The organism is Trichormus sp. NMC-1, from assembly GCF_001858025.1.
In the GTDB taxonomy this organism is placed as follows: domain Bacteria; phylum Cyanobacteriota; class Cyanobacteriia; order Cyanobacteriales; family Nostocaceae; genus Anabaena.
Window position 1 is genome coordinate 450,572 of the sequence record NZ_LZQD01000001.1, and the last position, 57,671, is coordinate 508,242.

At 38.8% G+C, this 57,671-nt stretch carries 47 protein-coding genes, 1 tRNA gene and 2 pseudogenes (1 of these 50 cut by a window edge); 30 read left to right on the forward strand and 20 right to left on the reverse strand.

The window, feature by feature from the left end; translation table 11 throughout:
• The 3 genes and pseudogenes from menA to A9Y75_RS02000 all read left to right on the forward strand — a co-directional run.
• The coding region (gene menA, locus A9Y75_RS01990) for a 2-carboxy-1,4-naphthoquinone phytyltransferase (protein WP_071187734.1) at nt 1–857 on the forward strand (857 nt) is incomplete at its 5' end.
• A complete protein-coding gene (locus A9Y75_RS01995; protein ID WP_071187736.1) occupies nt 857–1,816 on the forward strand; it encodes an o-succinylbenzoate synthase in 960 nt (319 codons plus the stop codon). The genes menA and A9Y75_RS01995, both read left to right, overlap by 1 nt.
• Nucleotides 1,801–3,132 (forward strand): annotated as a pseudogene (locus tag A9Y75_RS02000) (2-succinylbenzoate--CoA ligase); the annotation flags it as partial. The gene A9Y75_RS01995 and the pseudogene A9Y75_RS02000, both read left to right, overlap by 16 nt.
• A 416-nt stretch (nt 3,133–3,548) precedes the next feature.
• On the opposite strand, the gene A9Y75_RS02005 reads toward A9Y75_RS02000, so the two are convergent.
• The 6 genes and pseudogenes from A9Y75_RS02005 to A9Y75_RS29250 form a co-directional block, all read right to left on the reverse strand.
• A complete protein-coding gene (locus A9Y75_RS02005) occupies nt 3,549–3,998 on the reverse strand; it encodes a thioesterase family protein (RefSeq protein ID WP_071187737.1) in 450 nt (149 codons plus the stop codon).
• A 317-nt stretch (nt 3,999–4,315) separates the two neighbouring features.
• Entirely contained in the window at nt 4,316–5,047 is a 732-nt protein-coding gene (locus tag A9Y75_RS02010; RefSeq protein WP_071187739.1) for a hypothetical protein, read from the reverse strand.
• A 118-nt stretch (nt 5,048–5,165) separates the two neighbouring features.
• Entirely contained in the window at nt 5,166–6,257 is a 1,092-nt protein-coding gene (locus A9Y75_RS02015; protein WP_071187741.1) for a T3SS effector HopA1 family protein, read from the reverse strand.
• 30 nt (nt 6,258–6,287) lie between these two features.
• Nucleotides 6,288–7,526, reverse strand: a complete 1,239-nt coding sequence (locus A9Y75_RS02020) for an aminoglycoside phosphotransferase family protein (RefSeq protein WP_071187742.1) — start codon at nt 7,524–7,526, stop codon at nt 6,288–6,290.
• An 813-nt stretch (nt 7,527–8,339) separates the two neighbouring features.
• A pseudogene (locus A9Y75_RS25985) lies at nt 8,340–8,492 on the reverse strand (TMEM14 family protein); the annotation flags it as partial.
• A 26-nt stretch (nt 8,493–8,518) separates the two neighbouring features.
• On the reverse strand, nt 8,519–8,845 hold the full coding sequence (locus A9Y75_RS29250; protein ID WP_071187744.1) for a TMEM14 family protein: 327 nt from the start codon (nt 8,843–8,845) through the stop codon (nt 8,519–8,521).
• Nucleotides 8,846–8,922: 77 nt separating this feature from the next.
• Between A9Y75_RS29250 and A9Y75_RS02030 the strand changes: the two genes are divergently transcribed.
• The 3 genes from A9Y75_RS02030 to A9Y75_RS02040 all read left to right on the forward strand — a co-directional run bounded on the left by A9Y75_RS02030 (nt 8,923) and on the right by A9Y75_RS02040 (nt 13,554).
• Nucleotides 8,923–10,251: an ATP-binding protein gene (locus A9Y75_RS02030; protein ID WP_236721304.1), complete on the forward strand. Its 1,329-nt coding sequence runs from the start codon at nt 8,923–8,925 to the stop codon at nt 10,249–10,251.
• A gap of 461 nt (nt 10,252–10,712) precedes the next feature.
• Nucleotides 10,713–12,035 carry a tellurite resistance TerB C-terminal domain-containing protein gene (locus A9Y75_RS02035; RefSeq protein WP_071187752.1) on the forward strand — a complete coding sequence of 441 codons (1,323 nt, stop codon included), beginning with the start codon at nt 10,713–10,715 and terminating at the stop codon, nt 12,033–12,035.
• A gap of 193 nt (nt 12,036–12,228) precedes the next feature.
• Nucleotides 12,229–13,554 (forward strand): ATP-binding protein, encoded by a 1,326-nt coding sequence (locus tag A9Y75_RS02040; protein WP_071187754.1) that lies wholly within the window; start codon nt 12,229–12,231, stop codon nt 13,552–13,554.
• Between the two features lie 14 nt (nt 13,555–13,568).
• On the opposite strand, the gene A9Y75_RS02045 is transcribed toward A9Y75_RS02040, so the two are convergent.
• Nucleotides 13,569–14,960: a serine/threonine-protein kinase gene (locus tag A9Y75_RS02045; RefSeq protein ID WP_071187756.1), complete on the reverse strand. Its 1,392-nt coding sequence runs from the start codon at nt 14,958–14,960 to the stop codon at nt 13,569–13,571.
• A 141-nt stretch (nt 14,961–15,101) separates the two neighbouring features.
• Between A9Y75_RS02045 and A9Y75_RS02050 the strand changes: the two genes are divergently transcribed.
• The 5 genes from A9Y75_RS02050 (at nt 15,102) to A9Y75_RS02070 (ending at nt 22,880) form a co-directional block, all read left to right on the forward strand.
• Nucleotides 15,102–17,264: a DEAD/DEAH box helicase gene (locus tag A9Y75_RS02050; protein ID WP_071188787.1), complete on the forward strand. Its 2,163-nt coding sequence runs from the start codon at nt 15,102–15,104 to the stop codon at nt 17,262–17,264.
• 88 nt (nt 17,265–17,352) lie between these two features.
• Nucleotides 17,353–18,771: a 2-polyprenyl-6-methoxyphenol hydroxylase-like oxidoreductase gene (locus A9Y75_RS02055; RefSeq protein ID WP_071187758.1), complete on the forward strand. Its 1,419-nt coding sequence runs from the start codon at nt 17,353–17,355 to the stop codon at nt 18,769–18,771.
• A 479-nt stretch (nt 18,772–19,250) separates the two neighbouring features.
• Nucleotides 19,251–20,081 carry a metallophosphoesterase gene (locus A9Y75_RS02060; RefSeq protein ID WP_071187760.1) on the forward strand — a complete coding sequence of 277 codons (831 nt, stop codon included), beginning with the start codon at nt 19,251–19,253 and terminating at the stop codon, nt 20,079–20,081.
• Nucleotides 20,082–20,994: 913 nt separating this feature from the next.
• Nucleotides 20,995–22,485 (forward strand): acyl-CoA synthetase, encoded by a 1,491-nt coding sequence (locus tag A9Y75_RS02065; protein WP_071187762.1) that lies wholly within the window; start codon nt 20,995–20,997, stop codon nt 22,483–22,485.
• A gap of 137 nt (nt 22,486–22,622) precedes the next feature.
• Nucleotides 22,623–22,880 (forward strand): hypothetical protein, encoded by a 258-nt coding sequence (locus A9Y75_RS02070; protein WP_071187764.1) that lies wholly within the window; start codon nt 22,623–22,625, stop codon nt 22,878–22,880.
• Between the two features lie 393 nt (nt 22,881–23,273).
• Here A9Y75_RS02070 and A9Y75_RS02075 read toward each other — a convergent pair whose 3' ends face one another.
• Both A9Y75_RS02075 and A9Y75_RS02080 read right to left on the reverse strand, forming a co-directional pair.
• Nucleotides 23,274–23,723, reverse strand: a complete 450-nt coding sequence (locus A9Y75_RS02075; RefSeq protein WP_071187766.1) for a DUF29 domain-containing protein — start codon at nt 23,721–23,723, stop codon at nt 23,274–23,276.
• 138 nt (nt 23,724–23,861) lie between these two features.
• Entirely contained in the window at nt 23,862–26,117 is a 2,256-nt protein-coding gene (locus A9Y75_RS02080) for a DUF1796 family putative cysteine peptidase (RefSeq protein ID WP_071187768.1), read from the reverse strand.
• A gap of 186 nt (nt 26,118–26,303) precedes the next feature.
• Here A9Y75_RS02080 and A9Y75_RS02085 point away from each other — a divergent pair, with 186 nt between their 5' ends.
• The 4 genes from A9Y75_RS02085 to A9Y75_RS02100 all read left to right on the forward strand — a co-directional run bounded on the left by A9Y75_RS02085 (nt 26,304) and on the right by A9Y75_RS02100 (nt 30,052).
• Nucleotides 26,304–27,401 carry a tocopherol cyclase family protein gene (locus A9Y75_RS02085; RefSeq protein WP_071187770.1) on the forward strand — a complete coding sequence of 366 codons (1,098 nt, stop codon included), beginning with the start codon at nt 26,304–26,306 and terminating at the stop codon, nt 27,399–27,401.
• 33 nt (nt 27,402–27,434) lie between these two features.
• Nucleotides 27,435–27,508, forward strand: a tRNA-Arg gene (locus A9Y75_RS02090).
• A 683-nt stretch (nt 27,509–28,191) separates the two neighbouring features.
• Nucleotides 28,192–28,761, forward strand: a complete 570-nt coding sequence (locus A9Y75_RS02095; RefSeq protein WP_083389466.1) for a YdcF family protein — start codon at nt 28,192–28,194, stop codon at nt 28,759–28,761.
• A gap of 127 nt (nt 28,762–28,888) precedes the next feature.
• Nucleotides 28,889–30,052 (forward strand): GuaB3 family IMP dehydrogenase-related protein, encoded by a 1,164-nt coding sequence (locus tag A9Y75_RS02100; protein WP_071187771.1) that lies wholly within the window; start codon nt 28,889–28,891, stop codon nt 30,050–30,052.
• Here the strand turns inward: A9Y75_RS02100 and A9Y75_RS28125 are convergent.
• Nucleotides 30,035–30,253 carry a hypothetical protein gene (locus tag A9Y75_RS28125; RefSeq protein WP_177176075.1) on the reverse strand — a complete coding sequence of 73 codons (219 nt, stop codon included), beginning with the start codon at nt 30,251–30,253 and terminating at the stop codon, nt 30,035–30,037. The genes A9Y75_RS02100 and A9Y75_RS28125 overlap by 18 nt on opposite strands.
• A gap of 201 nt (nt 30,254–30,454) precedes the next feature.
• Between A9Y75_RS28125 and trxA the strand changes: the two genes are divergently transcribed.
• The 3 genes from trxA to A9Y75_RS02120 all read left to right on the forward strand — a co-directional run bounded on the left by trxA (nt 30,455) and on the right by A9Y75_RS02120 (nt 34,169).
• On the forward strand, nt 30,455–30,808 hold the full coding sequence (gene trxA / locus A9Y75_RS02105; RefSeq protein ID WP_269086272.1) for a thioredoxin: 354 nt from the start codon (nt 30,455–30,457) through the stop codon (nt 30,806–30,808).
• Between the two features lie 641 nt (nt 30,809–31,449).
• Nucleotides 31,450–32,520 (forward strand): LOG family protein, encoded by a 1,071-nt coding sequence (locus A9Y75_RS02115; RefSeq protein WP_071187777.1) that lies wholly within the window; start codon nt 31,450–31,452, stop codon nt 32,518–32,520.
• A gap of 323 nt (nt 32,521–32,843) precedes the next feature.
• A complete protein-coding gene (locus tag A9Y75_RS02120) occupies nt 32,844–34,169 on the forward strand; it encodes a D-alanyl-D-alanine carboxypeptidase (RefSeq protein ID WP_071187778.1) in 1,326 nt (441 codons plus the stop codon).
• Between the two features lie 162 nt (nt 34,170–34,331).
• Here the strand turns inward: A9Y75_RS02120 and lptC are convergent, their stop codons facing one another.
• From lptC to metG, 3 genes are all read right to left on the reverse strand, one after another.
• Complete coding sequence (gene lptC, locus A9Y75_RS02125) at nt 34,332–35,675, reverse strand: LPS export ABC transporter periplasmic protein LptC (RefSeq protein ID WP_236721305.1); 1,344 nt, start codon at nt 35,673–35,675, stop codon at nt 34,332–34,334.
• A complete protein-coding gene (locus A9Y75_RS02130; RefSeq protein WP_071187780.1) occupies nt 35,675–36,304 on the reverse strand; it encodes an NYN domain-containing protein in 630 nt (209 codons plus the stop codon). Before A9Y75_RS02130 ends, lptC begins: the two co-directional genes overlap by 1 nt.
• Before the next feature lie 147 nt (nt 36,305–36,451).
• Complete coding sequence (gene metG / locus A9Y75_RS02135) at nt 36,452–38,053, reverse strand: methionine--tRNA ligase (protein WP_071187782.1); 1,602 nt, start codon at nt 38,051–38,053, stop codon at nt 36,452–36,454.
• A 1,046-nt stretch (nt 38,054–39,099) separates the two neighbouring features.
• Here metG and A9Y75_RS02140 point away from each other — a divergent pair.
• The 3 genes from A9Y75_RS02140 (at nt 39,100) to A9Y75_RS02150 (ending at nt 43,460) form a co-directional block, all read left to right on the forward strand.
• Complete coding sequence (locus A9Y75_RS02140) at nt 39,100–39,921, forward strand: alpha/beta fold hydrolase (RefSeq protein ID WP_071187784.1); 822 nt, start codon at nt 39,100–39,102, stop codon at nt 39,919–39,921.
• Between the two features lie 182 nt (nt 39,922–40,103).
• Nucleotides 40,104–42,203, forward strand: a complete 2,100-nt coding sequence (locus A9Y75_RS02145) for a RecQ family ATP-dependent DNA helicase (protein ID WP_071187785.1) — start codon at nt 40,104–40,106, stop codon at nt 42,201–42,203.
• Between the two features lie 6 nt (nt 42,204–42,209).
• The gene (locus A9Y75_RS02150) at nt 42,210–43,460 is read left to right on the forward strand and encodes a DNA-processing protein DprA (RefSeq protein ID WP_071187787.1); all 1,251 of its coding nucleotides are present in this window, start codon (nt 42,210–42,212) and stop codon (nt 43,458–43,460) included.
• Between the two features lie 53 nt (nt 43,461–43,513).
• Here the strand turns inward: A9Y75_RS02150 and A9Y75_RS02155 are convergent, their stop codons facing one another.
• The 5 genes from A9Y75_RS02155 to A9Y75_RS02175 form a co-directional block, all read right to left on the reverse strand.
• On the reverse strand, nt 43,514–43,810 hold the full coding sequence (locus tag A9Y75_RS02155; RefSeq protein ID WP_071187789.1) for a type II toxin-antitoxin system RelE/ParE family toxin: 297 nt from the start codon (nt 43,808–43,810) through the stop codon (nt 43,514–43,516).
• Nucleotides 43,807–44,031 (reverse strand): addiction module protein, encoded by a 225-nt coding sequence (locus A9Y75_RS02160; protein ID WP_071187791.1) that lies wholly within the window; start codon nt 44,029–44,031, stop codon nt 43,807–43,809. Before A9Y75_RS02160 ends, A9Y75_RS02155 begins: the two co-directional genes overlap by 4 nt.
• A 106-nt stretch (nt 44,032–44,137) precedes the next feature.
• On the reverse strand, nt 44,138–45,526 hold the full coding sequence (locus A9Y75_RS02165) for a PIN-like domain-containing protein (RefSeq protein ID WP_071187793.1): 1,389 nt from the start codon (nt 45,524–45,526) through the stop codon (nt 44,138–44,140).
• 124 nt (nt 45,527–45,650) lie between these two features.
• A complete protein-coding gene (locus A9Y75_RS02170) occupies nt 45,651–45,983 on the reverse strand; it encodes a DUF5615 family PIN-like protein (protein WP_071187795.1) in 333 nt (110 codons plus the stop codon).
• Nucleotides 45,980–46,204 (reverse strand): DUF433 domain-containing protein, encoded by a 225-nt coding sequence (locus tag A9Y75_RS02175; protein ID WP_071188790.1) that lies wholly within the window; start codon nt 46,202–46,204, stop codon nt 45,980–45,982. Before A9Y75_RS02175 ends, A9Y75_RS02170 begins: the two co-directional genes overlap by 4 nt.
• A 125-nt stretch (nt 46,205–46,329) precedes the next feature.
• Between A9Y75_RS02175 and A9Y75_RS02180 the strand changes: the two genes are divergently transcribed.
• The 6 genes from A9Y75_RS02180 to minE all read left to right on the forward strand — a co-directional run bounded on the left by A9Y75_RS02180 (nt 46,330) and on the right by minE (nt 51,113).
• Nucleotides 46,330–46,794, forward strand: a complete 465-nt coding sequence (locus A9Y75_RS02180) for a DUF29 domain-containing protein (RefSeq protein ID WP_071187797.1) — start codon at nt 46,330–46,332, stop codon at nt 46,792–46,794.
• Nucleotides 46,795–46,879: 85 nt separating this feature from the next.
• The gene (locus A9Y75_RS02185; protein WP_071187799.1) at nt 46,880–47,104 is read left to right on the forward strand and encodes a hypothetical protein; all 225 of its coding nucleotides are present in this window, start codon (nt 46,880–46,882) and stop codon (nt 47,102–47,104) included.
• A 36-nt stretch (nt 47,105–47,140) separates the two neighbouring features.
• On the forward strand, nt 47,141–48,475 hold the full coding sequence (locus A9Y75_RS02190; protein ID WP_071187800.1) for a four-carbon acid sugar kinase family protein: 1,335 nt from the start codon (nt 47,141–47,143) through the stop codon (nt 48,473–48,475).
• A 128-nt stretch (nt 48,476–48,603) separates the two neighbouring features.
• Nucleotides 48,604–49,644 (forward strand): septum site-determining protein MinC, encoded by a 1,041-nt coding sequence (minC, locus tag A9Y75_RS02195; protein ID WP_071187802.1) that lies wholly within the window; start codon nt 48,604–48,606, stop codon nt 49,642–49,644.
• 327 nt (nt 49,645–49,971) lie between these two features.
• Nucleotides 49,972–50,778: a septum site-determining protein MinD gene (gene minD, locus A9Y75_RS02200; protein WP_071187805.1), complete on the forward strand. Its 807-nt coding sequence runs from the start codon at nt 49,972–49,974 to the stop codon at nt 50,776–50,778.
• 44 nt (nt 50,779–50,822) lie between these two features.
• Nucleotides 50,823–51,113, forward strand: coding sequence for a cell division topological specificity factor MinE (gene minE, locus A9Y75_RS02205; protein ID WP_071187807.1), 291 nt, complete (start codon nt 50,823–50,825; stop codon nt 51,111–51,113).
• 189 nt (nt 51,114–51,302) lie between these two features.
• Here the strand turns inward: minE and A9Y75_RS02210 are convergent, their stop codons facing one another.
• On the reverse strand, nt 51,303–52,607 hold the full coding sequence (locus A9Y75_RS02210) for a hypothetical protein (RefSeq protein WP_071187809.1): 1,305 nt from the start codon (nt 52,605–52,607) through the stop codon (nt 51,303–51,305).
• Between the two features lie 971 nt (nt 52,608–53,578).
• On the opposite strand from A9Y75_RS02210, the gene fmt reads away from it, so the two are divergent.
• Nucleotides 53,579–54,580, forward strand: coding sequence for a methionyl-tRNA formyltransferase (gene fmt / locus A9Y75_RS02215; protein ID WP_071187811.1), 1,002 nt, complete (start codon nt 53,579–53,581; stop codon nt 54,578–54,580).
• Between the two features lie 88 nt (nt 54,581–54,668).
• On the opposite strand, the gene A9Y75_RS02220 is transcribed toward fmt, so the two are convergent.
• Nucleotides 54,669–55,040 (reverse strand): DUF6464 family protein, encoded by a 372-nt coding sequence (locus A9Y75_RS02220; protein WP_071187814.1) that lies wholly within the window; start codon nt 55,038–55,040, stop codon nt 54,669–54,671.
• A gap of 590 nt (nt 55,041–55,630) precedes the next feature.
• Between A9Y75_RS02220 and psaC the strand changes: the two genes are divergently transcribed.
• Entirely contained in the window at nt 55,631–55,876 is a 246-nt protein-coding gene (gene psaC / locus A9Y75_RS02225) for a photosystem I iron-sulfur center protein PsaC (protein ID WP_010997613.1), read from the forward strand.
• Between the two features lie 834 nt (nt 55,877–56,710).
• A protein-coding gene (glmS, locus tag A9Y75_RS02230) for a glutamine--fructose-6-phosphate transaminase (isomerizing) (RefSeq protein WP_071187817.1) crosses the window boundary here: on the forward strand, nt 56,711–57,671 show its 5' portion. It continues 935 nt past the right edge of the window; 961 of the gene's 1,896 nt are visible here — the first part of the coding sequence; its start codon is at nt 56,711–56,713; its stop codon lies off the right edge, out of view.

Here is a 57,671-nt window from a genome sequence, read left to right on the forward strand (position 1 = left end):
TGGCGGCAATCAAACCGCCGATGTACAGCGTTGCTATTATGCCTATATGGGTAGGTTCAGCGGTAGCATTTGCGGAAACAAAGATTCTTAATCCCACAATATTTTCAATATTTATTGCAGCCGCAATTTTAATTCTGGCTTGGGAAAATATCAGTAATGATGTTTTTGATGCTGAAACAGGTATTGATAAAAATAAACATCACTCCCTTGTAAATTTGACTGGTAACAAGCAGTTAATGTTTTGGCTAGGAAATATATGTTTAGGTTCGGGTTTGCTGGGGATAATAGCGATCGCACTTTTACAACAAGACCCAACTGTAATTGGTATCATTCTGCTATGCTGCGGCTTGGGCTATATGTACCAGGGACCTCCCTTTCGTCTAGGATATCAGGGTTTGGGGGAAATTCTCTGCTTTTTCGCCTTTGGCCCCTTGGGAACCTCAGCAGCATACTACAGTCAAACTCAAACTTGGTCAATCACTAATTTAGCAGCTTCGGTGATTGTTGGCATTGTTACTAGTTTAGTTCTATTTTGCTCACACTTTCACCAAGTTAAAGATGACATAGCGGCAGGAAAGCGATCTCCTATTGTTCGCTTAGGTACTCAAACAGGTGCTAAAGTCTTAGTCTGGTTCACTGCTAGTATCTATCCTTTCAATCTTTTATTCGTTGTATTGGGAATTTTTCCAATTTGGACTTTGTTAAGTTGGGTAAGTTTACCCTTTGCTTTCAAATTATGTCGCCACGTTTTAGAAAATCACAACCAACCAGACAAAGTGAGTAACTGTAAATTCATCGCTGTTGCTGTGCATTTTTGCAGTTGTTCGCTGTTGGGTGTAGGATTTATGCTGGGGTAATGAATTATCAATTTTCCTGGCGTGCAATTAATCACAAATTCACTCGTCCTGTAGTGACAAATCATGGAATTTGGGAAATCCGCGAAAGCATAATTATTCGCCTAATTGATGTTACGGGTAAAGTTAGTTGGGGAGAAATTTCGCCTATCAGTTGGTTTGGTTCGGAAACAATTGCACAAGCTTTAGATTTTTGTCACCAACTACCAAAAGAAATTACATCAGAGATAATTTTGGCGATTCCTGATCACTTACCAGCTTGTCAATTTGCTTTTGAATCAGCCTTATCAAGATTAGGTGAAAAATCTGCATCTATCGATATTCAAAATCTCACCTATAGTGGTTTATTATCAGCAGGAGAAGCCGCTTTAAATCAATGGCAAAGTTTATGGGAACAAGGATATAAAACCTTTAAATGGAAAATTGGTGTAGATAATATAGCCCAAGAATTAGAAATCTTTAATTTACTAATTCAAAACTTACCCGATTCGGCAAAACTACGTTTAGATGCTAATGCTGGACTCAACTACCAAGAAGCAAAATTATGGCTACAAACTTGCGATAATTTCCAACCAAAAATAGAATTTATCGAACAACCTTTAGCTGTGAATCAATTTACAGAAGTATTAGAATTGAGTAATTCATATTCTACAGCAATTGCTTTCGATGAATCTGTCGCCACCTTACAACAACTCGAACATTATTATCAACAAGGTTGGCGAGGAATTTTTGTGATTAAACCGGCAATAGCTGGTTCACCTTCTCAGTTAAGAAAATTTTGTCAACAACATAATATTGATACAGTATTTTCATCTGTATTTGAAACCCCAATTGCTAGACAAGCCGCATTGCAATTAGCCGCAGAATTATCTCTAAATAATCGTGCTGTTGGTTTTGGTATTAACCACTTTTTTACACAACCAGATTCAACCTTTCCTCAAAGTCTATGGAAAAAGCTTTAGACTATTTACAGAAAATCAAAAATCATGATTGGCTAATTAATAATGATAGCCAAGAATTTCAGCAAATAGCAAATAAATTATATTTAGAATTAACTGAATTATCGAAGAAAACAGCACCAAAAATTATTTTAGCTGAACGAGAACCAGTGCGATTTTTAGCCAGCTTTATCGCCGCTTGTGCTGCTAAATGTCCGGTTTTTCTCTGTAATCCCGACTGGGGAAAAGATGAATGGCAACAAGTTTTTAATTTAGTCCAACCAGATATAGTTTGGGGAGTGGCTAATAATTGCGTACAATCGCCAATCACCCATTACCCATTACCAATTACCGATGCCATTATGATTCCTACTGGTGGTTCATCGGGAAAGATTAAATTTGCAATTCACACTTGGGAAACATTAACGGCATCTGTACAAGGATTTACAGAATATTTTCAAATAGAAACAGTTAATTCATTTTGTGTATTACCATTATATCATGTTAGTGGTTTAATGCAATTTATGCGAAGTTTTCTCACTGGGGGAAACTTATTTATTAGCACATTTAAAGAAATAGAATCTTGTCAAAAATATAATCTTGATTATTCAGATTATTTTATATCTTTAGTACCCACACAATTACAACGCTTGCTAGAAAATCCCCAATCAACTCAATGGTTATCTCAATTTGAAACAGTGCTTTTAGGAGGTGCGCCAGCATGGGATGAACTGCTAGAAAAAGCGCGATTTCATCACATTCGTCTAGCACCTACCTACGGGATGACAGAAACCGCTTCTCAAATTGCTACTCTTAAAGCAGATGAATTTCTCAAAGGTAAAATTAGTAGTGGAAAAATTTTACCCCATGCCCAAATAACAATTCATCATCTCACAGGCAATATCAATATTCAATCTAAATCTCTGGCTTTAGGTTACTATCCACAACTTTGGGAAAATCAAGATGATTTTTCTGTAGATGATATTGGTTTTTTAGATGAAGAAGGCTATTTACATATTAGCGGACGTAGCAGCGACAAAATCATTACAGGTGGTGAAAATATTTACCCAGCAGAAATTGAAACAGCAATTAGAAAAACTAACCTGATTATTGATGTTTGTGTAATTGGCATACCTGATAAACAATGGGGACAAGCATTAACGGCAATTTATATACCCAAAGACTCGAATACTTCTACCTTAGAAATTCAAAACCAACTCAAAAATCAAATTAGTAACTTCAAAATTCCTAAATATTGGATTTCCCTACCAAACTTACCCCGAAATTCCCAAGGTAAAATCAACCGTCAACAGGTTCAAGAAATTGCTGAGAATTTTCTGAGAACCAAATACAGCAGGAGTCAGGAGTCAGGAGTCAGGAGTCAGGAGTCAGGAGTCAGGAGTCAGGAGTCAGGAGTCAGGAGTCAGGAGTCAGGAGTCAGGAGTCAGGAGTCAGGAGTCAGGAGTCAGGAGTCAGGAGTCAGGAGTCAGGAGTCAGGAGTCAGGAGTCAGGAGTCAGGAGTCAGGAGTCAGGAGTCAGGAGTCAGGAGTCAGGAGTCAGGAGTCAGGAGTCAGGAGTCAGGAGTCAGGAGTCAGGAGTCAGGAGTCAGGAGTCAGGAGTCAGGAGTCAGGAGTCAGGAGTCAGGAGTCAGGAGTCAGGAGTCAGGAGTCAGAAGTAAAACTGGCGAATGTGTATAGGGTTCAATCTAGATTCTGTACCTCATTGATCTGCAATCTGCTGTAATTACAATTAGAAATTATACAATTTCCTCCCGCAACTTTCTTCTCTCAGCCCCCTCAGAGTCTTTACGATTAGTTTCCAACCAATTGCTGATATAATCAGGCAACTCTTGCTTGATTCTGCTACTGACATCAATACAAACATGACGAGTCATAGCTTTAGCAACTATTACCTCATCCACCGTAATTTCATAGGTAATTTCAAACTTATCCACACCTATTTGTTGGGATAATAATTTAATTACTAGCTTGTCGCCACAATACATTGGGCGAAAAAAATCTACATTAGTATGTACAATTGGAAAAGCTACAGATGGATTAGTGAAAAAAGTTTTCAAATTGATACCAAGAGCGATTAGTGATTCTTCATAAGCTTCGTGGCAAATTCCCAAAACATTGGCAAAATACACTACTCCAGCAGCATCAGTATCTTGAAAACGCACAACCCGGTGATAATTGAAAATCATAAGATCAAGATTCCCAAATCAAAACACAAAGCAGGCAAGATGCCTGCTCTACAAATTTATTGTACTTTACTTACAAAAAAAGGGAACAGGGAACAGGGAATAATGGAAAATTGGTGTAGATAATATAGCCCAAGAATTAGAAATCTTTAATTTACTAATTCAAAACTTACCCGATTCGGCAAAACTACGTTTAGATCAGTGTCATTATTTCAATCTCATGTTTTTAAACATGAGTTTTTTCTGTTCCCTGTTCCCTCTGAAAGCAAATTTTATTGAAATAGACCAGATTGTAGAAATGATGTGTGAATGGGTTAACCCTACTTTTCAGAGATATAAATTTTTAGATTAATAATTTCTTTCAAACTGCTACAGTAAGTTAGCAGCGCATAGATAAAAGTTACAATTCCTATCATTTCCAAAAATTCTTCAATCACTATGCCAATTGCCGTTATTATGTCACGCCGACCAAAATATTCTCTTAAAAGCCCATTTATCATTTCCATACCCAGAGATCCGCTTACATAAGAAATTGCAAAAAAGAGGAATAAATATTGAGTTTTCTTAGGTAAATCTAGGAAAAATTGGAAATATTTAAATACAAAAAATATAACCGCAGGAATCCCAAATATAACCCAGGTGTGAAAAAATATGGGGCTTAAATTAAATTGTTCTCTTAGTGATGGAATAATCAAAATTTCGTGGAAACTAAAGGCTTCATCTATGCTGAAAAAAAGAAATATTAAAGATAGATTTTTCCAATAAATAAAATACCTATCTGTCTTTTTAATTACAGTAATTACTGCTAATAATCCCGAAGAAAATAATAATATGAACGATGAATACCAAGCCGGGATATTTAACTCTGCATCCAGGCTAAAGAGATCGTGAAACCATTTTGAGCTTGGAAATGGGAACTCGGAAACCCAGAAATAAGCACTTATAACGCCAGTTAGGGTAAGACCTAAAATTATAATAATTAAACGTTGTGTAATTTTTTTAGCAGAGATATAAATTGGTAACTCTACATCAGGAGTAAATGACTGCGGCATATAAATCTTTTAGTAATATTCTTAACATTAACACAAAACTTTAAACCTAAAAAATTCCCTAGATGAGGAATGTTGATTGTATAAATTATCATTTGTTCTATTCTTGCTGGAGTTCAGACTACCAGTGCGATAGGGGTTGGTATATATCTTCAGAAGCAGGATTAAGGTAAGGACGATGCACGTCAACCGAATGCTGTGCAAAGTGTTCGTCAATAATCTGTATTCGCTCTTCAATGGCATTTTTACCTTTTTCCCAAGCTTCCAATAAAGCATTAGCGACAATTTGACAACGGTTTAGTCCAAAACTTTCCTGTGCCGCAAATTTGTGGTTTGGTTCTTCGGCTAAACTCAATCCCGGAGCTAAAAATTTGGTAAATAAGGGTATTTTTGGCTGAAAATAACTTTGATGCTGTTTATAAACAGCTTGTAGCATTTTGTGAATTATGGGGTAATCTTGTCTTTCAAAATGGAGTACTCCTGCGTCATAGCGCCCGTATGCAGCGGGATTATAGAGAACCTGAAAGCTAAAGGGAATTTCTGTATTATTTAGTTGTTGTGTCAAACTCTCCATCAGAGCGATCGCACCCGATGGCGTAAAATTAAAATAAATCCGCCCTACTCCTAAATCAGCATTTGGTGGATTTGGGCGCTCTTGTCCTACATTGCTAACCGCCACGTAACAGCCATTTTGCAAGCGGTTTTTGGGCATCCATATAGCAATAAAATCACCCACTTTGGCAGACTTTCTCCGAGATTTGAGATAGCATTCTGGCTCAACATACAATGTCAAACCATTTTTAGTGACAGCTATAGTCTTATCAGGTTCTAATCGTAACACTTGCCAATTAGGATCATAGTGACCAGTACCGTGATTACTCTGGTGCAGTTGCTCATAGAAATCCCAATCAATCCCCAAGCTGGAATTTTGCTCTAAAGGGTAACTTGTGTAATTTATAGCAGCGGTATTTGCTACTGAAGTTGTTTGTAACGAACCGTTATAATAGATACCGTGGAGAAAATTACGCAGTAGTAAAGCTAAATATTTCTGTTGTAAAGCGGGCGAGTTTTGTTGAAATCTATTTGCTACTGTAGTTGGCAAAGAGAAAGGTTGATAATTGGGATGATGAATACAAAAGTTAGGCTCAATCTGGATATTAGCAGCAATATCAAACAAAGAATTTAGGATTTGATTAGTAGAATCATCTAGCATTAATTAATTTGCGCCTCAAAGTTTACAATACTAACAACCGCGTAGACGAGTTTTTTCGTAATAAATCCGCACTAATTGCTGTTCTTTTTCTGGTTTATGTAGTGTTTTAAATCCGGTTACAGATTGAAGAATTTCTGATTCCGAAGCACCAAAAATAGTCAGCACAGCTTGTTCAGGCATAGTTAGTAAACTTTTGGCAACTTCGAGCATACACAGATTGGTATTATCAAAATATTTACGGTTGTTCATCATCTCTTGAATTTGATGAATCAGTGCCAACCCCGTAAATTGAATAACACGCAAAAGAAAGTTTTGATTGTAGTCTAAAATCATGGGGAATCCATGAAGATAAGCGCGAATAATAGCCAAAATTGAAGGTTGTACAACTTCCAGCGGTATCATCGCTAAATGCAAAGATTCTTCTAATTCTAGAGTAGGATCTACTATCAGACTCGAAAGCCAAATTTTGATATAGCTTGCTAGTATAGTGCCTAAATCAAAAGCTGGATCTCCCCAAGCGCAAGCTTCCCAATCAATTAACCGCACTAAACAATTATCTAGCTGCTCCCAACGAGAATGAACCAAAATATTGTGCAACTGCAAATCGTTGTGAGTTAAACAGCAAGGATTCCATTCATAGGCCAAATCTGCAATTGCGAATTCTAGACTTTCATAGCCCTGATAGAGAGCATGAAACTTGAGTGCTTCAGTGGGAATTGTGCCAAAAATATTGGAACTAATTGAGCCTATACCTTGAGCCGGATTGTAAAAATTATAACGAAACTGACCTTGGGGCGCAGTTTCCATAAAATCACGATACTCTCGCTGTTGGAAGGTTGTCCGATGTAAACCTGCTAATGCCGTACCAATAGCTGTAGCAATTTCTAGAGGGAAAATGCTGTTGTTTTGATAAAAATTTCCTAGCTCTACATATTCGCTGAGGTAGCTAAGAACAAGGATAGAATTTTCTTCATCAAAATCCAGTACTAATGAAGCGAGCGCGGAAATATTACCCAGAACTGGAAACTGTTGCAACAATTGGTGAAACAGCCATTCATTAAAAAACTCATGATGGCTACTACCCAAATTAATCTGCCGTTTTTGTTTTACTAAAAGTTTGCGATTATCTGTCAAAGTTACCAGAAAATTACGATTTATGCGGCTATGTTCTGGTAGCTTAGATTCATATGATGCGCCATCTTCTGCGCTACACAGACCCACCTTGTGCAGATGCTGGATAACATTTTGAGAAGACAGTGATAACAACATTTATTATTTCCTAGTTTCTTAAATTGATTGATTCAGAGAATTACCTATGCCGAAATTTACTTAGTGCGAGTAGTATTAGGGCGATACTAACGAAATTACAAATATCAAGAACTATTTCTAATATCTACTAATATCTCATTTGTATTCACAAAACCTGCCAAACTGGCAAAATATACTTTATCTTTTCTTTAAAATTTACTGAACATAACATAGAATTTTCATACTTTTGATTCACACTTTTGAGAATTATCAAACTGGTATGTAGTACTCCTAAGTGATTGGTGATAGCTGGCGTGGCGTAAGCCATAATTACTTGTGGAAAGAAGCAACAAGGGGCAGATTTTATCACATATCATTGAGGACGGCTACATATATATTTTTGTAGTTAATGTTATTGGCTCGGAAGTATTTATCCTGTCAAGGCTCTGAACAGCAAATAAGCTAGGTAAAGGTGTATTCTAGCCGTTAGGAATCCCAATGGCAATAAAAGATACACTTAGGAGATAAAGTACGATTTATTCATCTGTATGCTAACTAGATTAAGCTCACTATATTACACCCATACTCTAGTGATCGCAAGTTCTGTTACAACTATCATGTATGTCATCACTATGTAATTTGTAACAAAAGTAATTTTCCACCCTGCTAAAACAGCAGTACTAATATAATTACTGGCATCAGGGAGATGTAACTTGTGGCTGAAACACTGTTACATAGTTAAAACAGCAGGAGGTAAGAGGAACTGAAGTTTTTCATGCGTTATTGTGAACGCAGTTGATCAAGGTTGAAGGAAGTCTGGATAAAATGAGGCGGCTACTTAGAGACGACAATTTGATTGACCAACACCGTTAATGCCAGCATCCCCAAAATAATCATCAATCCCGCTGGCATGAATTTACGTGTTTTAACTAGTCGCAACGCAAAGAAAACTACTAAAATACCAGTAATAACAGCTGCTAAAGTCAAGAAGACATGGGGACACGGGGACGCTCTTATACCCCATGTCTAAAGCCAAGGGATTCCAGCAAGGAATGTCTTTTTTCTTCTCCACGACTTGTAGTCGGGGGCTTGAAACCATTTGCGTCGAAAGTCGGACACAGGCGACTCTCCGCGTCGCCGCGTCTCCCACTCTCCGCGTCCTCTTCAGTCAAACCCCAGGTTTGTCCCTGAAGTTGGCAGTAAGCAGAAAAAATTAGTAACAAACCGCTAATGCTACCACTCAATAAAGAAACTTTACTTTTAGCCTGAATGTAGCCAATGATGCCACCTACTAACGATAAAATGCCGTAGCCAAAAGCGGCAACTATACCTAAATTCATTGTTACAACCTATGTAGACTTGGATTTTACTTTCAGGGTCAGTAGAAAATTACAGTTGATTGATGGATAATCAAGCGATGCCTACGGCACATACTTCGTCTTATACCAAAGTTCAATTCCTCCAGCGTCAAGCCTCCTCTCTTTTACTTTACCAATCCGTTCTCCAAGGCGAAGTAGCGATCGCATTTCTTGAACTGTTACAAGCCATACGTTACACTGACGCAGATGGGCGAGACTGTCTCAAAGCCTACGGTAGCTACTTCCAAGCTTTAGCTGCCAGCAATCAAACTTGGGAGGAATACTTAATTAGTCAAATTCTCATCGCTGATAACCCGTTTAGCAAATTGGCTCAACAGCGAGAATTTACTCATTTACCCCCAGCTTTAGTAGCAGCAGCCCAGAATGATTTGCAAAGATTGCAAAGCCTCTATGAATGTAACAGCGCCATCTTAAGCGAGTGGGTGCAAATTGTCGCTCATTTACCAGTTTCCCCCGTTGTGTGGTATCAAGAGCCAGAAAAGACAGGATTTGACCAAGGTTTGCTGGCCTCGCTCCCCCAATTAGAAACTTGGGCTGATGCGGTAGAAGATTTAGCAGCTTATTATCGACAATATGGCACAGGTTTATTTGCAGAATACCGGGCTTTTCGCTGGCAAGCAGGACAGTTTGTGGGTATCCGCTATGCTGATCCGGTAAAGCTAAGTACACTGGTGGGTTATGAGTGGCAAAAAGATACTCTGTTAAAAAATACAGAATTTTTATTGTCAGGAGAAGCAGCACTGCACGTATTACTTTACGGTAGTCGTGGTTCTGGCAAATCTTCATTAATCAAAGCTTTGTTAAACGAATATAGTCACAGAAACCTGCGTTTGATAGAAGTTGCCAAATCAGAACTGCAAAATTTACCTAAAATTGTCGAGCATTTGCGGGGAGTGCCACAAAAATTTATCATCTTCGTTGATGATCTTTCCTTTGAAGATGATAATGATGCCTTTAAAGCCCTAAAAGTAGTTTTAGAAGGCAGTTTAACCGCTAGACCCCAAAACACAGTTGTTTATGCAACTTCTAACCGTCGTCACTTAATTCGGGAGTATTTTAGTGATCGACCTACCCCTAAGGATAATGAAGAAGTCCATGCTTGGGATACAATGCAGGAAAAGCTATCATTTAGCGATCGCTTTGGTCTGACTTTAACCTTTGAGGCCGCAGATCAAAAAACTTATTTACAAATTGTTCAACATTTAGCAGCACAAGCAGGTATTAATCTCACTCCCCCAGATTTAGAATACCAAGCTTTGCAATGGGCAACTCGTCATAATGGACGTTCGGGCAGAACAGCACGTCAATTTATCGACTTCTTAAAAGCAGAGTTAGCTTTGTTTGGTGAAAATAACCATAGCTTGTAGTCAACTTACTAGTGTAGGCTAACAGAAATATAGCAGGAGTCAGGAGTAAAACTCTCTTGTAGTGAAAGTTTCATTATCAATTGATGTCCTAACCGCCCTGTCCGTTGCTGTAACTAATCAATAAAACCCTGTAAAAAAACTTTTATTGCCCATAATCTGGTCTTCTGCTTTCTTGCACTAGTGACGGCAATTTTAACTACTAACAGAATTATGTAAACATACAGCAGGAGCGAGAAAAAACAAACTTTATATAGCAATCCTAAATGAATTCATGAAAACTTTCTGTTCCCTGTTCCCTATTCCCTATTCCCTGTTAAGAGTTCCCTGTTCCCTTCCCATGACTTACGTCACGCTACGCGAACACCGATAAATTCTCAACTCAAATAGGATCGCTATATCTGACCTTGGCAAAAAAATTGTACTTCCAACCCAACCATATAGTTAATAAAATGTGAGCAGTAATGACATTAGTAAAACATAATTCTGAAAACTTTAATACACTAAAAACCAGCAAAATGCAATCAGCAATAATCAGTAATCGCTTAATTCTAGGTATAGCCGCCTTTAGTGTGAGTTTTGGTCTAAGTCTCGTCCCCAACTGGGATTTTACTAAAGCCTTAATTACAGGTACAATTACTGTATTAGCTACTTATTCAGCCGCCTTATTTGTTGATAAACGACGCAGAAATTATGAAATGTTAGTGTTAAGTTCTCTCCATAGAAAAATTAGAGAACGGGAAGGATTAAAATCTCGTATTGCTAGAGAAATAAAACAAATAGAAGAGCATCGTACTATTCTTTATAGCGAATCACAACAACTGCAAAATCAAATCGCCGAATGTCGTAATCAAAGAGATAGTCTCCATCGAGAGTTAGGAACTTTCGCAGGACAAAAAAAGCAATTAGAATCAGAGATTAGTATTTTAACAACTGAACTTCACAACTTAGAAAATATTACAGAAGACTTAAAAAATAACTGTTCTACCCTCGCAGCTGAAAAACGCCGTCTAGAATTGAATTGTCATGGTTTACGCTCCGATATCACTCAACTACAAACTCAAGTCGAAGAGTTTCAAGAAGAAAAACAGGAAATCGAAAGTAATTTAACTCTGTTAGGAAGACTCAAACCTCAACTAGAAGAAAAACTATATGAACTACGAATTGAATTACAAGAAATAGAAACGAAGGTTGTCCAAGAAAATAACTTATTAGTCGATACAAAAACAACTAAAAGAAATTTAGACAATAGCTTGATTTCTTTACAAAACCAGACAGCAGCCCAACAAGCCGAACTCAACCAAATCCAAAATCAAGTTTCCTTATTACAAAGCGAACGGGACTTGTTACAAAGTCAAGTTTGGGAATTACTCCAACAAATGGAAACCCTCAATCAGGAAACAGTGAATGAAAATATCCAAGAAGAAGATATTGATTTGTTTCCTTTTGATCAATTACTCGAACCTCTATCACTTGTAGATTATGAACCCAACACCTCAGATAATTTACCCACAGAATGGACTGATTTTCTGGAAAACCTGCCAGCATATGAAATCCAGGTATTAAAAGCCATAGTTGAGCAAGATAATCCCAAGCCTATCATTAAACAAATTGCCGAAGCCAACATTACTATGCCAAATCTATTAATTGACTCCATCAATGAAATCGCCAATAATACTATTGGGGAACTAATTATCGAAACGGAACAAGAAATTCCCGCCATTTATCAAGAACATATTCCCAACGTCAAAAAAGTAATAGCAATCTATGAAAAGCCTAGCAACTAAATTTGTTTTATCCAATTAAATAACTTTCTCAAAGTAGTAAACCTGGCACAAGAGCGATAAATCGCTCACTACGAGCATTTATATTACATTTAATCCTGATTATAAAACCTAGACACAAAAAGACTTTTTAGACTGTCAACTATTATATACTGGCTATTTACATAAGCATTGAAAATCGATTAAAATCAACTACATGATAAAACCAAAAATTTCAAAAAAAGTATCCACAGCTTTAATTAACTCCCTGGGTGCAGGAGTAGTTCCTAGAATCGGAATTGAACATATAGCAGTAGGCCGAGAAAAAGAACTTAATAGCCTATTAAACAATCTTAACGATATTGCCGAAGGTGTAGCCGCATTTAGGTTTATAATTGGTAACTACGGCTCTGGTAAAAGCTTCATGCTGCAAATGATTCGTAACCGTGCAATGGAGCAAGGATTTGTAGTTGCTGATGCTGATTTATCCACTGGACGTAAACTAGCAGGAAGCAACAATGAAGGTTTAGCAACTTATCGAGAATTGATGAGTCGTCTCGCTACAAAAACTCGTCCTGACGGTGGCGCTTTAATTTCTATTTTAGAAGGATGGATTAATAAAATCCAGCAAGAAGTAGCTAAAGAACAGGGAATAAATCCCAATGACGAAGGTTTTGATGAGCAAGTAGAAGCAAAAATTCGAGAAGTAGTTCACTATATTGAAGACTTAGTTCATGGCTTTGATTTTGGTACAGTAATTATTGCTTATTGGCGCAGTTATCGTTTAGATGATGATGAATTAAAAAATGCGTCTTTGCGCTGGTTGAGGGGAGAATTTAATACCAAAACTGAAGCTAAAGCCGCATTAGGAGTACGGGTGATTATTGATGATGATAGCTGGTTTGATTATATCAAACTCTTAGCGAAATTTGTAGCGGAAATAGGCTATAAAGGAATGTTGATTTTAGTAGATGAAGCCGTTAATTTATATCAAATATCCACGACAGTTACTCGTGAAAAGAACTACAATAGACTGTTAGCAATGTTCAACGACACCATGCAATGTAAAGCCGACAATCTGGGTATTTTCATTGGGGGAACCACTAAATTTTTAGAAGACCCAAATCGGGGACTTTTTGCTGACCAAGCTTGGCGTAGACGCACAAAAGAAAGTCGTTTTTCTACCCAAGCAGGTGTACAAGAATATATGAGTCCAGTGATTCGACTCAATCCTTTAACTGAAACAGAAATATTATCACTTTTGCAAAGATTAACAGAAATTCATGCGCTCAATTTTGCTTATGAAAAGACTTTAACAAATAGAGAATTAAAGGAATTTGTCCAAGAAATTATCAGTCGTTTAGGTGCAGAAGCTTTACTAACACCAGGAGAAATTATTCGGGATTTTATTAGTGTCTTAAATCTTCTCCATCAAAATCCAGAAATTAAATTTACTGAATTGATTCATGGTTCCAACTTTAAACCTACTACTGTAGGTGATAGCGAAAATACAGATGGAGATGCAGCTGAATTTAGTTTGTGATTAAAGCATTTTTTTTAACTTCTAGTAATTGGTAATTCTAGCCAATTGCTAATTTCTTCAGCTAACCAATCAAGTTCTAGAGTACTGATAGCAAAAGTATTATTTTCACCAGTATGAATTTTATACTTTCGCATTCCTGACCAGATAATTAAACAAGCTTGAGGTTTATTGTTGTAGTAAGTATGAGTTATCTCTAAGCGAACAATATATTTTTTCAGACTAGGAAGTGGATAATGTCGCTCAATACCAAACAATTCATAATATGAAGAAATGTGTGTCCTATTGATATGCAGGATTTTATTCCCAAAAAAGCACATACAGATGACCAGAAATAATATTAAGAAACTCACTGGAATCAGCAGAGGTGAAATGATTTTAAACATCGGCAAAAGCATTAAAAATGAAAGCGGAAAAACTAGCTGACAACACCAATTCAACATCATCACTATTTTGGAAAATCCACCCACTGGAGGGATGATAATTTCCAGAAAATCAGCATTTTTATGCAAGCTCACCTTACTCCCAAATGGTTTTCCTAAAACTGAATTAGATATCTTAACTGGAGTGTGAGTTTTATTTTTAGGTAGCTCTAAAGCTTTTAAAGCCTGTTCAGCAGAAGCCAATCGTTTACTCAAAATAGGTTGTGTCATCTTCCGCAACCAACTGCTAAAACCAGGACTAATATTAGCTGCTGTTTCAAATTTAATGACTAAATCTTGTTGCGGTAAATCTGCTGGATGTTCACCTGTTACTAAGTAAATTAAAGTTGCACCCAAACCATAAAGATCAGAAGCAGGAGTAGCTTTACCATTAAATTGTTCAGGGGGCATATACCCATAACTACCAACAACAGTCATTGTGCTGTTTGTTCTAGCAATAGTTTGCACTGAGCCAAAATCTACTAAATAAACCTCACCGACATTATTACCAGAACGATTCGTCAACAGTATATTACTAGGCTTGATATCGCGGTGAATTACAGGTGGTTGACGACCGTGTAAATATTTAAGAATTTCTAGTATTGCTGTCGCTAATTGTTTAACTTCTTCCTCATTGAAACTACGTCCTGCTTTCAGTTGTGTTTCTAAAGATTCAGCGGGAATATAACTTTGAACGAGCGCAAATCCTTTGTAGTCAGGAGTATCTAACTCAAAGTAATCTAGGTAACGGGGAATTGCAGGGTGGGAGATGGTTTTCAGAGTTTCAGCTTCACGTTCAAACAGCTTCAAGTCGTGCCATTGAAATTCATCATTAAATAAAAGTAGTTTCACTACTACTAGTTCCTGGGTTTGCAAATCACGAGTCAGCAGCGTCTTCCGTCCTGCTTTTTTGCCCAGTTGCTGCTGTACTTCGTAGCGTTCGCAGAGCGTCTCTTTGGCAAAATCACCTAAATCTTGATTTGTCATTTTGCAGTTTTTTAGAACTTTTTTATTTTTAGAAGTTTACTCCTTGTTACTAGATTACTGTAAGCTTACTTAAACTGCCAACAGGCATCAGACTCAGTGCTATTTCTGGAATTATTATTACATCTGAAATCCCAAATTAATATGAGTAACAGCACTTTTTCTAGACTTGCACCCTTCATTCAAGAATATATTTATCTTCACAATTGGACAGAATTACGACCAGTGCAAATTGCTGCTTGTGAGGTGATATTTGAAACAGATGCTCATTTACTAGTTGCTGCCGCTACAGCTGCGGGAAAAACCGAAGCCGCATTTTTACCAATTTTAACTTTATTACACGAAAAACCAACTACTACAATAGGTGCATTGTATATTAGTCCCATCAAAGCTTTAATAAATGACCAATTTACACGCCTTAATGACTTATTAAAAACCGCAGATATATCTGTATATTCTTGGCATGGTGATATTAATCAAAGTCTTAAAAACAAACTTTTAAAAAATCCCCAAGGCATTCTGCAAATTACACCAGAATCTCTAGAAAGTTTATTGATTAACAAAAATAATGAGTTATGCCGACTCTTCGCTGATTTGCGTTTTATCATCATTGATGAAATTCACGCTTTTATGGGTTTAGAACGTGGTGATCAAATTATTTGTCAATTGCAGCGTTTAGCAAAAATCACGAAAATACAACCACGCCGCATTGGTTTATCCGCAACTCTTGGTGATTATTCAATGGCTGAAAAATGGTTAGCTTCGGGAACAGATAAGCCAGTAATTACACCCAAAATTGAAGTAGGGAAACGCCAAATCAAATTAGCTGTAGAACATTTTTTTATTAATAAAGATGTGGAAACATCAGATTATGAAAAATATATTTTTAATATCAGTAAATCTCGTAAATGTTTGATATTCGCTAACAACCGCACCCAAACAGAATCTATCATTTCTTCTCTACGCCAAATAGCTAAAAAAGAAGGATTTCCAGACATATATCATGTACATCATGGCAGCATTTCCGCCAGTTTACGACAATCGGCAGAAAATGCCATGCGTGAACCAAGTCATCCCGCTGTAACTGCTGCCACATTAACCTTAGAATTAGGTATAGATATTGGTGAATTAGAACGAGTCATACAATTAGAATCACCTTTATCTGTTGCCAGTTTTTTACAAAGATTGGGACGCAGTGGCAGAAGAGGTGAATCGGCAGATATGCGTTTTGTTTGTGCAGAAGAACAACCATTATCAGAAGCTTCTTTACCCGAACAAATCCCTTGGCAACTTTTGCAGTGTATCGCTATTATTCAACTTTATTTAGAAGAACGTTGGCTAGAACCAATCAAACCGATTAAATATCCGTTCAGTTTACTTTATCATCAAACCATGAGTATTTTAGCAGCAACTGGGGAGCTTTCACCCGCTGCTTTAGCTAAACAAATTTTTAATCTACCACCATTTGCGGCTATTTCTCAAGCAGATTATAAGTTATTACTACGATATTTAATTGATATTGATCATATTCAAAAAAATGAACAAGGTAAATTAATGATAGGTTTAGCTGGAGAAAAAATAGTCAATAGATTTCAGTTTTATGCTGTCTTTGCTGATAGTCAAGAATATGCCGTTAAACAAGGGGCAACGGAAATTGGTAGTATTGTCACACCACCTCCTGTTGGTAATCAATTTGCTTTAGCTGGAAGAAGTTGGGAAGTTATAGAAGTTGACTTTCAAAAAAAGGCTATTTTCGTTAAACAAGCTGAGGGTAAAGCTACTATTTATTGGCGTGGTGCTAGTGGTACTATTCATACCCGAATTTTGCAACGTATGCGGCAGGTTTTATTAGAAAATACAGAATATAGCTATTTACAAAAAAATGCGATCTGCCGATTACAGGAAGTTCGCCAACTAGCACAAAATGCTGGATTAGATCAACATAATATTCTGCTATTGGAAAAAAATAAATGCTGTATATTTCCTTGGATAGGTACTGTCGCTTATCGCACTTTAGAAAGATTGCTTAACTCTTTTTGTCGAGAATCTTTAGAAATTAGCAGTATTGGTGGGATAAATCCTTATTATTTGACTTTAAAATTAGGGAAAAATAAATTCTCATCTGTTTATCCAGAAATTTATTCTTTATGTGAGCAAAGAATCACAGCAGAACATTTGGTTAGTCATGCGGAAGCACCAGAATTACAAAAATATGATAAGTTTATTCCCGATCAACTTTTAAGGAAAGCTTTTGTGAATGATTATTTAGATATGGAAGAACTAAGACAACAGATTTTACTTTGGTAGATGGAGAAAACTTAAAGTGCTATTATCGTTATTGTCATATTAACAAAGCAATTGTGCAAAACTTGTATCCAAAAAGGTGAATTATAATATGGGTTCCGCCAATAGTTGCATAGCTACAGAAAAAACCGCCGTTGTCATGGGAGGAAGTATCGCGGGAATGCTGACGGCTCAGGTACTGACGAAGCATTTTGACCGTGTAATCATTGTAGAACGGGATCTGCTTAAAGAAACAGCCGAAAAAACAGAACAACGTCCTGGTGTACCTCAATCCCTTCATGCTCACGCGTTACTGATACGGGGTCAGCAGATTCTAGAACATTTGTTTCCTGGTATCATTACTGAATTAGCAGATTCAGATGCACCGGTTATCAACTGGACAGCAGATAGTCTTTGGTTAAGTATTCGCGGTTGGGTTCCCCGCTTTGATTCTCAACTAATTACCCGCACCTGTAGCCGGAATTTGCTGGAGTGGACTATCCGCAAACGTTTGACTGCAAATGATCGTGTGGAGTGGAAGACAGCAACACAGGTAACTGACTTACTTACCAATAAAGCTAGTGTGTCGGGTGTGCGGATACGCACTGCTAACGAACCGGAAGTAGAGATAATTGCTGATTTAGTGGTGGATGCTACAGGACGAAATTCTCGCACACCTCATTGGTTGCAAGCAATGGGCTATGAACCACCCCAGGAAACAGTTGTCAATTCTTTTTTAGGTTACGCCAGTCGCTGGTATGAGTTTCCGGCTGATTTGCAAAAAGATTGGAAGGCAGTGTATATTACAACACAAGCACCTGGTACTCGTGGGGGTGTGATTTATCAAGTCGAAGGTAATCGCTGGATTGTCACACTATCTGGTGTTGGTCGGGATTATCCACCTACGGATGAGGCCGGTTTTTTGGAATTTGCTCGGAGTTTGCGATCGCCCATTATCTACGAAACTATCAAAAAACTTCAACCCCTTTCACCAATTTACGCCTATAAACGCACAGAAAACTGTCTGCATCATTATGAAAAACTGTCTCGATTCCCAGAAAATTTCCTAGTAGTTGGTGATGCTGTCTGTAGCTTCAATCCCGTTTACGGTCAAGGTATGACTACCGCTGCTTTAGGTGCTATGACTCTGGATGAATGCTTAAGTAAACAAGGTAATTCAATTGGTCTATCCCGAAGGTTTCAAAAGCAACTCAACAAGGTCATTAGCGTACCTTGGATGATAGCTACGGGTGAGGATTTCCGTTGGTCTACCACAGAAGGAGGACAAACCAGTTTAATCAACAAACTGATGCAGAAGTATTTAGAACAACTATTGGTGCTGCAAACCCAAAGCCCGGAAGTTCATCAATTGTTTTTAGAAGTAATGCATATGCAAAAGCAACCCAAGGCATTTTTCCATCCCCGCATCTTGATGCAGGTTTTGAAACAGGTTTTCACTTCCCAAGGTCAAGGGGAAAATTTGAGTAATGGAGAGAGTTTAGCAACATCTCTACCTGCGGTTGTGGAATAATTTTTTTTTGGGAATTTTTTAATTTAGCGGGGATGTTGTGTTAGATGACAGAAACTAAAACTAATTTAATTCAACATCCTCTTTTTCCCTGAGAATCCCTATAAGTAGGTGAACAGAAAAATTTAAAGGTATGTGAAGAAAAGTAAAATCGCCCAAAACTCTCTTCCTGTTCCCTGTTAAGAGTTCCCTGTTCCCTTGCCCCAACGACAATTTTTAACGCCCACCTACTTAGTTCATGTATTCTGACTGCAAAGATGATGGCATAAACTACTTTGGGTATCTTGATTAAAAATAAATGCTGTAATACAGTATACAGTTAAATAAAATTTAAGCTTCCTTTAGATTAGATAAAATAAGTATAAATACGCTAAAATATCCAACTTTCGTGAAATTTCCAAAAAGTTACTCTGTGGATACAAACAACCTGAAAATTTTCAGTTAACCTATAAATAAGAATATTAAAAATTATTAAACGCCTTATGCACAGGTTATTATCTGGACCGTTGAGTATTGAGAAATTAACGGTTAAGATTGCGGGATTACCTGCATCATTACAAGGTATAAAACTGGTGCAGATGTCAGATTTTCATTACGATGGTGTGCGATTATCAGATAAAATGCTAGAAAGAGCGATCGCACTCAGTAACCAAGAACAACCAGATTTAGTTCTCTTAACTGGTGACTACATCACTACAACACCAGAACCTATTCACCAACTTGTAAAAAGCCTCAAACATCTGCAAAGTCGTTGTGGTGTCTATGCTGTATTAGGGAACCATGATATACATTATGCTAATTCAAAATCTGAAGTTACAAAAGCACTGACAAACAATGGTATTCATGTCCTCTGGAACGAAATCGCTTATCCATTAGGAAACGAATTACCACTAATAGGACTAGCAGACCGTTACTCACAGGAATTCAATCCTACACTAGTCATGAATCAGCTAGACCCTGCTACACCGCGTATAGTTCTATCCCACAACCCAGATACAGCAGAAACATTGCAAAAATGGCGCGTAGATTTGCAATTATCTGGTCATACTCACGGTGGACAAATCGTTATTCCCGGTTTGGGACCAGCAGTATATTTTTACAAAAAAATCTTGCGAAAAATACCCATCAAAATCCGGCGCAAAGTACCATTTTTGAGGAAAAATTACTCTGTTGTCCATCATTGGGAATGGTCACAAGGCTTACATCAAATAGGAAAAAACCAGCTATATGTCAATCGTGGCTTAGGAACTTATCTCCCCGGAAGATTATTTTGTTCGCCAGAAGTGACTATAATTACCTTACAAAGTGAATAACATCTAGGATTATGGAGTTATACTCAAAACGGCTAGGAACCTTACTTTTTCATAATACAAAAACCAATTCTTAAGCCTTTCCCCGTTGCGGGGAGAGGTTTGGAGAGGGGTTCCATATTTGGTTAAACAATGAACCGTTTGCAGTATACATCAAATATAGGAGAACAAACATCATATTTAATTACAGCTATTATTATTGATTTAGTCCCGCTCAACAAGGACTTCTTACAACAGAAACCGCTGTCAGTTGCGACCGATCTACATCAGCAACTTACAGCGGCTTCATTATCAAGCAATAATTCAATAAAATGGGATAATCCGAATTAACTACATCAACTAAGGTGAACCTGATTCGCAATCAACTACTCAGGATTGTGTATCCTTCATTCTAACTAGGCAGGCATTTCTGGCTATGAATTCAAACACCTCCAATCACAACTCGATGAAATCAAGGCGAAAACATATTGTACAGGAAGCCACAACCTAACAGTGATTGCGAGGACATTAGAGCAGGAGGTACAGGCTCTAACTCAAAAGTTTTTGTTTGACTTTTAACCTTTTCGTACCTTGCTCTTAATCTAGCATGAGTTTTTTCATCTGTGCCGTATATTTACTAAAGTTGAACTTCATTAAAGTATTGCAATAATTCCTGAAATCTTTCTTAATCTTTTTTTCACTTTTCATCTTCGCTAATAAATCAAACTGCTATATTCATTGCCATATAGCGATTCCAGCTTAAGTGAGGTACAGCTTTTAAAGAATTAATAGCAGCTATAAGAGGATTTAGACACCTGTAAAATGGCTTTTTGAAGAGTACGCAGATGATTTTGTACCTTACTTTACTAGAAACTGCTATCGCCGAATAGGTTATAAAATGTGCATCTTAGGAACAATCATAAATTGGTAAAAAAAAGTGAATCTCCCTTTGATTACTTGTGCTGAAGAACATAACGAGAAAATAGCAATTGTTACAGATGAACGAGCATTTAGCTATCGGAATTTGCTCCACATTTCCAGTCTAATTGCGACAGGTCTGCTTCACGATGCAGAAGACTTACAAGAGCAGAGAGTTGCTTTTCTCATTCCACCTGGGTTTGAGTATGTAGCTACTCAGTGGGGGATTTGGCGTGCAGGCGGAATAGCCGTACCTCTGTGTATTTCCCACCCGCGACCAGAATTGGAGTATGTGATTACAAATTCAGGAGCATCAATTATTGTTGCCCATCCCCAATTTGAGGATATACTGCGCCTAATTGCTACTGAAAAAAATTTGCGCTTTATTCTCACCTCAGAAACACTGCCAAATCATGTTAGTCCCCTTCCAAATGTAGATATTAAAAGACGGGCATTAATTCTCTATACGAGTGGTACAACAGGTAAACCCAAGGGTGTGGTGATAACCCATGATCATATTCAAGCTCAAGTAACTAGCTTAATCACAGCTTGGGAATGGACATCGGATGATAGCATTTTACATATACTACCTTTACATCATATTCATGGGATTATCAACGTCTTGACTTGTGCTTTATGGGCTGGGGCAGAGTGTCACATATTGAGCAAATTTGATGTTGAAACTGTGTGGAATCGAATTTGTGAGGGTGAATTAACCCTATTTATGGCAGTACCAACAATTTATGTAAAATTGATTGCTGCTTGGGAAAAGGCTTCTAAAGAACGTCAAAAAATCATGACCGCAGGCTGTGGAAAAATGCGTTTGATGGTTTCTGGTTCAGCAGCTTTACCAGTACAAGTATTAGAAAAATGGCAGAGTATTAGCGGTCATTTTCTGTTGGAACGCTATGGGATGACGGAAATTGGTATGGCACTATCCAACCCTTTACACGGTCAACGGTACGCAGGATATGTGGGTCAACCTTTACCGCAAGTCGAAGTTAGATTAGTAGATGAGAGTGGAGAATTAGTCCCACCAGGAATACCAGGAGAAATTCAAGTTAAAAGCCCTGGAGTGTTTTTAGAATATTGGCAAAACCCTCAAGCAACGGACAAAGCGTTTAGAGATGGCTGGTTTTGTACTGGAGATACGGCAATAGTCGAGAATGACAACTATCGTATTTTAGGCCGGATGAGCGTAGATATCATCAAAACCGGAGGGTATAAAGTTTCAGCTTTAGAAATTGAGGAAGTGCTAAGAACCCATCCAGATATTCAGGAATGTGCAGTGGTTGGGGTTGCTGATTTAGAATGGGGTGAGCGAGTTTGTGCAGCGTTAGTATTGCGATCGCAACGCCAGTTGACATTAGAATCTTTTAGGAGTTGGGCAAAGGAGCAATTGGCAGTTTATAAGATTCCAACTCGAATTATCATAGTTGATGAATTACCGCGCAACGCTATGGGGAAAGTAACTAAACCAAAGGTGGTTGAACTATTTCACATAAAATAACGAGCCGATAAACGCACCCGATAATATCAGCGATTTGCTTCCATCAGTGCTGCGCTATCTCCGCAAAAAGTGTTACAATGGGTCATGGGTTTAAAGATGTCAAGAATATCTTTAATATAGAGAGATGGTAAATGATTATGAAAACATCAATCGGCATTAATCCAGCTTATGAAGAAATAATAAACTTTCTTGCGGCTGGGACAACATCCCAAAGTTTAATTGAATTTCAAGCATCAGAAACTGTAAAAGAAAGAGTGGCTGATCTAATATTTCGTGAGAAAAATGAGGGGATTTCTTCAGACGAAAAATCAGAATTAGATCATTATCTGATCTTAGAACATTTATTAAGATTAGCAAAGGCTCGCGCTTATGATTTTATTAAAGAGGAGGCTTAAAATTTAATTATGGAGCGTCCTTATTTGAATCAAGAAGTTCGCCGTTTAGTTGCCAAAAGAGCCTTGATTTTGTAAAAGAGATTGCTTTTGAAAAAAATATCGGCAATAAAGAAAGCAAAGGTTATATTAATAGGGGATGGCAAGTGAGTTTTAGAAAAGGTAATTTTTAACTAAATATCGTATCTAATGACCAATAAATAGGTAATTGCTTTTTTGGTGATAATCGGGAGTTGAGAGCGCGTAAGTACTAACTTGTCAATTCGCTTTTTTAGATAAAATATAATCAAGAGAAATAAGTAAACACAAAAGTAGAAAATATAATGATAGAAGCCACATTCACAGAAATCGTAGAAGCTGCCGATCAATATCGACTTAAAATAAGCACTGACTTTCTCAATTAGGTAAATAATTAATATCGAGAACTTCATCAAACGAATAAGGACATTCTGCGGGAAAGTTTACAGTAAAACCTGTTTTTTCTTGAACATAACCCAAAGCATCCTCATAAATGTTTGTAAAAATAGAACTCAAATAATTATACAAATTAGATGTTAATCTATCTTTTAACTGGACTCGAAAACTTCTAATTTCCGAACGCCAATGATTTTTATTTCTGTCATATTCTTGTGTCCAAAACTGCAATAATAAAAGATGTCTAATTACTTGTTCTAGTAAACTTTTAACTTGATGCTTATCTCTTTTTGCCAAAGATTCCAACTCCTCAATTAAATTTTCTAAATCTAACTCATCAAAACGACTTTGTTTTAATAATTGAATAGTTTCTAATAACCATAAATGGTCATCAGTTTCATAGAGTTGCTGTAAATTAGTAATAACTGTCATAACTTCACCTTTTGTTATTTACAAATTACACATACAATTAATCACTATTATAACATAGATATTTGGCGTTGTTAAATTGAAATATGGAATGGGAAAACTCACAATCTCAAACTTCAAAATACAACGCCAAATATTTATTTAGTTCTTCGGAGGATTTGGTGGACACCAAAAGAGATTTTTACTCGACACTCCCAAAGATTCAATAATTCCCCGCATCACATCTGTGCAGTACATCCAGTGTCCCAAGTCGTCATACATCCGATCAGGATTAAACTCGAAATTGTAATGCAGCATATTAGGAATATCTAAAAATTCATCAGATGATTGGGGAGAAAGAATCAACAGTTGAAAAGGCTTACCTTGACATTTTTTTTCCAACTTATTCAACAGATCAATCACCCCACCTCGGTCAGCAATTCCTGTGCGAATAAACAGCACTTGATCACAATGCTGGAGTACATACCCAAACCTTTGGGAACGTGCCGTATACCGAACCCGCATCCGTTCATAGACAGGAGACATATCGTTAACAGGGTCTTCTGTATCCTCAACTTCATGGGCAAAGGATAAACCTGTCCATTTACTGTGGTAGATTCGTCCTGCATCTGGACTGTAATGCAAGAAGCTAGGATTCCACATATCATCAAAACGATTTTCGATGATATCAGCGATATCTGCAATATTAGTGGTGCGGGTTAGATCAAAGGGAAATGCGGGGCCGTCGTACTCCATCTTGTACAGCATCATACGGACAGCACAGCGATCGCCTAAAGGCAAAATAGCAACACGGCTAATATCCGATAATTTGCATTTATATTGCAAAAATACTGCTGATTTAGGAGGTGCTTTCACCCGGCTTTCTAACCCGTCCTTACCAATCATCATAGTACGAAAAGGTACATCGGGATGAAGCGGGTCTTCATACACCCCTGATGGCATAACTTTCAGTGCCTTACGTACCTCCGTCCACATCGGCTGGATGTTGTACTCGTTGTCTGATTCGTTAATTACCCAGATGTGATGTTCGTCTTTTTGCAAAATCCCCAAATGCCCGTCATAGAACAAAACCTGTGAGTTATTCGGTGCAAAAAGATTAAAAGCAGCACTGTATTCCAGGTCAGCACCAGGGGGAATTTCCACAGATGTAGCGATTGTCCCATCCTCTTCCACTGCAAAGAAGGGGAGTGTTCCTTTTTGGGCATTTTTCGCAATGTAGATGCCTGGGATTAGTCCTGCTTTACTTTGCAGTACAGTTTGTAGTTCTTGCCAATAGGGAGCAATGGTATAACTATATTTTGATGGATTTCTAATCCGCAAACTCTTCTCCTCGATACAGGCACAGACATAGAAACCTGCATTATCAAGGTAGATAGGGACTTCATTCGGTTGCCAAAAGCGTTGTTTTTCTTTTGCTAATTCGTCTTTTTCAATTTGGAAGAGGCGCAGGTCTATGGCCTCATACATCAGATTGTGACCGATGGTGTTAGGGTGAGATGGGTCAAAAGATATTCCCTCTTTCCACCGTCCCTGACCATTATCTAATGGTGCTAACCAATCCAAAACCGGCACACCCCAATTCAACATTCGGTTATGTGTATCCTGCAACAGCCAATGATGTTCAGGGGAAAAATCGCCATTGGGATAGACTCCCCCTAAAATTGGACGTGCGCCCAGTTTCCGAGTCATTTTCACCAACTGCTGCAAACCACTCTCAAACCGCCTTTGTGCCGCCCTGCGTTCGTGAGGAGGACAATAAGCTAACCCTTCATTACCTAGAGATAGGGCAATAATCACTATATCTGGTTTTTCTGGGGTGACAACTGAGGCAAATCGAGCGATCGCTCTGCTGACATTTGCGCCCGACTCTGATAAATTGATGACTTGATGGCCGTATTTTTGCTGCAAATCCTTTGCCAACAGCCAAGCCCAACCTCTCAATAACCAAGCCTTCTGTCCTAATGCAACAGAACTGCCAATAACCACAATTTTGAGACCGCCCGACTCTTTTTGAATGGGGTTAGTATCAGTAAGATCCTGAAAGTATGCGAAGGGATAAGGCTGTAAATAACCATAAGCGCCATCATCCACAACAATATTACCAGACTGCTCGTCAGGATTGATTGATATCCAACGGTTTGCACCTATAGCTTCCCATTGTCCACGGCCTTTTGCATCAATGCGTACATACTTGTATTCGACTCTTTGGCAATTATCGGACTCCAAAGATGGCTGAATGTCGAGTTCTTTGTCTGTCCACCATAAAGGATAGCTATCAGCACTTGTGCGAAGGTAAATACATTTGGTAATGTCCCACAATCCCAACTCCGGAGTGGAACCAACCAGACCAATGGATTCACCAGTTTGCGTGTAGGCACTAACCTGGAATTGATACATAGGTTTTTTGCTGATTTAGGGATACAATGCCTTATGGGAAGTCTGAATCCTTACAGATACTTTGACAGACTATCACATAGAACACCTAGTGAGTATGATAAATTTTACCACTACTACCTTTTAAGGTGAGATCCCCCAATGCAAAGGTATCTGGCTTGTACCCTAAAATAAGCGTTAGAGATTCCTATGATTAATATTCCCAAAAACTTCTTAGACTTAACCCAAACACCCCACAGCGGCTACCATTGGGACGGAAGTAGTCGCCGCTTCTTTGAAGGCTGGTATTATCGCGTTACATTGCCCGAAATAGGGCAAACTATTGCCTTCATGTACTCCATCGAAGATCCCATCGGGAATCAGCCTTACAGCGGCGGTGCTGCCCAAATCCTGGGCATAAATGATGAGTATCTCTGTCGCACTTTTCCTGATGTCAACAAATTTTGGGCGAGTCAGGATGTCTTAGCTTTGGGACATTGGGGAAAAACAGACTTACAAGATTCCCCGCTTTACCTCGTCCCCACAGAATTTGAGCATCATATTCAACAAGGCTATCAAGCCACCGCTACCTTAAACCAAGGCATAATTACAGATCCTGGAACAGGTAATTATTGCCGATGGCAGTATGAAATTAAACCCGTATATGCTTGGGGTAATCAAAATAATATTCAGCAATCAACCGCCGGGTGGTTATCATTTTCGCAGATATTTGAACCAGGATGGCAAATTTTAATGGCTCACGGTTTAGCCACCGGTTTCATAGACTGGAATGGTAAAATTTATGAATTCACCAACGCTCCAGCTTACGCAGAAAAAAATTGGGGTGGTGCTTTTCCCCAAAAATGGTTTTGGCTTAATTGTAATTCTTTCGACGACGAACCAGACTTAGCATTAACTGCTGGTGGGGGAAGACGTGGTGTATTGTGGTGGATGGAATCTGTAGCCATGATTGGTATACACTATCAAGGCAAATTTTATGAATTCGTTCCCTGGAATTCACAAGTAAGTTGGGAAATTCATCCTTGGGGAAGATGGCAAATGCAAGCCAAAAACTCTCACTATGAGGTTGAATTGACAGGAACTACCGATTTACCAGGTACAATCCTACGCGCACCCACAACCGATGGGTTAGCATACTGTTGTCAAGACACCATGCAAGGGAAACTAGATTTAGAATTGCGCGAACTCAATGGCAGCAAATCTAAAATTATCCTCAAGGCACAAAGTCATCTTTGTGGTTTAGAAGTAGGTGGCGCGAGTTGGGAAAATATTTGGCAGTCTTCCTAAAACTACTGCTATAATTGTAAATGCTTCATAGTTGGGGTTGTAGCTCAGTTGGATAGAGCGGACGCCTCCTAAGCGTCAGGTCGTGCGTTCAAGTCGCACCAGTCCCGTTTTTTTTACAGAAGTATCCGGTAAGCGTAAAGCTCAGTGGCTTCAGCCCTGAGATATAAGATTTTGTAATCAACACTTCTCTGAATTCGTTTTGGGGTGGGAAAGTTTGATGATTCACCACAATGTTTCCGGATAAATTTTATAGTGAATGAACATTTCATTTATTAGATGGCTAAAATTTTAACAGCCCTCCCAGTAACAATTCACATCAGTGCATGAAGGTAAAATGAATATATTAATTAGTTCCCAAAATTGATCCTGTTGACTTTCATGATCTAAAAAAAATTCAATCAAGAAATGGGTTTCAACCCCTATGATATATTGTCCGATATGGGTTAGTATGATTCATCAAAGATATAGGAATAATATTTGATTTTTGTTGGCGCAGCCTGCGCTTTGCGCTTACAAACTCAGTACACCTGATATTCCTTCTTTTCTGTTAAGAGTTCCCTGTTAAGAGTTCCCTGCCTCTACGAGTAAATATGCCTACGGCACGCTACCGCGAACAGGAATCAAACCGGATTCCTATAGTATTACTATATTTATGGTGTAGTTCAATACATTTCAATATAAAGATTACTCAAATCAAGATTTGGGTATAATTTGCTTAAACTTCCTACTTTGCATAACTTTATAATTTTTAGAGAAAATCCTGGTCTTTACAGACTCACTTTATAGAGCCTTGAATAAGCTACTGTTTACAGGTAAATCTTTGCGACTTATATCTTTTATCCTACCGTTCTTACTATGGTGGGGATACAAAGAAGTACAAAACCAATTTGTACAACCGCAAGCAATGTTAGTTTTGGGTGGTTCCACCAGACGTTTAGAAAGGGAAAAATTTACAGCAGATTTTGCTCGTAAGCATCCCAATATACCAATATGGATTACTGGAGGTAGTCCACCTACATATACTAAACAAGTGTTTACCAAAGCAGGAGTTGATCCCCGGCGTTTGCACTTGGACTATGAAGCCGTAGATACAGTTACTAATTTTACTACCTTGGTAGATGATTTGAAATCTCGCGGCATTAAAAGAGTTTATTTAATTACTTCCGACTTTCATATGCGTCGTGCTTGTGTTATCGGTGAAATTATTTTAGGTAGTCGGGGTATTTATTTTAAAGCCGTATCAGTTCCTTCACAAAAATCGCCCGAACCCATTGAAAAATCGATCCGTGATGGAGCTAGAGCTATCCTGTGGGTAGCTACTGGTTATACAGGCGCAGATCAAGCCAAAAATAGACGATAAATCAAGATTCGGAATTCAGGAAAAACCAATTAAGAGTCCCCTACTCTCTATTTCCTAGAAAAAAATCCCTGCCAATATCCCCACAATTTGATACCCTAGCTTAAACAGATTTGAGAAAAGTGAAAGCGTGGAAATTCAACTTGGGCGGGGAAAAATAGCTCGTAGAGCTTATGGAATTGATGAAATTGCTTTAGTCCCCGGTAACAGAACACTCGATCCGAGTTTGGCAGATACTAGGTGGAGTATTGGCAATATTGAACGAGAAATCCCCATTATTGCCAGTGCAATGGATGGTGTTGTCGATGTCAAGATGGCTGTCCGTTTGTCCCAGTTAGGCGCTTTAGGCGTGATCAATTTAGAGGGTATCCAAACTCGCTATGCCGACCCTGAACCGATTTTAGATCGGATTGCCTCAGTCGGTAAAGAGGAATTTGTTGCCTTGATGCAAGAACTCTATGCCGAACCAATAAAGCCGGAATTAATTGAAAAACGTATTCAGGAAATTAAAAAACAAGGTGGTATTGCGGCAGTGAGTGCTACTCCAGCCGGTGCTAGTAAATTTGGTCAAGTAGTCGCCAAAGCTGGAGCGGATATATTTTTTATCCAAGCTACAGTAGTTTCTACAGCCCACTTATCACCAGAGTCAATCATTCCCCTAGATTTAGCTGAATTTTGCCGTTCTATGCCCATTCCTGTGGCGCTGGGCAACTGTGTCACCTATGAAGTCACCTTGGATTTGATGAAAGCCGGTGCAGCGGCAGTATTGGTGGGAATTGGACCCGGTGCTGCTTGTACATCTCGTGGGGTGTTGGGTGTGGGTGTACCGCAAGCAACAGCGATCGCAGATTGTGCCGCAGCCCGAGATGATTATTATCGGGCAACGGGTCAATATATCCCTGTAATTGCTGATGGTGGTTTAATTACAGGCGGTGATATTTGTAAATGTATCGCCTGTGGTGCCGATGGTGTGATGATTGGTTCTCCCTTTGCTAGAGCCTCTGAAGCCCCAGGAAGAGGTTATCATTGGGGCATGGCCACCCCCAGCCCAGTTCTACCTCGTGGTACTCGTATTCGTGTGGGTACTACCGGTACTCTAGAGCAAATACTCACGGGTCCTGCGGGATTAGATGATGGTACTCATAATCTTGTCGGGGCCTTAAAAACTAGCATGGGTACATTAGGAGCCAAAAATCTTAAAGAAATGCAGCAAGTTGAAGTTGTCATTGCTCCTTCTCTCTTAACCGAAGGCAAAGTCTACCAAAAAGCCCAACAATTAGGCATGGGTAAGTAAAGCTACTGGGGAGATGGGGAGATGGGGAGACGCGGGGATGGGGAGACGCGGAGATGGGGAGACGCGGAGACGCGGAGATGGGGAGAGGAGAGTATTTATCTTTCTTCTTCCTGACTCCTGACTCCTGACTCCTGACTCCTGACTCCTGCCTCCTGCCCTCTGCTCCCTACCTCCAAAAAATTTTTCCAGCGCCCTCAACAATCACTGGAAAAATCCTATATGTCGCCTACAATAGAAATAGCGGAGACGCATGTTTCCGTTCACTCCTCACACCACACTCCGCCCGGACTACTGTTCGGGCGGTTCCTTATGATTATGCATAAATTTTATAGCTTCTTTGCAAATGTACATTCTTAGCTTTCAAGCATCCGTTTTTGCTATGGTAGAATTTTCACGAAACTCATCAAATATAATAGGCAAAGGTTTTTAGCCATGTCAGCAGCTACACCAGTTACAGATTCTAGTTTTGAAGCAGAAGTACTTAAGAGCGATGTACCAGTTTTAGTTGACTTTTGGGCCCCCTGGTGTGGCCCCTGCCGGATGGTAGCTCCTGTTGTTGATGAAATAGCATTGCAGTATGAAGGTCAACTAAAGGTCGTCAAAATCAATACTGATGAGAATCCTGAGGTTGCCGGTAAATTTGGTATCCGCAGTATTCCTACATTAATGATTTTTAAAGGTGGACAAAAAGTGGATATGGTTGTCGGTGCTGTGCCGAAAACTACATTAGCTACCACTTTAGAGAGGTATCTTTGAACTTCAATCGTTTACAAAATGTTATTGAGTTGTCCATTTAATCTAGTGTTAGGTGAATATTTATCAGCTAGTTTTAGAGACGCAAAATTCGTGTCTCTGGACAACTTTTTTTCAAATCAGAGGGATCTTGCAAAGCTACTAAGGATGTGTCTCCTGCTCGAGATACATCCATATTTTGTTGGCATACTGAGGTTGATTTCAGGCAATTGGGTAATGTTTAAAAAACTTATAGCAGGAGTCAGGATTCAGGATTCAGGATTCAGGATTCAGGATTCAGAAGGCAGCTATGCTGGAGGTAGAGGGCTTTTATGAACCCACCCTTAAAAGGCTGAGATTGAAATAAAGACGTTTTATACCTCGCTGCAAGTAGTCTCGGTATAATTATTGATTTTTACAGAGCTTTAAACCCAGAACTAAAAGTTTTTATTCATACTCTTAACCTTCTGCCTTCTGCCCTCGACCCTCTGCCTTTCTTTGTAAAACCCGCTTGTAGTGGGAGTTTCATTATCAATTGATGTCCTAACCACCCTGTCCACGGCTATAAAATTTAAAATTTAGATATCATTGGAGTTTTCAGATTTTTCTAAAAAATTACGCACAAAATTTAGATAAAATATAATGCCATTATTACGGCTATTCTCATGACCTCATCTGCGTCGTTTGACTACTTAGAGTCTCTCCAAGCCGATATGGCTGAATTGATAGATCGTTTACCAACCTTAAAACACCGCCAATTTATCCAACAGGCACTTGCTACCATAGTGCGTCTAGCTGATAGTGAAATTGAGCGTCTTGACTGGAAGATATTATCCGCCGCTCTAGCAGACATGGAAGGCGGTTTTCAGCTTTTTTATGGCTACCGTCATGTTCGCAAAATCACTATTTTTGGTTCTGCCCGTTTAGCACCAGAAACTCCTGAGTACCAAATCGCACTACAGTTTGCACGCGCTGTTTCTCAATTGGGATTTATGGTCATGACAGGGGGTGGTGGTGGTATCATGCAGGCGGGGCAAGAAGGTGCTGGGCGAGAAAATTCTTTTGGCTTAAATATTCAATTACCTTTTGAGCAACAAGCCAATCCTTTTATTGAAGGTGATCCGAAACTGATTCACTTCAAATATTTCTTTACCCGCAAGTTGTTTCTGCTCAAAGAAAGTGACGCTGTGGCTTTATTTCCCGGTGGGTTTGGCACTCAAGATGAAGCTTTTGAATGTATGACATTAAGCCAGACAGGAAAATTTGGTCCAGTTCCTTTGGTTCTCATAGATACCCCCGGTGGTGATTACTGGCGCTCTTGGAGTAAATATGTTGATGAGCAATTGGTAAAAACAGGGCTTGTCAGTCCCGATGATCCTAGTTTGTACACTATTACAGATAATCTGGAAGTGGCTTGTAATGCTATTACCCAGTTTTATCAGGTTTATCACTCTAGTCGCTACGTAGGTGATCAGTTAGTAATGCGTCTGAGACAAGAATTATCAGATGCTGAAGTAGAACGACTGAATATTGACTTTTACGATATTCTTGTTCAAGGCAAAATCGAAAAAAGTCAGATATTACCTCAAGAAGGGCAAGATGAAACATCTGAACTACCTCGCCTAATTTTATACTTCAATCAGCGAGACTTAGGGCGTTTGTATCAGATGATTGCAGCCATTAATCAAATGGGTACTCCTTCTGAGGAGGAAGCAGCACACCCAGAAAGAAAATAAGCTCTACTCGATTAAAAAAACGGGCTGAAGTTAAGTAGGATCAGTAGGGTAAGTCAATGCATCTGGTTAAAAATATGACCCGTTATGACTGCTATGGTGATAGGATTTTGGATTTTAGATTTTAGATTTTGGATTCTCAAAGACTTATTACATAAGCTTTATTTATTGCTGATTAGCAAAAATATAGCTTGTATATTAAGCTGTCGATTCTTGACTTTTCTGGTTAGAAGGCATTCTCAGTGTCAAAAACTGCAATTCAAAGGCGCGATCGCCCAGCAAAGTAAACAATATACAAAATTTGAAACAAGATAGAGGAATTAAATATGCTGGAATTATTAGGTTCAGGTTTGGTTTCTCTTTGGCTAGACATGGCTGGAGTGAAGATTAAGCCTTTAGATGCTTTAGATGCATTGGCTTGGCAAAGTAGCCCTGGCTTTGTTATTGCTCCTGATCCCAATCGAGCAGGTGCTATGACAGTGCAGGAATATCTCAAGGGCTTGATTACCTCGAAGTTGGTAGCCCAGGATCTCATCTCACATCAGGGAATTTGGTTGCAGTCAGGTCCTATGCTGATGGCTAATCACCAAGGTACTATACCTTTACCAGCTGCATCTTTAACTAAGATTGCAACTTCACTAGCCACTTTTAAAACTTGGGGTCCAGACCATCAATTTGATACTTTGGTCAGCGCCACAGGTCCTGTAGTCAATGGCGTAGTACAGGGTGATTTGGTGATTACAGGTGGTAATGATCCGATGTTTGTGGGGGAAGAAGCGATCGCTCTTGGTAATACTCTCAATAAAATCGGCATTAAGCAAGTAAAGGGAAATTTGGTAATTATTGGCAATTTCGCCATGAATTTCCAACGTGACCCCGTTTTAGCCGGTCAATTGCTCAAGCAAGCTCTGAATCACAAGACTTGGAATCGTTCTGTGATTTACCAATATTCAATCATGCCTAAGGGAACACCCAAGCCCCAAGTTGTTATTGCTGGTACTGTCAAAGTTGAAGCACAGCCCAAAGCCCAACAAACTTTACTGGTACGTCATCGCTCTTTACCTTTAAAGCAACTAATTAAGGAGATGAATGTTTACAGTAATAACGATATTGCAGAAATGTTAGCGGATGCAGTGGGGGGAGCAACTGTAGTTAAAGCCACGGCCGCTAATCTTGCTCAAGTACCACAGTCGGAAATTCAGTTAATTAATGGTTCTGGACTAGGACGCGAAAATCGTATTTCCCCTAGAGCAGCTTGTGCTATGTTAATGGCGCTGCAAAGAGAAGCATCAGCCCATCAGTTAACTTTGGCTGACTTATTCCCTATGTCTGGCTTTGATCAGCGCGGGACAATGCACTCCAGACATTTACCAATTGCGACTGTAATGAAAACTGGCACTCTTAATGATGTGAGTGCTTTAGCCGGAGTTGTACCCACACGCGATCGCGGTTTAGTCTGGTTTGCGATTATCAATCGTGGTGGTAATGTATCGGGTTTCCGTGCTGAACAGGATAAGCTTTTGCAACACCTCGTCAAACAATTACAAGTATCTACTGGCATACCTAATGCCCTCACCCCTGACTCTCCTAAGAATTCCTTACCACAATTAGGTGCAGGGAGTCGAAATGAAATCTTGTTAAAAAGCTTGTAAACAGGGAACAGGGAACAGGGAACAGGGAACAGGGTGCAGGGGGCAGGGGGCAGGGTGCAGGGAACAGGGAACAGGGAACAGGGAACAGGGAACAGGAAGTAATTATTTCTCCCCATCTCCCCATCTCCCCATCTCCCCATCTCCCCATCTCCCCATCCCTTCCTAACCTCCATCCTGGGGAATAATCTCTGTTAGCACTCTCTCTTTAGAATTACCACCCTTAACGGTAATATTTTCTGTTTGCAGGTTGCCGACGGCTGTTTCACCTGTGAAAGTTAATTTTGGCTCAACTTGGCGATAAACGACATTTCCCTGGGCTTCTAGAAGTTTTTTGTCTACATTCCAAGTGAGTGTATTTGATTTTAAAGACTGGTTACGTTGTCCCACTGCATTGACATTGCCGATTAAATTAATTATTTTTTGTGGGATATTCATTTTTCCTTGATTACCAGTCACCGTCACATTTTCAGCTTGGTGAAAAACGCGCAAGGGCGAATTTGTAGTGACAATTTCTTGAGTTATGTTCCAGGTAATAGAGTTACTAGTTATTTGCATTGGTGGATCTAGTAACTGTATCTGGGCTTTGGGTTGAATAGTAGCAATTTTAGTTTTTAAGTTAACTTCTGCGGCATTGCCTTTACCACGGTCGGTGATTTGATTATTTTTGTAGCGGTCAATTTCGATTGGGCGATCGCTAATTAATTTTTCAGTTTTGATTTGCCAGATTAAATGCTCAGTTCGCATTTGCAATTGTGGTTCAGTAGAATTTGCTACGACTTTTCCCGAAAATTCTACACGCTGTTCACGGGTTTTAACTCTTGCTTCCTGTGCTACAGCTTTCAACTGTTTGTGAGTACCATTTAGCTGATTACGAACAATTAATAAATCTTCTTTTGGTCGCCATTCTAATTCATTTCCTTGTAAAACAATACCATTCAGCGGATCTGTAGCAATAATCTTGCCTTTGAGCAATAATTGCTTACCATCTTGCTGGATGTCGGCTTTATCAGCTTTAATTTTATAAACTACTTTGCCATCTTGGTATAATTCACCATCAGGATTTTCGGCTTCACCTATTTCTTTTTCTTTGGTATATTTTGCTTGTTTAGCTCTGACTTTCCAAATTGGTCTGCCTACTTCATCAAATTGTTCTAAAGCAACATCAAAAAAAGTCAACTTACTATCCACTTTTTCTGGAGATGAATCCCCAGTATTTGATTTGGTAGATGATTGATTACTACAAGAAAATAACCCAATGACCAAAAATAAAGTTAAAGGTAGATAATACCAATTGACTGGCCATTGTAAATTATCCCATAAATGGAAGCAGGAGGAGTTGGTTTTACTTCCCCCCAGAAGTGTTGAACAAAGAAGCAAGGGTGAAAAAGACGAGGAAGAGCCGGAGTTAACATCTCTATATTTATGGTCTCCCTGCTCAATGCTCTCTGTTTCCCTGCTTCTTGTTGAATTTTCTCCCTCATTCTTCCTGCCTTCTTGATATTGCATTATTCTGGAATTTCTAAATGTCCTTCACTTTCTCGATGGTCATCCAAAAAACCCATCCCAGCTAAAGGTCGATATGGATAGCTTTGACGGGGTGTTTTTTGAATATCTTCTTTGATGGCTTCTAAATCGATATAGCGATCGCTCACATTAATTAAACTATCACTAGTCATCGACCGCAAACTCACCACCTCAACCCGCACACCGCGATAGCTGACCGAATTTACCGCGTAAGCCAAATCGCCGTCACCGCTCACTAAAACTGCGGTATCATAGGAATCGACAAGCGCCATCATATCCACAGCTATTTCTACATCTAAGTTAGCTTTTTTTGAGCCATCTGGCAGCTGTACCAAATCTTTAGCAATGACTCGATAGCCGTTGCGACGCATCCACAGCAAAAATCCCTGCTGTTTCTCATTTGTCCGGTCTACTCCCGTATAAAAGAAAGCTCGCAACAGCCTTGATCCCCCAGTTAAACGACACAGCAACTTCGTGTAATCAATTTCGATCCCTAGTTGCAGCGCCGCATAAAATAGATTGGAGCCATCAATAAATATAGCTACACGACCGCGATTTTCTAAAACCTGTTCCGGCGTGAATATAGAGTCGTTTTCCAAATTATTCAACATGGTTCTCATACCTCAGTTCTTATCCTTGTTATTTTTGATAGAAATCGCTAACTTTTACATACTTGTTAGAGTGGCTTATCATAATTTTCCGGGGCTAATCAATTAAGCCCCGAGCAAATTTTTTGCGTAAATCAAAAATGGAAAGTACTAATCATTTTTTAAAGCTTCTATCCGTTTAAAAACTGGTTGAGGTGTACCCAACTGTTGTTGATCGGATAATACGCCCCATGTTGCATGGGTAGTAAAAGGCGCAATAATTAAACTTTCTGTTTGATCGTTAAAGTTTATTCCCCAGCCGAGTTGCTGATAAATATCACTGCTGATATTGGGAATAATCGGGGAGAGGAGATAAGCTGCTAATCTCACTGATTCAAGAACCGTGTACAGCACTGCTTCCACTTCTTCCTGCTTTCCCTGTTTATATAATGTCCAAGGTGCTTGGTCATCAATAAACTTATTGCTGGCTTGTACCAGCGACAGAACAGCATGGCAGGCTTCATTGAAAGCTAGTGTCTCGTAGGCTTGTTTCACCTTCTCTCCTAGACTTAAGCCAATTGCTTTTAAAGAATTTTCAGCCGGGATAGCTGACTGGGCAATTGACGGCACTTTACCAGCGCAGTATTTCTTCACCATGTTTAAGGTGCGATTTAACAAATTACCTAAATCATTTGCCAAATCTGCATTCAGAACATGAATGAACCTAATTTCATTAAAATCGCCATCTTTACCAAATTCGATTTCCTTAAGGAAGTAATAACGAACTGCGTCGCTACCATAACGTTGAACTAAAGCTACAGGATCTAGGGTATTACCTAGGGTTTTACCCATTTTTTGACCATCTTTAGTCAAAAAGCCATGCCCAAAAACTCGCTCTGGTAAGGGTAAACCTGCTGATATCAGCATTGCTGGCCAGTACACTGCATGAAAGCGCAATATATCTTTACCAATCAGGTGCAGATTGATTGGCCACCATTTTTCTAAAGCATTGGCTAAAGTCGGTTCTGCATCAGGTTCTAACAATGCTGTGACATAACCTAATAGCGCATCAAACCAGACATAAAGGGTATGTTTAGAATCCACAGGTACTGGAAAACCCCAATCGAGATTTACCCGCGAAATCGAAAAGTCTTGTAAACCTTGACTAACAAAGTTGAGGACTTCATTCCGCCGACTTGCAGGTTGGATAAAATCTGGTCTAGACTGATAAAATTCCTCTAATTGGGTTTGATACTTGGATAGTTTAAAGAAGTAGTTTTGCTCGTCTCGCCACTCTACTTGCTTGGTAGTATGTATGGGGCAGCGTTTATCTTCGAGCAGTTCCCGTTCTTCTTTAAATTCTTCGCAGGATACGCAGTACCAACCTTTTTGTTGTCCTTGGTAAATATCGCCATTTTCCCAAACTCGTTGGAAGAATTCTTTGACAATTGCGTGATGGTTAGCAGCGGTGGTGCGACTAAAGCGATCATATTGGATATTGAGAACTTCCCACAAGTTCAGGAAACTGGGTACTATTTGATCACAAAACTCTTGTGGTGCTTTTCCAGAACTAGCTGCTGACCGCTGAATTTTCTGTCCATGTTCATCTGTACCCGTAATTAGCAGTACTTGATGTCCCAATAAGCGCTGAAACCGTGCCACTACATCCGCAGCCATTGTTGTGTAAGCACTGCCAATATGAGGAACATCGTTTACATAGTATAGAGGTGTCGTCAGTACAAATGTCTTTTCTGTTTTATTCACTAGATTCATGCAAAATTAAAAAACAAATTATTAAACCGTTTTCTCTGTTCGTTAATGCGGTAAAACCACGTAATTATATAACATGGCTACTCATTTTTTCAAACCACCATTTAATATTAGCAAAGTTCCTCAACTCAAGAATTGTTGTGTAATATCTAGAAATCCAGCTAATTTATCGTCCCATTAGGGATAATAGTTGCTACTCCCTTCCCAGTGTAAGATTAGCTATCTTCTTCCTTCTTCCTTCTTTGCTTCTCCTGTCGGAGACGCTGCGCGAACGCAACGCTACCGCGAACGCGTCTTTGCGGTTTATTTAACCAAATACCGTGGGTTTAAGTCCCCCGGTTCTATAACCGGTAAGTTTTGTGTTGGGGTTAAATCCCCATTACAAAACTTAATTACGAATTACGAATTACGAATTACGAATTATTTAATCCGTATTCTTTGAGTGGGAAGAGAGTAAAAATCATGGTGTCAGCAGTTTATGGCAGTGATTCTTACAAATGGAATAATCTTTATAGACGAAACACTAACCCCAATTCTGAAAATATAGTTGAATCTGTAATTTAGACATTCTATAAAGATGCTCTAAATTAGAGTAAAGAAATGTAAAAATTACATCAAGATAAACTGCGAGTTTTTGAGAAAAAATATTCTGTATAATCTCAGGAGGATTTATTTATCCTCAACGAAATCACAGAAAAAGTTTTTTATTCGCAAAGAAATAGGGAACAGTTTTTCTAAATATCTATTTCCAATCATAAATTACTATCCTTGGGTGAAAGTGTGAAAGGTGGTTTTAGCGCTTTCATATATTTATATATAATCGTGAAATCTCTTCTCAATTCTGTAATCAGGATTTCAGAGTTGGCTAATTTTTGTCTGGAAAGGTTGATGATTCATAATTGGGAATTGGTAATTTTCTCCCCATCTCCGCGTCTCCCTATCCCCGCGTCTCCCCATCCCCACATCCCTTGTCCTTCGATCTCCCCATCAGGGCGAGTGAAACGGTAAAGTTAAACAAGGTTAATATAATGAAGACACACATTTGTAAAATGGCACACGTTGAACTTAAACCTTGTTTTCTGACACCGAAACGAGTAAAATTAGACTATCCACTGTTTGTGTATTTACCAGGGATGGATGGAACTGGTCAATTGTTGCGATCGCAAACTGCTGGATTAGAACTTGGCTTCGATGTCCGATGCTTGGCGATCCCCAGGAAAGACCTCACCACCTGGGATGTGCTAACAAACAACGTTTTAGACTTAATTCACTCAGAATTAGAAAAAAGCTGCCACCGACCAGTTTACCTGTGTGGTGAGTCATTTGGGGGTTGTTTAGCGATGAAAGTAGCAACCCAATCACCACAGTTATTTAAACGCATTATTTTAATTAATCCCGCTTCAGCTTTTCAACTACGTCCTTGGCTAAACTCATTATCTCAACTAACTGACTTAGTGCCATCATGGTTTTATGATGTTGGCGCATTGGGGTTGTTACCGTTTTTGGCATCTTTACCACGGATGTCTAGTAGCGATCGCCATGAACTGCTAAAAGCTATGCGTTCAGTCCCACCAGAAACCATTAACTGGCGGTTATGGTTATTGCGAGAGTTTAATGTTGATCAGGAAAAATTGCAACAGCTAACGCAACAAGTGTTATTAATTGCTGGGGGGAGCGATCGTCTTTTACCTTCTGTCAGTGAGGTAGAACGGTTAGATGATATTTTACCTAATACTAAGACAGTATTATTACCTGATAGCGGTCATGCTTGTTTGTTAGAAGAAGATGTAAATCTGTATGACATTCTTCAAGCTAATGAATTTCTGGAAACTGATATGCAAGTAAGTAAGAAATTACAAGTTAACAGATAGAGGGCGTTTGTCTTAAATACTTTTTTGGGTGCAACGTATAGGACGGGCTAAAGCAAAGCATAACTCAACCCAGACATAGCTTTTCATGCTTTGAGTTAAATGAAAAGAGCGATCGCCTCAACATGACTCGTGCTAGTTATCCTATGTGTTACAACTGTATGATAACTAGATACTCAGCGTATATGGCAAGCATACTCAAAGACAAAGCATTATTACTTCTGCGTCAGGCTTTGAATAACCCAAAAGCCGATTTTCGTGATGGACAATGGGAAGCTATTGAAGACTTACTACTGAACAAATCACGGTTACTCGTTGTTCAACGCACAGGTTGGGGAAAAAGTCTAGTTTATTTTTTAGCAACTCGCTTGTTACGAGATCAAGGTGCTGGTTGTACTCTTTTGATTTCCCCTCTCCTAGCATTAATGCGAAACCAAATTACAGCAGCAAAACATATTGGAGTCAAAGCCGAAACAATTAACTCTAGTAATACAGATAATTGGAAACTTGTAGAAACAAAGTTGTTAGCAAATCAAGTAGATATTCTACTAATTTCTCCTGAAAGATTAGCTAATGAGGAATTTAGAGAAAATATTCTTTTACCATTATCTCAAAAAATCGGATTATTTGTAGTTGATGAAGCCCATTGTATTTCTGATTGGGGACATGATTTTCGTCCTGATTATCGCCGCATTGTCAGAATTTTACAAGCATTACCACAAAATATTCCTGTTTTGACTACAACTGCTACAGCTAACAATCGAGTAGTTGATGATATTAAAGCTCAATTAGGGTCAAATCTGCGTGTTTCTAGAGGTGATTTAACGAGAAAAAGTTTGCATCTACAAAATATTTATCTTCCTAGTCAAGCAGCAAGATTAGCTTGGTTAGCCCAATATCTGCCTAAATTACCAGGAAGTGGTATTATTTACACATTAACAGTGAGAGATTCTCAACGAGTTGCTGATTGGTTAAAAACACAAGGTATTAGTGCTAAGGCCTATTATGGGGATTTAGATACTGAAGTTCGGATAGCATTAGAAGATGAATTACTCAATAATGAAATTAAAGCCTTAGTCGCAACAACAGCTTTAAGTATGGGTTTTGATAAACCAGATTTAGGTTTTGTCATTCATTATCAAAGACCAGGTTCTGTTGTCCACTATTATCAACAAGTAGGACGAGCAGGTAGAGCAGTAGAAACAGCTTATGGTATTCTCTTAAGTGGTGATGAAGATGAAGAAATTACTAACTACTTCATTAATACAGCCTTTCCTCCTCAAAGACATACAAAACAAGTATTAGCGGTAATTAATTCTGCTAAAAATGGAATTTCTGTTAACCAAATAGAACAACAAATAAATCTTGCTCAAGGACAAATTAATAAAATTTTGAAATTACTATCTTTGGAATTTCCCACACCTGTCACTAAGATAGATTCTAAATGGTATGCTAACCCAGTCAACTATCAAATTGATCATCAAAAAATTGAAGAAATCACCCAAATTCGCCGACATGAACAACAGCGAATGGCAGATTATATGCAAAGTCAACAATGCTTAATGGCTTTTTTAGCAGCCGAATTAGATGATCCCAATCCAGAAGAATGTGGTAAATGCGCTGTATGTTTGGGTAAGCCATTATTATCAGAAACTTTTGCAGATGAACTTGTAAATCAAGCAATTCTATATTTACGCCGTAGTAACCAAATTATTGAACCGCGCAAAAAGTGGATTAAAGAATCATTGCTCACCTATGGGTTTTCTGGAAACATTAAAGACAATTTAAAAGCAGAAGCAGGAAGAACGTTATCTTTATGGGGTGATGCAGGTTGGGGAAAATTAGTCCAACAGGGAAAATATCAAGATAATCATTTTGATGATGCACTTGTACAAGCTACTGTTGAGATGATTCAACGTTGGAAACCTCAACCCTTTCCCACTTGGGTAACTTGTGTTCCTTCCTTAAATCGTCCAGAACTTGTACCTAACTTCGCGCAAAGACTAGCTGATAAATTAGGCTTACCATTTAAACCTATTGTCCGCAAAATTCGTCCAACTCAGTTACAAAAAAAGATGAGTAACAGTTATCAACAAGCTCATAATTTAGATGGATCTTTTGCAATTGATTATTGGGAAGGAATGAGTGGTAATGTATTATTAATTGATGATATGGTAGATTCCCGTTGGACTTTTACTGTCATTGCAGCACTTTTGCGTAATGCTGGAAGTGGATTAGTTTATCCTGTAGCATTAGCTCTTAATTCATTAGGTCAATCGGATTAGAAAATTATGTTAAATCATGTCCTAGCACCAGATACTCAAGCAATTTTGCTGTTGTGTGCCAGTTTTGGACAAAATCGCCAAATTGAACCGCTACCCTTGACTCTGGGTGAATATAATTTGTTAGCAGATTGGTTGCGGGAAAATCAAATGCGTCCAGCAGATTTATTGGAAACAACAGCAAAATCACAGTTACAAAAAATAACTAACAATAAACTTAACCCTGATAGGCTTTTAGCTTTATTACAACGGGGTGCAATGTTAAGTTTTGCAGTGGAAAAATGGACAAGTCGCGGTTTATGGATATTGGGACGCAGTGACGCTAAATATCCCAAACGTTTTAAGCAAATATTGAAACATTCAGCACCAGCGATTATTTATGGAGTTGGGAATGCAGAATTATTATCTTTAGGAGGATTAGCAATTGTAGGTTCTCGTGATGTAGATGAGGATATTATTCACTACACCCGCAAAGTTGCACAAACTTGTTCTCAACAAAAAATACAAGTTATTTCTGGTGGAGCGAGAGGAATAGATCAAGAATCAATGTTAGGTATTTTGGATAATGGAGGAACGTCTGTTGGTGTATTAGCTGATAGTTTGACTAAAGCAGCAGTAAATAGTAAATATCGTTCTAGTATCCAAGAAGGTAGATTAACTTTAATTTCTAGCTATGATCCTGATGCTGGGTTTAACACAGGTAACGCAATGGGACGGAATAAATATGTTTATAGTTTAGCAGATTATGCCTTAGTTGTTAATTCTACTTTTGGTAAAGGTGGAACTTGGGCTGGTGCGGTAGAAGCATTATCTAAGCTGAAAGAAATTCCTGTATTTGTAAAAATGAACTCTCCAGTACCAGAAGGAAATCAGCAATTATATAATCAAGGTGCAAAACCGTTTCCTACAGAATTTGAGAATAGTAGTTTGCGACAAATTTTAACAGAAACTATTGCTGATTTTGAATATGTAAAAAATGAAGTAGTTACACAACAGCCAGAACAGAATGTTAATACTATTCCACAAGATTTAACAACTATTCCCAAAGATATTTATAACGTTGTTTTACCCGTAATTCTCAATCATTTGCAGCAACCCAAGGATGCAAAATCTCTTGCAGAATCTCTACAAGTCAGAAAAGTACAGATGGATGATTGGTTAACAAGAGCTATAAATGAAGGGAAAGTAATAAAAACAAAAATAGAAAAGCGAGTTGCTTATGTGGTTAATCACACAGATACTCAACTTTCTTTGTTATAATTTAATAATATCAACAACCTTTGCTGTACGATAAATTATGTCTTTGCAAATTTTTAGATTCGCATCTGCCATGATTTTGGATCTCTTCGACTGTGAAAAACTGCTGTAACAATCACACGACTCGATACAATTCGATAGTATATAGCATAGGGGAAACGTCGCACCACTGCCCATCGAACATCAAGATACACAACTGCATAGGATTCTGGCATTTTACAAATCCGATTTAGCATCTCATCCACGCAGTCTAAAAAATCATCACCAAGTCCAGCTTGCTGAGTTTGATACCAATTATATGCCTCATCAAGTTCTTCACGAACTTCTGGACGAAAAACTAAGACATAATTCATTTTTGTCCTCTAATTGACGCTTTAATTTCCTCCCATGTCATGACATCATCTGGATTGGCTTCGTAATCAGTAATGCGTCGATCAATTTCTCGTTTTTGCGCTGCTGTGAAATCAGGATAAGCCTGTTCTGCTTCTATACTTTCCAAAATTTCTTGTACAATACGGATTCTATCTGCAATACTCAGGGCTTTTATTTCATTTAAAGTTACACTGATGTCCATGTTAACTGACCTCAATAAGAATATTTTCTAGTGTAGGCGATCGCTCTATAAATTGAGGTTATTTAGGGGAGCGATCGCGCTTTTAGCATCTAATCAATTAATATTCTTAAGTCTCACTCAAACTAAGCCCAAATACCCAAGCAGGTGGAGCATTGTCTGTATAATCACCGCGAAAGTACCCCATAATTGGTGACTTTTTAGGTCCTGTAATAACTGTCCATATTTTACCAAGACGTGGTGAGATAACTTTTTGAATAACTGGACTAATTGACATCGGAATATCCATATAAGCATCATAGGTGTTGAAACGTTCGGGATAAACGCGCAAAAGGTTAGTGCGTATAGTTTGTCGCTGACCAATAAAGTTTTCTACTTCTATTTCTTCCTGCCAATAATCTTGTTCTTGTGGATGATGATGTGGATCATTATATGATGGCATTCTGTTAGCAGAATCTTCTTCTTTTTGTTTCAATTGTTCTTTCTCGATTTCTTTAACCTCTTCTAATACTTCATTATCTACACTGGTAATTAATAGTTTATTAGCCGTATAAAGGAAGTCAGAAAAAGTATACATCCATAATTCCATACCAGTAATAGTATACAACTCCTTAATTAAGTCTTCACGAGGTTTTTCAATTCTTTTATCCTTTTTATAACACCAGTCCTCCTTAATATCATTAATTATTAAAATGATGGGCTTCTTAACTTTTTTAGCATAAGCTATAATTTGTTTCCAAAGGATTAAATCTCCATAGATACTTATACCTTCTTTACTGCCTTGATCTTTATATCCAGGGGGGATTTTTGACCGATAACGTAATTCACCTTCTTTGACAATTTCCATGATTTCGTCAAAACTGTATCCTTCCCCTACTTCAAAATATTTATTAAATCCGTCTAATACCGAGTCACTTTGATAAATTGCCTGAATTTCATTTTGTCTATTTGATATTTCTTTTTTTATCTCATTCTTAAATTCTTCAATACTATCTTTAAAGTTATTTAGCCCACCTTCTATTGATTTATTGCAATCTATCTTCACTTTGTCAAGGTTATCAATTAACGATTTATCTAAGTAAGGGTATCTATCTTGTTTTGTGGCTTTCTCTTTTAAAGCTTGAAATTGACATGATATTGTTTTTATTTCTTTATTTATTTCTTTATTTATTTTTTCAATGCTTTCCTCAATTTTTTCTAAATAACCACTGTCTTTATCTTCTTTATTTTCCTCTATTAAGTTTTTGTATTTTTCTATAGGTTTTCTAATGACATTCTCTCTATTTTTCAAATATTCGTATTCTACTTGTTGAGGAATCCACAAGCGGTTAATAAGTTTTGGGAAAATTGTTTGAAATATAGATTCTTTTACTTGATCTGAATATAAATAAAACTCTAATAATGCAGATGTATCAAAAACAAAAATACAATCTTGCCATAATCTCTTCTCTCTATCTTCTGTAAGAGTATAAATTTCTATACTTTGTTTGTTCAGCATCTTAGTATTTCTTCTTACTTGTGTTAAATAACTATTGGACGAATTTTTCTGAACTTACAGATTACGAATAAACATCATAACGGCAAGTAATATCTCAATTTTATTGTATTTTTTGACATTTGACTTAAGTGATTTCAACCAATGCTTCACCTGAAGATAAAATCTTCAAAGCTTCCAGTAAATTTGCACTCAAAATCTCTCTCAGTCTAGCATTTGAAGTATTACCACAGGTCAACCAGATTATTTGCGGTGGTGTTCCCAAACGATCAACTAAATCAATAAAGTCGCTATCCTTAGTAATAAAGATAACTTCTTGAGCTTTTGCTGCTGCAAAAATTTCCTCATCTTCAGCATCTCTTAGTCCCACATCACGCAAAGCTAAAGCAGTTATATTAAATGTCTGAGTAATCCAAGTAGCAATAGATGGTGATAAGTGTGCATCAACCCAGATTATCATGCAATTAACACCGGATGATTGAGTTTTCGTGAAGCGTATAAAAGTGCTGCCTTGAGATCATCAGCCTCAAGATCCGGCATTTCTTCTAAAATTTCTTCAGCATTTAAACCAGATGCAAACAAATCTAATACATCTGATACTCTAATTCTCATCCCGCGAATACAAGGACGACCACCACATTGTTTAGGATTAATCGTGATTCTTTCTAGTAAATTTGACATATAAGCTGATTTCATAAACTCTTATTTTCAGCATAAATCAAGTTTGTAAAACCAGCAACTCAATTAATGAGGTTTATAACTAAATTAAGCTAAAATAAAATAAATAGCAAAATCCTCGCCAGTATATGGTTACATCAACAGAACCAACAACTCAAACCTTATACGATCAAGACTATTACCTGTGGCTGAGAACAACCATCAACCAACTTCGCACAGGACAATTTTCTGCTGTTGATTTAGATAATTTATTAGAAGAATTAGAAACTTTAGGTAGAAGTCAAAAAAGAATAATTAAAAATTTATTAATTAACCTTCTTCTACATTTACTAAAACTCAAATGTTGGGATAGTGAAAGAGAACGAAATCAAGGACATTGGAAAGGGGAAATTAGAACTTTTCGCAGAGAGATAAAGGATGAACTCAAAGATAGTCCTAGTTTAAAACCTTACATTTTAGAAATATTTGATGAATGTTATCAAGAAGCAAGAAAAGAAGCATCTGACCATTCTCAACTTGCCATTGACATATTCCCTCTGATACCCATTGGTTCTTTAGAGCAAATTTTAGATGAAAACTGGTTTCCCGAATAAAATACCTGACTTGAAAATAGAACCCCACCCCTAACCCCTCCCCGCAAGCGAGGAGGGGAATAAGAAGTTTTTTTCATGTGTTCTGGTGTACGCAGTTTATGATGGCTACTTAACTATCTCTACCTCTGACAAGTGCCAAAGTAACATTAGCGACACAGAAAAAGTAATATCCCCACTGCAAGTAATTAAAGAAGATTTGCTTCACGCCTTAAAAAGTGAACAGATTTTGCGCGATAATAAAAAACTGTTTGCTAATAACCAAGATTTAGTGGTAAATAATTTAGCCAAATCTGCAAACTTTACAAGTTAGTGAATATTTTAGATATTTGCCACCATTGACATATTTATGAATAACAAACCCAAAATAATTGTCCTCGATGATGATCCCACAGGTTCCCAAACCGTCCACAGTTGCTTATTGCTGATGCGTTGGAATGTGGAAACCTTACGGTTAGGCTTAAAAGATGATTCACCGATTTTCTTTATTTTAACCAATACGCGATCGCTTACCCCAGAATCAGCCGCAGCCGTCACCAGAGAAGTTTGTCAAAATCTCAAACTCGCATTAGCAGCAGAAAAAATTGACGATTTTCTCGTAGTTAGTCGTTCTGACTCCACCTTGCGCGGACATTATCCCATAGAAACTGATGTCATAGCTGAAGAACTCGGTTCCTTTGACGCTCATTTTCTCGTACCTGCGTTCTTTGAAGGTGGAAGAATTACCCGCGACAGCATCCATTATTTAATTATTGATGGTGTTCCCACTCCCGTACACGAAACAGAATTTGCTCGTGATTCTGTATTTAGTTACAATTACAGCTATCTTCCCAAGTACGTAGAAGAAAAAACCAAAGGACGCATCAAAGAAGATACTGTCACAAGATTTTTACTTGCAGATATCCGTGCTGGTAGTTTAGAACGCTTGCTACAACTCCATGATAATCAGTGTGGTGTAGTAGATGGAGAACATCAAGCAGATCTCAACACCTTTGCTGTTGATGTATTAACAGCCGCAAGTCAAGGAAAACGCTTTTTATTCCGTTCTGCTGCCAGCATTTTAACAGCTTTAGCTGCCTTACCCCCCCAACCTATCGCCGCCGAAAATATGGCAGAATACGTGCGTGGTGGCAAACCCGGTGCAGTGATTGTGGGTTCTCATGTCAAAAAGACAACTCAACAGTTAGAATCGCTGTTACAGGTAGAGGGGACAGTCGGAATAGAAGTGAATGTGGGACGCTTACTTGATGATGGAGTCAACGAATCTGCTAAACTGCTAACCGAGATTCTCGAAAATGTCCAAGCAGTACATAACGCTGGTAAAACACCAGTAGTTTACACTAGCCGTCAGGAATTGTCTTTTAAAGATGTCAAAACCAGGTTAGATTTTGGGGCTACAGTTTCGGCTTTACTCATGGATATTGTTAAAGGTTTACCAGCTGATATCGGATTTTTAATCAGTAAGGGTGGTATTACTTCCAACGATGTTTTGAGTACAGGACTGGCTTTAACTTCAGCCCGGTTACTTGGTCAAATTTTAGCCGGTTGTTCAATGGTAATCACACCATCTGATCATCCCCAGTTTCCTAACTTGCCAGTGGTGTTATTTCCCGGTAATGTCGGTAATGCTGATGCTTTGGCTACAAGTTATCAAAGACTGACTGCAAAAAGAACGGGAAATTAGGAAGATGGGAAGGTGGAGAGATGCTCTGACGCGGAAATAGATTTTAGAGTTTAGATTTTAGAGTTTAGATGGGAGTTAATTAAATACAATCCAAAATCCAAAATCCAAAATCGAGTACCCAATCACCAATGAATACTGATTCTACTAATTTTCCAAAAGATTTGGAATTGACAACGGAGTCAAGTTCTCCACTTGCTGATGCAGAATCTATCTCTAAACAAGCTGATGTAGAAGCAAATATTGCTAAAACTGCCGAGATAGAAGCAGAGAATACTATTATCCCAAATACAGATATAAATTCGGTTGTTCTCGATTTACAAACTAATTCTCCGTCTGTTGATGTAGAATCTAATCCTGTTCAACCAAATGTAGACTCTGATTCTGTGTTCACGGATTTGGATAGCATTGAGTTAGCATTACCAGAACAGAAAGCAAATAATTCTATCCAAGTCCAGTTAAAAACTGAGGAGGGAAGACTGTTATTGATTTTGCCAACTGAATCTCAAGTACCTGCTTCGGAACTCAGTTGGTCACAAATGTGGGAACAAATGAAACAGCGCTTAAATGCTGGAGATCGCTTGCGAATAGTTAATACACCAGTGTATCTAGTCTCACAAGACCGATTGTTAGATAGCAGACAACTACAAGAACTCGCCGAAACGTTAAGAGAAGTCAAACTTCAGCTAAAATCAGTTGCCACTAGTCGAAGGCAAACAGCGATCGCAGCTTGTACATTAGGTTATTCTGTAGAACAAATTCAGCTTCAACCATCCCTGAGTTCTGATCCCCAAACTACTCCCACACCTCTAGCAGATGCGCTCTATCTAGAAATGACTGTACGATCTGGTGGAGAAATTCGTCATCCCGGCACGGTAATTATTTTCGGAGATATCAATCCCGGTGGTATCGTAGTCGCAGATGGAGATATTCTAGTCTGGGGTCGTCTACGGGGAATTGCTCATGCTGGTGCGCTGGGAAATCGTGAAAGTCTGATCATGGCTTTACAAATGGAACCAACCCAATTGCGAATCGCTGATGCTTTAGCTAGAGCGCCTGAAAAATCACTCACACAGTTTTTTCCGGAAGTGGCATATATTACACCCCAAGGAATTCGCATTGCTAAAGCCATTGATTTTTCTCGCAGTCAGTTCAGTAAGATCAATCAATAGTTCCTCAATATTTACGGATGAAGATATCTTTTCTTCCTGCCTTTTTTCTAGTTAGAACAGCACAAATAAAAACACAAATAACAAATAACTATGCAACGAAATAAATACTGGTATAAAACCTTTTTACCTCTTGCCTTTTCCTCCCTGTCTTTAACCTGCTCCTAAAGATATAGCAACGGACAAGGCGTTTAGGACATCAACCAATGCTAAAACTTAGACAATAAAAGGCTTCTAGCACTGTCACCTGTTCCCTGTCACCTGCTATAAATATTTACGCTTTTACGCTCACCTACTTATTTCCACAAAGCCTAATCGTTCCCTGCTATTATGACTCGCATTATTGTAATTACCTCCGGTAAAGGAGGAGTGGGTAAAACCACAGTTTCCGCAAATCTGGGTATGGCTTTAGCCAAAATAGGTCGTCAAGTTGCCCTGGTTGATGCGGATTTTGGTCTGAGAAATTTAGATTTGCTGTTAGGACTAGAAAACCGGATCGTTTATACAGCTGTAGAAGTATTAGCCAGAGAGTGTCGTCTAGAACAAGCTTTGGTGAAAGATAAGCGACAACCCAATCTCGTACTTTTACCAGCTGCCCAAAATCGTACCAAAGATTCAGTCACTCCTGAACAAATGAAACTGCTGGTAAATGCCCTGTCCCAAAAATACCAGTATGTGGTTATCGACAGCCCTGCCGGCATTGAAATGGGGTTTAAAAATGCGATCGCACCAGCTAAAGAAGCTCTGATTGTCACTACTCCCGAAATTTCCGCAGTTCGGGATGCTGACCGGGTAGTGGGGTTATTAGAAGCACAAGGAGTGAAAAAGATTCATTTAATAATTAACCGCATCCGACCTGCAATGGTGCGGGCAAATGATATGATGTCTGTGCAAGATGTTCAGGAACTTCTCGCCATTCCCTTAATTGGGGTGATCCCTGACGATGAGCGTGTTATTGTTTCTACCAACCGTGGCGAACCTTTAGTATTATCAGAAACTCCCTCTGTCGCTGCTGTAGCTTTTGAGAACATTGCTCGTAGATTAGAAGGGGAAACTGTTGAATTTCTTGAGCTTGACTCCTCCAACGACAACATCTTTTCCCGCTTGCGAAAATTGTTGTGGACAAAGATTGTTTAACTCATTTAACTCATTTTCCAGTCTCCGCCTTAAACTAAGCTGCAATGATTCTTGAACTTTTAGAAAAACTGTTTGTTCGTACACCTGACACTAGTCGCACTCAAGTTAAACGCCGTCTGCAATTAGTTATAGCCCATGACCGCGCTGATTTAGATCCCCAAACCTTGGAGAAAATGCGCCAAGAAATACTGGCCATAGTCTGTCGCTATGTAGAAATTGAGACGGACGGTTTGGAGTTCTCTCTAGAAAGTAACCAACGCACAACCGCTTTGATTGCTAATTTACCTATCCGTCGAGTTAAAGACAGCACAGATACAGAAAGCAGTGATACGTGAGGTATAGCAGGTGACAGGTGAGAGTCTGAAGAGTCTTTTGGTGTCTAGGTTTTATAATCAGTTGGTGTCCTAACCGCCCTGTCAGTTGCTATATACTGATCATTCGGGCTGATGCACAGACGCAAAAATAAATTTCCCGTTGTCACCTTTAGCAACAACGGGAATTGATATTGTTAATTATTTAGGAATTTATCGTGACGCAACTTGTGGTTCAGCCCAAACTTGGGCATCTCTTTCACCAAAAGTCACAGGTTGATCCCCATCAGTGGAAACATTTACACTCTTACCATCACTAGACACTTGCACCAAAGGCCAATTTTCTTCACCTAATTCACCTGAACGGAACAACGCATGATCAGGTTGTTGTTTACTCCAACCTAATAATATTGCTATTTTTTCATGCTCATTTTCCCCTTGAGGTGGGGCAACTGTTTGAGTATTGTTTTGTTGACGATCCCAAATTAATGCATGATCGGTAACATCGGCTGTGTTAAATATACCTACAAATTTGCGAGCTAAAAAGCGATCGCCTTTTTCTGACCAGCTAACGGGAACTAATACCCCTATTTTGCCTTCATTATCGGTTTTTTCTGATTCAACACTCTGTTTTAATAGCAGATCTCTAGGCTGGGAAGTTGCAGCCAACACTCGCAAACTCTTGGTTTGCTTATCTTCTATAAACAACAAACTAGTTACTCGGCTGTTGTGCATTTCCGGATTAACTTCTAGTTGCACCCGGCTATAAACAGCATACCTGCCATCGGGAGAAACCACTGGTACACTGCGATAGTATCGCACTCCAGAACCCCCTTTTCCGCCAATAGCTTCCTGAGTCATCATAATCCATTTCCAGGGGATCGGATGTGGACTGCCCATGGGATCATCTGGTATTGCTTCATAGTCATTTGGCTGACTATTTACAGGTATTTCCGTCATTGAGGATGGCTTCGATTCTCTGATACCAGAAGTGATATTAGTTGTTGCTAATGGTTGAGTTCCCACACTCTCGCGGACTAAAGAATCTCCTTCACCTTGCAAAGCCTGAACTTTAGCGTCTTTTAATTTTTGGATTAAATCAGCTTGACTAATAGGAACTTTTGCTAAGTTACCCTTTTTAACTACTGCTAAGATATCACTAACAGCCGCATTACTGCTTGACTGATCATTTTCTTTCCCAGCCCCAGAATCAAATTTATCGGCCAATAATAGTTGCCTTTCCTCACTTATAGGCTTGTTGGCTAATATAGACTGTAATGTTGCACCCAAGAAGTTGGTTCGACCCGCTTGTAAATTAGGTTCCCTTGCAACAACCTGCTCCTGGGTGATTGAATCTGATTGTTTAAGTCCTGAATTAATTTTTGCTACCTGTGATTGTTTTGCTGAGGTAGAGTGAACAGATACCCCTATAAAGGGTGCAATTAGGATCACAACAACAACGTACTTAAGAAATGGTTGTACGCGGAACCATCCTGACAGCAAAAGGGGTTTAAGCATGAGTGGACTCTCTAGGGGGTGGGGCGGTTGCTATGTGAGGGGCAATGTCGATACAGCAAGGAAAAAGCTATGAATATATGTATAACAACAAACTACAAGTTCTAACTAGATAATTTCTTCAAATTTTGCATCACTTTACAAAAGTTTCCGTAACATCGTTCACACCTTTATAATCTTCAAACTCTGTAATTTTTCTGTACAATGCTGTAGCAAACTACTGAATATTGAGAACTTCAGTAATTAATACCTGAGCATACACATAATTGCTTCTATACTCAACTAAAGCCGAATATAGAGGACTCTAAAAAGAATATAAGCTGCGTCTTTGGGCTACTAAAGCTGCCGACTGAAATTTAGGTAAACTGTTAACATCAGGTTTAGCTAAAACCAATCAAACTTAGATTTGCTAATTTATTAAGCTGCCATAACAGCACTGACCCCGATCATTTTAAAGATGGTTTGTTCCTTGAAAATTTCACATAGCCGACTCAGTATTATAAACAAAAGCATCCATTATTGTCACCTACCAAAAGTCTTAAATTGCAAATCTATTCATAAATATTGCCATATAATTTCTGCAAGACTATACGCCTAGCCTGCTTACCCGGAGGGTTACGCCGCAGGCATAGCGCCAATACAAGCAAAACGAATTTGGTAACTTATCAAATAACAAAGGATGAGTAGATGGCCAGCCATAAGGCATAACCAAATATTGATGCTTTTAAACAGCAGAGACAGTTAATCTCAGCCGACCTGTTTGCCAAAACATTTTACTCTATCAAGGAACTTTTTTTTGCACCGATAATGAATACTTTACCATCAAACAACTAAAATTTAATGTCCGAAAAGCAAAACTGCTGTACATTTTTTCTATTGCTCTTGGGATTTAGTCATTTGTGGGCAGTCAGTTGTCAGTGATTCATGACGCACTTAATATTGACTAATGACTAATCACCAATGACTCATAACTAATGAAAGTCGTATTTTTTGGTACTCCCCAGTTTGCCGTTCCCACTCTCCAAAAGTTACTGGATCACCCAGAATTCCAAGTTTTAGCAGTTGTCAGTCAACCGGATAAACGCCGAGAGCGAGGGAATCAGTTGACACCATCCCCGGTAAAAGCACTCGCTACTACTTATAACCTCCCAGTATGGCAACCAGAGAAAGTGAAAAAAGATGTTGAAACTTTAAGCCTACTTCAACAATTAGAAGCAGATGTGTTTATCGTAGTTGCCTACGGACAGATTTTGTCTAAGAAAATCTTAAAGATGCCCAAGTTGGGTTGTATCAACGTACATGGTTCGATTTTACCTCAGTATCGAGGCGCGGCTCCCATTCAGTGGTGTCTGTATCACGGAGAGAAAGAAACTGGGATTACGACTATGTTAATGGATACTGGCATGGATACGGGAGATATGCTTTTAAAAGCAACTATACCTATTAAATTACTAGATAATGCTCAAATTTTAGCTGATCAGCTAGAGGTAATTGGTGCGGATTTGTTAGTAGAAACCCTGCTCAAGCTGGAACTTCAGGAAATTGAACCTATTCCCCAAGATAATTCCGCAGCTACTTACGCATCTTTGATTCAAAAGCAAGATTATAATTTGGACTGGTCAAAGACTGCTATCCAGTTACACAATCAAATCAGAGGCTTTTATCCTCACTGTATAACGACCTTTCGTAACCAAGCACTAAAAATCACAGCCACTGTTCCCCTCGATTCTGCTTATATTCAAGAGTTACCACCGGAATTACAAGATAAAATACATAAAATACCTAATTTGTCAACTATATCCGGCGTTCCTGGACAAGTAGTGAATATTGTCAAAGGAATCGGCGCAATTGTACAAACTGGCGAAGGGTTGTTGCTTTTAAGAGAAGTTCAGCTAACTGGGAAACGCCCCCAATCAGGATGGGATTTTGTGAATGGAACTCGCTTAACAGTGGGAGAAATGATTGGTATCAATTAAAAATTAAAAATTAAAACCTCAAAACATTTTCAGTCGGGGGTCTTGATTAATTTACTCCCCAACTCCATGTCCTCCGTCTTCCCAGTCGCTAGTAGTCTGTCAAGAGTTCCCTATTTTCATAGAACCGACATGATTTACAGGGGCCTTCTGGGTTGACTGCACAGCGAATAAGTTCTGAATGAGCATTATAGCTACAGGTGGCATCACCAATTACCCACCTTCCCTGCAATAAACTTTTTTCTGATGGTCGTTTAGCTTTTTGTACGTAAATAACAATATTGTGCAAGCGGTAGCGTCCTCCTTTATAGTGGTATCGATGACGACGCTCTAAAACTGCGTAAGTTGTACCTTCCAAATCGAGGTAGTTTCCCGGTTGGGGTGTCCAATCAAGTTGTAATCTGCCGAGAGACTGACACGAACTGGTCAGAATTACCTCGGTTGGCAAAGAGTTTGGCTCCATAATAAGTTTATATTATGTAATTTACATTATAAAAATGGTATCGCAATCGTTTACCATTGCTGACTAAGGTTAGATGATAATTAATGATTTACTATTGTTTGCAACCAATTTACATTTCAGGAAGATATTGATCTTGGCGTTAACCAGATATCAAATTTAACTTTTATGCTCCGGGAATATGCGAGCATTTAGTCAAGAGATCATCAGATATCTGACCATTGCTTCACAATTCCAGATCATTTAAGATTTTGCCTGAGTAGTTAATACTTCTTAACAAACTGACTGAACTGGAAAATCCCCCAGCGACCAATTTATAGGTACTATAGATAACCCTGAGAAATTGACTTGGAATTTACACATCTTTACAATCTGCCATGTTGGGAGAGCGTCTGTCGGGTAAACACTTGATGGCTATGTTGCTTATTAAAGCTGAATAGTGGCGATCCTGGTAGATAAGCTGTTCAGAGAGCTTATTAAATTGTTTGAAGTTATGTAGCCTTTTACTTACAGCCCATCCAGCACTGCGGTAAACTATGCCTTGATTATGATTCCTTCGCAGAGAAGAACACTCGAAAGGAGCAGTTTTTTCAATGTCTCATACCGTAAAAATCTACGATACCTGCATCGGCTGCACCCAATGCGTCCGCGCTTGCCCCACTGACGTTCTAGAGATGGTTCCTTGGGATGGCTGTAAAGCTGCTCAAGTGGCATCTTCACCCCGCACAGAAGACTGCGTAGGCTGCAAACGTTGTGAAACAGCTTGCCCCACCGACTTTTTGAGCATCCGGGTTTATCTGGGCGCTGAAACAACTCGCAGTATGGGTCTAGCGTACTGAGGATTTTAAAAAACTCAGTAAATTAGTGCTGAGGGCTGAGAAAAGGAGAAATAAGAAGCAAGTCACCTAAAAGCATTCTTGTTTCTTCTCTCAGAACTCAGCACTCTTAAAATAATTCGTAATTCGTAATTCGTAATAGAGCCTCTAGCTCCCGTAAGGGATACGTACTTAAGCTGTATTAATCCTTTTAGATAGAGCAAGTTGCTCATTTTTATTCGCTGCCGATGACCACTCTGTGCTGACAACTATACTTAATTAAATTCGGTGAACAGTAATCGTAAACAGTTATTAGGCTGATGGTGAGATATTTAAACCAAATGGACTGATAACTGGTAAGAGATAATATCAATTCACTTAATTAAAGCTACAAATGAATCTCCGCGTCACCGCGTCTGTCCATTTGTATCAATCTTAAAGTGAAACGCTATAACTGGTAACTGGTAAACATCCCTCAAGCGGAGTGGTTTAAGCAATGTGCGGAATAGTTGGATATATAGGCACAGCCTCTAGCTCCCGTAAGGGATACGTACTTAAGCTGTATTAATCCTTTTAGATAGAGCAAGTTGCTCATTTTTATTCGCTGCCGATGACCACTCTGTGCTGACAACTATACTTAATTAAATTCGGTGAACAGTAATCGTAAACAGTTATTAGGCTGATGGTGAGATATTTAAACCAAATGGACTGATAACTGGTAAGAGATAATATCAATTCACTTAATTAAAGCTACAAATGAATCTCCGCGTCACCGCGTCTGTCCATTTGTATCAATCTTAAAGTGAAACGCTATAACTGGTAACTGGTAAACATCCCTCAAGCGGAGTGGTTTAAGCAATGTGCGGAATAGTTGGATATATAGGCACTCAAGCAGCGACAGATATTCTACTGGCTGGATTGGAAAAATTAGAGTACAGAGGTTATGACTCGGCGGGAATTGCCACTATTTGGGAAGGTGACGTTCATTGTGTGCGGGCTAAAGGTAAATTGCTTAACCTGCGTTCTAAACTAGAACAAATCGAAAATCCTGCCCAAATTGGCATTGGTCACACACGCTGGGCAACTCATGGTAAACCAGAAGAATATAACGCCCATCCACATATGGATACGGCGTTGCGGATAGCGGTGGTGCAGAATGGCATTATTGAGAATTACCGCGAGTTGCGGGAACATCTGAAGGCGCTAGGACATGAATTTCGCTCAGAAACAGATACCGAGGTAATCCCCCATCTGATTGCTGAGTGTTTAAAGCATTCTCCTGAAAATTCCCTTTCCCCTTCGGTTTTTTTAGACGCGGTGCGGGAAGCTGTGAGTAAATTAGAGGGGGCATTTGCTGTTGCGGCTATTTCTGCTGACTACCCCGATGAATTGATTGTAGTCCGGCAACAAGCACCTTTAGTTATTGGGTTTGGACAAGGTGAGTTTTTCTGTGCTTCTGATACCCCGGCAATTGTCCCTTATACCCGCGCTGTATTGCCCCTAGAAAACGGCGAAATTGCTCGTTTGACTCCTTTGGGAGTGGAGGTGTATAACTTTGCTGGAAACCGTTTGAAAAAGAATCCTCGCACCCTGAACTGGAATCCCATCATGGTGGAAAAACAGGGATTCAAGCATTTTATGCTCAAAGAAATCTATGAGCAACCGGGAGTAGTGCGGGATTGTTTAGAAGCTTATTTCTCAACCGAAGAAACAGCCCAAATAACTGATCAATCACCGGTGAAACTGGGTTTACCAGCGGAATTGTACGCAGATTTAGAACAAATTCAAATTGTTGCCTGCGGTACAAGTTGGCACGCGG

Excerpts from the sequence above, each read along its gene's own strand:
- A9Y75_RS01995 (WP_071187736.1), top strand. The coding sequence starts at position 857 with ATGAATTATCAATTTTCCTGGCGTGCAATTAATCACAAATTCACTCGT.
- A9Y75_RS02005 (WP_071187737.1), bottom strand. The coding sequence starts at position 3,998 with ATGATTTTCAATTATCACCGGGTTGTGCGTTTTCAAGATACTGATGCT.
- A9Y75_RS02010 (WP_071187739.1), bottom strand. The coding sequence starts at position 5,047 with ATGCCGCAGTCATTTACTCCTGATGTAGAGTTACCAATTTATATCTCT.
- A9Y75_RS02015 (WP_071187741.1), bottom strand. The coding sequence starts at position 6,257 with ATGCTAGATGATTCTACTAATCAAATCCTAAATTCTTTGTTTGATATT.
- A9Y75_RS02020 (WP_071187742.1), bottom strand. The coding sequence starts at position 7,526 with ATGTTGTTATCACTGTCTTCTCAAAATGTTATCCAGCATCTGCACAAG.
- A9Y75_RS29250 (WP_071187744.1), bottom strand. The coding sequence starts at position 8,845 with ATGAATTTAGGTATAGTTGCCGCTTTTGGCTACGGCATTTTATCGTTA.
- A9Y75_RS02030 (WP_236721304.1), top strand. The coding sequence starts at position 8,923 with ATGCCTACGGCACATACTTCGTCTTATACCAAAGTTCAATTCCTCCAG.
- A9Y75_RS02035 (WP_071187752.1), top strand. The coding sequence starts at position 10,713 with ATGACATTAGTAAAACATAATTCTGAAAACTTTAATACACTAAAAACC.
- A9Y75_RS02040 (WP_071187754.1), top strand. The coding sequence starts at position 12,229 with ATGATAAAACCAAAAATTTCAAAAAAAGTATCCACAGCTTTAATTAAC.
- A9Y75_RS02045 (WP_071187756.1), bottom strand. The coding sequence starts at position 14,960 with ATGACAAATCAAGATTTAGGTGATTTTGCCAAAGAGACGCTCTGCGAA.
- A9Y75_RS02050 (WP_071188787.1), top strand. The coding sequence starts at position 15,102 with ATGAGTAACAGCACTTTTTCTAGACTTGCACCCTTCATTCAAGAATAT.
- A9Y75_RS02055 (WP_071187758.1), top strand. The coding sequence starts at position 17,353 with ATGGGTTCCGCCAATAGTTGCATAGCTACAGAAAAAACCGCCGTTGTC.
- A9Y75_RS02060 (WP_071187760.1), top strand. The coding sequence starts at position 19,251 with ATGCACAGGTTATTATCTGGACCGTTGAGTATTGAGAAATTAACGGTT.
- A9Y75_RS02070 (WP_071187764.1), top strand. The coding sequence starts at position 22,623 with ATGAAAACATCAATCGGCATTAATCCAGCTTATGAAGAAATAATAAAC.
- A9Y75_RS02075 (WP_071187766.1), bottom strand. The coding sequence starts at position 23,723 with ATGACAGTTATTACTAATTTACAGCAACTCTATGAAACTGATGACCAT.
- A9Y75_RS02080 (WP_071187768.1), bottom strand. The coding sequence starts at position 26,117 with ATGTATCAATTCCAGGTTAGTGCCTACACGCAAACTGGTGAATCCATT.
- A9Y75_RS02085 (WP_071187770.1), top strand. The coding sequence starts at position 26,304 with ATGATTAATATTCCCAAAAACTTCTTAGACTTAACCCAAACACCCCAC.
- A9Y75_RS02115 (WP_071187777.1), top strand. The coding sequence starts at position 31,450 with ATGACCTCATCTGCGTCGTTTGACTACTTAGAGTCTCTCCAAGCCGAT.
- A9Y75_RS02120 (WP_071187778.1), top strand. The coding sequence starts at position 32,844 with ATGCTGGAATTATTAGGTTCAGGTTTGGTTTCTCTTTGGCTAGACATG.
- lptC (WP_236721305.1), bottom strand. The coding sequence starts at position 35,675 with ATGCAATATCAAGAAGGCAGGAAGAATGAGGGAGAAAATTCAACAAGA.
- A9Y75_RS02130 (WP_071187780.1), bottom strand. The coding sequence starts at position 36,304 with ATGTTGAATAATTTGGAAAACGACTCTATATTCACGCCGGAACAGGTT.
- metG (WP_071187782.1), bottom strand. The coding sequence starts at position 38,053 with ATGAATCTAGTGAATAAAACAGAAAAGACATTTGTACTGACGACACCT.
- A9Y75_RS02140 (WP_071187784.1), top strand. The coding sequence starts at position 39,100 with ATGGCACACGTTGAACTTAAACCTTGTTTTCTGACACCGAAACGAGTA.
- A9Y75_RS02145 (WP_071187785.1), top strand. The coding sequence starts at position 40,104 with ATGGCAAGCATACTCAAAGACAAAGCATTATTACTTCTGCGTCAGGCT.
- A9Y75_RS02150 (WP_071187787.1), top strand. The coding sequence starts at position 42,210 with ATGTTAAATCATGTCCTAGCACCAGATACTCAAGCAATTTTGCTGTTG.
- A9Y75_RS02155 (WP_071187789.1), bottom strand. The coding sequence starts at position 43,810 with ATGAATTATGTCTTAGTTTTTCGTCCAGAAGTTCGTGAAGAACTTGAT.
- A9Y75_RS02160 (WP_071187791.1), bottom strand. The coding sequence starts at position 44,031 with ATGGACATCAGTGTAACTTTAAATGAAATAAAAGCCCTGAGTATTGCA.
- A9Y75_RS02165 (WP_071187793.1), bottom strand. The coding sequence starts at position 45,526 with ATGCTGAACAAACAAAGTATAGAAATTTATACTCTTACAGAAGATAGA.
- A9Y75_RS02170 (WP_071187795.1), bottom strand. The coding sequence starts at position 45,983 with ATGATAATCTGGGTTGATGCACACTTATCACCATCTATTGCTACTTGG.
- A9Y75_RS02175 (WP_071188790.1), bottom strand. The coding sequence starts at position 46,204 with ATGTCAAATTTACTAGAAAGAATCACGATTAATCCTAAACAATGTGGT.
- A9Y75_RS02180 (WP_071187797.1), top strand. The coding sequence starts at position 46,330 with ATGGTTACATCAACAGAACCAACAACTCAAACCTTATACGATCAAGAC.
- A9Y75_RS02190 (WP_071187800.1), top strand. The coding sequence starts at position 47,141 with ATGAATAACAAACCCAAAATAATTGTCCTCGATGATGATCCCACAGGT.
- minC (WP_071187802.1), top strand. The coding sequence starts at position 48,604 with ATGAATACTGATTCTACTAATTTTCCAAAAGATTTGGAATTGACAACG.
- minD (WP_071187805.1), top strand. The coding sequence starts at position 49,972 with ATGACTCGCATTATTGTAATTACCTCCGGTAAAGGAGGAGTGGGTAAA.
- minE (WP_071187807.1), top strand. The coding sequence starts at position 50,823 with ATGATTCTTGAACTTTTAGAAAAACTGTTTGTTCGTACACCTGACACT.
- A9Y75_RS02210 (WP_071187809.1), bottom strand. The coding sequence starts at position 52,607 with ATGCTTAAACCCCTTTTGCTGTCAGGATGGTTCCGCGTACAACCATTT.
- fmt (WP_071187811.1), top strand. The coding sequence starts at position 53,579 with ATGAAAGTCGTATTTTTTGGTACTCCCCAGTTTGCCGTTCCCACTCTC.
- A9Y75_RS02220 (WP_071187814.1), bottom strand. The coding sequence starts at position 55,040 with ATGGAGCCAAACTCTTTGCCAACCGAGGTAATTCTGACCAGTTCGTGT.
- psaC (WP_010997613.1), top strand. The coding sequence starts at position 55,631 with ATGTCTCATACCGTAAAAATCTACGATACCTGCATCGGCTGCACCCAA.